A 42,848-nucleotide genomic window follows, 5' to 3' on the forward strand; every position below is an offset into this window, starting at 1 on the left:
CGAAGCTGGTCCGGCGGACTTCGCACCGGGCAGGCCCGGGACCGCAATTTTTTCCAAGCGGCCGCCGCCCGACGGAGGGTAATGCAGGCCTCCCCGATACCGCCGGAGTCCTTGCCATGCCCACCTACCCATCCCTGCAGGCGGCCCTGTTCGCCGAGGGCCCGGCGCCGGATCGGGCCGGGAAGATGGCCCTCTATGGCTGGCTGATCGGCGACTGGGAGATGGAGACCCGTCTGTTCGCCGAGGACGGCACCGCCACGCCCGGCCACGGCGAGATCCATTTCGGCTGGGCGCTGCAGGGCCGCGCCATCCAGGATGTCTGGATCCTGCCCGGCGCCTTCTTCGGCACCACCATCAGGATCTACGACCCTGGGATCGACGCCTGGCACATCCTGTGGCACGACCCGCTGAAGCAGCTCTACACCCGCCAGATCGGCCGGGCCGAGGGCCGCGACATCGTGCAACTCGGCCGGACCGATGACGGCGCCGCCTCCCGCTGGAGCTTCCGCGAGATCACGCCGGATGCCTTCGTCTGGCGGGCCGAGCGGTCGCCCGACGGCGAGCGCGACTGGCGCCTGCTGGCCGAGTTCCGGGCCCGGCGGGTCTGAGGGCTGGCCGTGCGGCCGCATCGGTCTAGACTGACTCCGTCCCCGCAACCCGGAGAGGCCTGCGATGTCGGATGACGAGCGCGCGATCCGCGACCTGGTCGACACCTGGATGGCGGCCAGCAAGGCCGGCGACACGGCGACCGTCCTGAGCCTGATGTCGGACGACGTCGTCTTCATGGTCCCCGGCCACGAGCCCTTCGGCAAAGAGGCCTTCGCCGCCGCTTCGGCCGGCCAGTCGGAGTTCCGCATCGACGGCCGCGGCGAGATCCGCGAGTTGCAGGTGCTGGGCGACTGGGCCTGGCTGCGCAGCCATCTCGACATCACCATGATCCCGCCGGTCGGCCAGCCGGTGCGGCGCGCGGGCTGGACCCTGACCATCCTGAAGAAGCAGCCGGACGGACGCTGGCTGCTGACCCGCGACGCCAACCTGCTGACCGTGCAGCCGGCTCCGACCGGAGGGGACGAGCTCCCGCTGATACCGGAGACGTATCAAACCGAGTAGAAGCGATATTTGATCGATCAGACGCGGATCGCCAAAGAGGACCGGAGCCCACCAGCCCGGAGGAAACCGTGTCCGTCCTGCGCGCATCCCGCGCCGCCGTCCTTGTCACTGCCCTCGCCGCGGCTCCGGCGGAAGCGGCCCCCGATCTGGTCCGCGAGGAGCTGCGGGCCACGACCGCGGACGGCATCGGCATCCGCATCCGCGAGGTCCGGCCCCGCGCCGGCGCCACGGGGGAGCCGATCATCCTGGTCCATGGCGCCCGGGTGCCCGGGATCGCCTCCTTCGACCTCGACGTGCCCGGCGGCTCGCTGGCCGCGGATCTGGCCGAGCGGCTGGGCCGCGTTGTCTACGTCATGGATGCGCGCGGCTATGGCGGCTCCGACCGGCCGGCGGCGATGGACCGGCCGGCGGCCGAGAGCCGGCCGCTGTCCCGCGGCCATGAGGTGGTGCGCGACATCGATGCGGTGGCCCGCGCGGCGGCGCAGCGCACCGGCTCGGACAGAGTCGCCCTGGTCGGCTGGGCCACCGGCGGCATGTGGTCGGCCTGGTACGCCTCGCTCTGGCCCGGGCGGGTCGGCCATCTGGTCGTGCTGAACGCGCTCTATGGCGGCGCCGACCAGCATCCGACGCTGGGCCCCGGCTCTCCCGCCGCCGATCCCGACCGCCCGGACCGGCTGAGCCCGACAGTCGGCGGCTACACGCTGAGCACGGCGGCGGCGCTGTTCCCGTCCTGGGACCGCACCATCCCGGCCGAGGACAAGGCCAGCTGGCGCGCTCCGGCCGTCGCCGAGGCCTATGCCCGGGCGGCGCTGGCCAGCGACCCGGCCTCGGACAGGCGCGATTCCCCGGCCTTCCGCGCCCCGGCCGGCGCCACCGAGGACAGCTTCCTGCAGGCGAACGGGCGCCGGCTGTTCGACGCCGGCTCGATCACCGCGCCCGTCCTGCTGATCCGCTCCGAGCATGATTTCTGGAGCCGGCCGGAGGACATGGCCGCCTTCGCCCATGACGCAACGCGGTCCGACGGCGTGCGGAGCCTGACCCTGCCCGGCGCCACCCATTACGTGCATCTCGACCGCCCCGAGCGCGGCCGAGACGCGCTGATCGCGGAGATCGCCGCGTTCCTGGGACCGCAGGCGGACTAATACGCCAGCCGGCCGTACATGTCGTCGAACGGCATCATCACATGCTGGCGATAGGCCGGCCGCTCGGCCAGGCGGGCGTACCAGGCGCGGACATGCGGCACGGCCGGCGTCTCCAGCCCCATGCCGAAATAGCGGTACAGCACGGTGCCGGCCGGGATGTCGGCCAGGCCGAAGTTGTCGCCCGCCAGGAAGTGCCGGCCGGCCAGATGCTCGTCGAGCAGCCGGAAGTGGCCCGCGCAGGCCTCCTGCCTGCGGGCCACAAGCTCGCGGTTGCGCTCGGCCTCCGGCGTCCGCCAATGGCCCCAGAACAGGTCCATGAAGTCGCGTTGCAGCGTCGCCAGCGACCAGTCCATCCAGCGGTCGGACAGCGACCGCTCGGCCGGGTCCGCCGGCCGGTATGTGCTCATGCGGCAGGCCAAGCTCGCCCACCCAGCCACATCACCTTCTGCACGTTGAAGGCGTTGCGCCGGCCCCAGATCGTCAGCATCCCTATCTCCCCGGTCGTCCCGTCAGCACGTCGTCATAGATCGTCAGGTAGCGCAGCCGCTCCGGCCGCGGCTCGCGGAAGGCCATGGCGTAGTAGCCGATCTGGTGGAAATAGCTGACCCGGGTGCGGATCAGCGCCTCGTCGCCGTCATAGCCCATCTGGTCGAAGGCGCGGCGCAGCAGACCCATGCGGTGGTCGTCGGCGCCCTGCACCGCCCGCGCCACCTCCTTCGAGGCGCGGCCCCAATCGCGCACCGCCATGTCCAGCGCCGGGCTGAACGGGTCCTCGTCGACCCAGACGTTGCGGAAGGCGCGGAACAGGGCCGTGCCCTCGAGGTCGGTGCGGCCCTCCAGCGCCTCGAAGGGCGCGCAGTTGCGGCGGCGCCATTCCGCCAAGAGCGCCGCCAGCAGGTCCTTCAGGCCCTTGAAGTGGAAGTAGAAGCTGCCGCGCGTCACCTTCAGCGTCGTCGCCAGCCGGTCGACCTTGACGCTGGCGACGCCGCCCTTCTCCAGCACCTTCAGCGCGGCGCGGATCCAGTCCTCGCGGCTCAGCGTCCGGCGCCCGTTTCCCGCCTCCGCCGTCGCTTTGCTGTTCTTCGCTGTCGCCAATGCGTCCGTCCTCGATCGGTGCCGGCGGTAGCCTTGCGTCACCAGCCAGATGCCGGCCCCACCCTGTATGGCGATATCCTGCAAGGCAAGAGGGGACCGGACGCCGCGTCGGAGAAGAAGCCAGCCATGTCCCATCCACCGATCGACCCGAAATCGGTCGCCGGGAAGACCCCGGAGGTCGAACGCCATGTCCAGCTTCTCGTCATCGGCGCCGGCCCGGCCGGCATCGCCGCGGCGGCCGAGGCGGCGGAGCGCGGGCTGGAGGTGCTCCTGGTCGACGAGAACCCGGTCGACGGCGCCCTGGTCGGCATGGATGTCCCGCTGCATTTCGGCGGCCGCGCCACCGCCGCGGTGAACACGCCCGGCCGGCTGCTGGAGACGTTCCTCGAAGCCCAGCCGGAGTTGGTGGAGCTGTTCGACAAGGGCGTCGAGGTGCTGCTGCAGACCACGGTCTGGGGCCTGTTCGCCAACGCCCCCGGGGTGCAGTGGATGCCGGGCCCCGTCGCCGGCCTGGCCGACACCGACCGGTCCTGGCTGGTCGGCTTCGACCGCGTCGTGGTGGCCGCCGGCCGGCGCGACCTGGGCATGTCCTTCCCGGGTTGGGACCTGCCCGGGGTGATGGGCGTGACCGCGGCACACCGGCTGATTGCCGGCTACGACGCCTTCGCCGGCCGGCGCCTCTTGATCCTGGGCACCGGCGCCGAGGCGCTGGACCTGGCCCTGACCGCGCTGGGCCGCGGGCTGGAGGTCGCCGGGCTGGTCGAGGTGGCGGAGCAGCCGGTCGGCCCCGCCGAGCTGGTCGAGGCAGTCGGGGCCCACGGCGTGCCGGTGCTGACCGGCCATGTGATCAAGGTGGCGTCGGGCAATGTCGAGGGCGTCACCACCGCGACGCTGGTGCGGGTCGATGGCGGCCTGTCGCCGGTGCCGGGCAGCGAGCGCGACATCGCCTGCGACACCGTCGCGCTCGGCATCGGCACGGTGCCGAACATCGAGCTGCTGGCGGCGCTGGACGCGAAGCTGGTGCACGACCCGGACCGCGGCGGCCATGTGCCGGTGACCGAGGCCGACGGCCGCACCGCCCTGCCCTTCGCCTATGCGGTCGGCGACTGCGCCGGCATCCATGCGGCCAAATCGGTCGACCCCGCCGTGGCGCGGCAGGAGGGCCGGGTGGCGGCGATCGCCGCGGCGGCGTCGCTGGGCCAGGTGGCCGAAGGCGACGTGACCGCCGCCCGCGCCGGGCTGGCGCAGCCGGTCAAGGGCGGCGGCGACCACCGCATGACCTGGCTGAAGGCGCTGCTCAACACCGGCGGGCTCGACGTGCTGGTGTGCCAGTGCGAGGAGGTCAGCCGAGGCGAGCTCCTGGACATCAGCCCGCCGCGCTATCTCGAGCGCGTGTCGAACAAGATGGCCACGCGGTCGCTGACCACGCTGCTCGAGGACGGTCCGGTCAACCAGGACCAGGTCAAGCGCCTGACCCGCGCCGGCATGGGGCTGTGCCAGGGCCGCCGCTGCCGCGAGCAGGTGGCGATGCTGCTGGCCCTGTCGTCCCATGTCGATGTCGGCCAGGTGCCGCTGGCCAGCTATCGCCCGCCGGTGCGGCCGCTGCCGCTGAAGGTGCTGTGGCCGCAGGACGAGGCCGCGGTGGTGCGGCAGGAATGGGATTCCTGGTTCGGCATCGAGAGCCAGTGGGTGCCGTGGTGGGACATCCCCACCGGCGCTGAGAAGAAAGGCTGAGGCGGAGGGCGGATCATGGCAGAGACGAAGAACGGCGCCTCGGTCGTCATCATCGGCGGCGGCGTCACGGGCTTGAGCACGGCATGGTGGCTGGCGCGCGGCGGTATCGACGTGCTGGTGCTGGAGAAGGGCATCATCGGCTGGGAGGCCTCGGGCCGCAATGGCGGCGGCTGCACCCATCCTCAAAGTCCGCTGTTCCCGGAGGAGCAGCGGCTGTGGCCGCAGATGGACGAGTTGCTGGGCTATCCGACCGAGCACCAGAAGCACCGGCTGAAGATCGTCCTGCACGAATCCGACGTCGAGTTCATGCTCGGCTGGGTCCGGATGGGCGAGAAGCAGGGCTTCCACTACGACACCCTGGACGGCAAGCAGATCCGCGAGCTGGCGCCGCTGGCCGGCGACACGGTCGAGCGCGGCTACCTGCTGAAATATGGCGGCCATGCCAACCCGCAGCGCACCAGCCAAGCCTATGCCTGGGCGCTGCAGGACCTGGGCGGCCGCATCCTGCAGCATTGCACCGTGACCGGCTTCGACACCGCAGGCGGCAAGGTGACCAGGGTGCGCACCGATCGCGGCGATTTCGGCTGTGACCATGTGCTGATCGCCGCCGGGCCGCAGACCGGCCTGTTGGCCGAGATGCTGGGCGTCGACCTGCCCGTCGCCTCCGGCCGGGCCGAGATGATCGTCACCGAGCCGCTGCCGGCGATGCCGATGAGCGGGGTCGACGGCAACGGCCTGTACGGGCGGCAGACGCTGCGCGGCAACCTGGTCTATGGCGGCGGCCCGCATGAATGGCTGCCGCCGGTCGACCTGAAGACGCCGCCGAAGCCGTCCAGCCCGCTGCTGCGCAACATCGGCCGGCGGCTGATGGAGCTGTTCCCCAAGGCCGCCCATGTGCGGATGATCCGCAGCTGGTCGGGCGTGATCGAGAACACGCCCGACGGGCGCGCGGTGATCGACTGGATGCCGGGCTTCGACAACGCCATCGTCGCGACGATGTCGAGCGTCGGCTTCGGCCTGTCGCCGGCCAGCGGCCACGCAATCCGCGACCTGATCGTCGACGGCGCCTGCAGCTTCGCCGACCTGTCGACGATGCGCCTCGACCGCTTCGCCGGCCTGCCGGAGGACTGGCGCGAAGCCCAGGGCTGGCTGCCGCCGGTGGCGGCGTAGCCGTTCCCTTTCCTTTTTGACAGGGGGTGTATCGGGCTGCTCGGATCTCTACGGCCGGCCTTCAACCGGGGGCTGGCGCAGCCACTCGACGAACAGAACGTAGCCGACGGCCAGCAGCACGGGCCCGACAAACAGGCCGAGAAGGCCGTCGGCAATCATGCCGCCGATGACGCCGACCAGGATGACCGGCATCGGCACATCCAGTCTGCGGCCGAGCAACAATGGCTTGAGGACGTTGTCGCTGAGCCCGGCGACGAGGGTCCACACCGAAAAGATGATCGCCGGCGTCGTCGCTTCGGTCGCGAGGACATAGGCTATGACAGGCAGCGTCAGCAGCGTCGCCGGCACCTGCACGATACCCAGCAAAAGCGTCCCCAGCGTCAATATGCCGGCTGCCGAAAGGCCGATGGCGAAGAAGCCGACCCCGATGAGCAGCGACTGGATCACCGCGACGCCGACAATACCCAGCGCCACGCCGCGGATCGTCGCGGCGGTCAGCGCAACCAGCCGGCTCCCGCGCGCCCTGCTGCCGGTGACATGCTCCAGCAGGCGATGAGCGAATTCGGCGGCAGTCTCGCCATAGGCGACGATCACAGCAGCGATCGCGAAAGAGAGGGCGAACGACAGTTCGCTGGCGGCCAGGCCACCGGCGAACGACACCAGCCATGCTCCAAATCCGCTCAATACCTCGCGGTATTCGGCCAGCGCCGCCGGCAGGTTGCTGGCGGCGAGCGTCCAGGCATCCGTCAGCTTGTGGCCGACCAGCGGGATGTCGGCGAGCCCGGGTGGCGCGGGCGGCGCGGTCAGGCTCTGATCCTGCAAGCCCAAGGCAAGTGCGTACAGGGAAGACGCAAGCCAGGTCACCACCGCGAACATCGGAACCAGCATCACCACCACCCCGACCAGCCCGACCAGCAGCGCCGACCAGCGATTGCCGAGCCAGACGACCAGGCGTGCATGCAGCGGGTACAGCAACACCGCCAGGATCACCGACCAGAGCAGGATGCCGGCAAAGGGCAATATGATTCGGCCGCAGGCGAAGATCAGCAAGGCCAGCAGCCCGAGGCGAAGCGCAGCATCCAGCAGGGTCGAGCGCGAAGGCGGGTTATCAGAGGTCGGCCCGTCCGGGTTCATTGTCTGCGTCCTCTTCACCCAAGCGAAAGGGTCGTCCCGTCATCCGCCTGGCTGCCGTCGAGCGCGTCATCCTCAGGTTGGCCAATGGCCGGCCAGGCAAGTTTAGGGCGCAGGATTTCCGACGACTTTGCTCTGGAGCAAAATTGCGTGCGGATCGATGCCGTAACTTGATCGTCAAATTGGCTCAATCGCCGCGGATCCGTGATCCTGCAACGCGCTTTCCGGTGCCGACGGGGCAAGGTGCCAGCGGCCGGGCCTGAAGCTTGAAAGTGTGCGGGCGGCAGCATGAGCGAAGAGAAAGTGCTGAGCGGCCGGCAAAACCCCCTGCGGCGCACGGCGCTCGTCGTCGTCGTGATCACCGTCCTGCTGTTCGCACTGTCGGTGGCGATGGAGCGGCTGACGCCCTCCTCCTCGCAGGCCATCATTCAGGCCTATGTGGTCCGCATGGCGTCCGAGGTCACGGGCCGGGTCCTTGAAGTCGGTGTCTCGGACAACGCCCGCGTGGCCGCCGGACAGGTGCTGTTCCGGATCGATCCACAGCCCTACGAGATCGCCGTCGCAGAGGCGGAAGCACGCCTCGAACGCATCGGCCAGACCATTGGCGCCTCGACCCAGGCCGTGGAATCCGCCCAGGCCGAGCTGGTGAAGGCGGTGGCCGATCGCGAGAATGTGCGGGCGCAGGTCGAGCGCGCCAGGAGCCTGGTCGAACGCGGCGTCTATGCCCGCGCCAGGCTCGACGAGGCCAATGCGGCCCTGGGCGTCTCGGAAGCGACCGTCACCGGCGCGGAGGCCGATCTCGCCAAGGCGCGCGAGGAGCTCGGGCCGCAGGGCGCCGACAATCCGCAGCTCAAGGAAGCCCTGGCGGCGCTCGAGCGGGCCCGGCTCGACCTGCTGCACACGACGGTCCTCGCCCCCTCCGACGGGGTCGTCACAAATCTCCAGCTCGGCGTCGGCCAGGTGGTCGGCACCGGCCAGGCGGCGCTGACCTTCATCGACGCCGGCACGATCTGGGTGACGGCTGCCTACAAGGAGAACAGCCTCGAATACCTCAAGCCGGGCAACCAGGCGGAAGTGGTGCTGGATTTCCTGCCCGGCAGGATCTTCACCATGCAGGTCGAGAGTGTCGGCTGGGGCGTTTCGCAGAGCAGCGTCGACCCCGCCACCGGCCTGCCGGAGATCCGCAACCAGAGCGGCTGGGTGCGCGAGCCGCAACGTTTTCCCGTGCGCCTGGTCTTCAAGGACAAGCCGCCGCTCGGCATCCGCTACGGCTCGCAGGTCAATGTGGTGGTCTACACCGGCGAAAACCGCGCGATGAACGCCATCGGCCGCGCCTGGATCCGGCTGATCGCGGTGCTGACCTATGTCAGTTGAGGCCGCATCGCCCATCCCCGTCCGCCCGGACCTGCGGGCCAAGCGACAGGGCCTCCGGATCGCGACCGCGGCGGCCGTCGGCCTCACGCTGGGAGTCGCGAATGGCGAGGCCGTGCCCTTCCTCGGCCCGATGTTCGCAGTGCAGTTCCTCTTTGTCAGCCCGCGGCCGCTCGGCCTGAAACAGGCGATCGGCCTGATCGCGCTGATCCTCGCCGTCGGCAAGGTGATGGTCTGGCTGACCGGTGCTTTCGGCGACCGGCCGGTCGTGCTGCTTGCCCTGCTCGGACTGGTCTATTGCACCTGCTTCCTTCTGCAGGCACGGGGCCGAGGTGGGGCGGCGCCCTTCCTCGTCATCGTCATTGCCGTGATGGTGCCGATGCTGGGCATCCTGCAGAAGGATCTGGGCGAGAGCATCATCCTTATTCTGTTCAAAGGGGCGCTGGGGGGTGTCGTCCTCGCCTGGCTCGGCCATGCGGTGTTCCCGGATCCCGGCGGCCATGCCGCTGGGCGAGCCGTTCCGTCCGGCGTCGACCACGCCGTCCACCAGGCCTTGGCCAACACGGCGATCCTGCTGGCCATGGTCGTCCTGTGCCTGACCGACAGCCGCTTCTCCACCGCCATCGTGGTGCCGATCACCGTGGCCTCGCTGCTGAACCAGCTCGATCTGGCCAGCAGCGGCCGCGCCGCCCTCGGGCTGATGGTCGTCAATCTCCTCGGCGGGGTCGTCGCCTCCTTTGCCTTCGCCTTCATCGAGCTGCGGCCGACCGTGCCGTTCCTCTTTCTCACGGTCTTCTTTGTCGCGCTGGTCTTCGGCGGTCGGGCGGCGACGGATCCCCGGGCCGGAAAGGTCTATGCCGGCGCGCTCACCACCTTCCTGATCCTGTTCGGCCTGGGCGTCTTGCCGCTTCCCGCCAGCACGCCGGACAGTTTCGCCAGTCGCGTCGGGCTGGTGCTGTTTGCTATCGTCTGCACCTTCTGCCTGACGGCCTTGTTATGGCCGGCGCCATCGACGCGACGGGAGGACCGAACATGACCGACCTGACCGCCCGGCTGGAGGCCTGCTATTCCGGCGCCGTCTACGACGTGCTGCGCGACCTGGGCCATGCCAATTGCGTGCTGCCGCGGACGATCCTGGCGGTCGACCCGGACACCAGCGTCTGCGGTCGCGTCTTCACCATCCGCGGCCGGCCGGACGACACCGTCGACGCGCATCAGAGCCTCTTGGCCTGGACCGAGCTGCTGACCGTGGTGCCGAAGGACCATGTCGCGATCTGCCAGCCGCAGGACGATGTGCGGGCGCTGATGGGCGAGCTGTCGGCCGAGGCGCTGCAGTCGCGCGGCGTGCGCGGCTACATCGTCGATGGCGGGTCGCGCGACAATGCATTCATCCGCAAGCTGGGCTTCCCGGTCTTCGCCCGCTTTCGCACGCCGCGCGACATCGTCGCCGCCTGGGTGCCGGAGGCTTATGGCGAGCCGATCACCATCGGCCAGGTGCGGATCGCCACCGGCGACTGGGTGGTGGCCGACATCGACGGCATCGTCGTCATCCCCGCGGCCCTGGCCGAGGAGACGGTGGCGAAGGTCGAGGCGGTGATGCGGCAGGAGAACTTGGTGCGCAACGCGATCCTGGACGGCACCTCGCCGCAGGAGGCCTATCTCCGCCACGGCAAATTTTAACCCTTCCCCTGAAGCGGCCCGGACCCCACATCGAAGGTCCAGCACACATCAGGGCCATGCGCCATGAGCGAAAAGCCGAGGAAGATCCCCGGACCCGACCATCCGATCACGGTCACGCCGAACCCGGGCCGGATCGTGGTCACGGTGGCCGGCAAGGTCGTCGCCGACAGCCGCAACGCGCTGACGCTGCGCGAGGCGAGCTACCCCGCGGTGCAGTACATCCCGCGAAGGGACGTGGACATGGCGGCGCTGCAGCGCACCGACCACGCCTCCTACTGCCCCTACAAGGGCGACGCCGCCTATTACAGCATCCCGGCGGGCGGCGAGCGGACAGTGAACGCGGTCTGGACCTACGAGAGGCCCTACGACGCCGTCGCCGAAATCAAAGACCACGTCGCCTTCTACCCCAACCGGGTCGATTCGATCACCGAACAGTCGGCCTGACGCCCTTTCGTCATGGCGAGCCCCGCAGGGGCGTGGCCATCCAGGATTGCCAGGCCTGCTCCGGCTGCGGGACTGGATGGCCACGCTTCGCTCGCCATGACGGAGAGGTGAGATCGGCGCGGTCAGCCTACGGAAACAGCCCCGGCGCGTCCGATCGGTGGCAGACGCAGCACAGCTTGTTGCCGTCCGGGTCGCGCACATAGGCGCCGTAGTAGCTGGGATGGTAGTGCGGCCGGGTGCCGGGCGCGCCCTCATCCACGCCGCCCGCGGCCAGGGCCGCCTGGTGGAAGGTGTCGACCTGGGCCCGGTCGCGCACGTTGAAGCCGATAGTGACGCCGTTGCCGAAGGTCGCCTTGCCGCCGTCGATCGGGCGGCAGATCAGGAATTCCGGGCCGCTGTCGCCCTCCGGCACATAGCACAGCCAGCCGGCGACGCGGTCGTCGAGCTGGCAGCGCAGGCCGATCGCCGCCAGCACCTTGTCATAGAACTGCTTGGCCCGATCGATGTCGTTGGTGCCCACCGTGATGTGGCTGAACATGGCCCTCCCCGCGGCCCCATGGCCTTCAATGTCCGGCGCGCCTCGGGCTCGCCAGCCGCGGCACGTCGGGATTCGCACCAGCATAGCGCCCGCGGCCGTCCGAACGAAGCGGCAACACTCCCGAATTTCCTACGGTTCCCGGCGCGAATGCCGCAGCCCGGGCCGGAACCGGCGCTGCCCGGCCGCTATTGATGCCATACCAACACAGAACGGCCCCTGCCCCGGAGCGCCGCCGCGGAGGATGCAGATGGACACGATCGGCCCCCTGACCCAGCAGATCCACAACGACCTTCTCGCGCTGATCGGCGAGCGGTCGGAGGATTATGCCGCCGAGGCGGGCGGCGACCCGCAGGCGGTCAGCGGCGCGCTGATCGGCGCCCTCGCCTTCCTGACCGGGCAGATGATCGCCGCCGCCGTCGAAGCCGAGGTCGTCACGCCGATGCTCGAGCGGGCCAGCGCCAATATGCGCGTCGGCGCCGAGGCCGGCGTCGCGCCGGTGCGGACCATCGACACCGGCATCACCCTGCACTGAAACAGGCTAAGCGTCCGCCTCCGCCATCCGCCGCACCTCCTCGCGGATCGAGCCGAGGATGCGGTGGCGCAGGCGGATGAAGTCGTCGGTCTCCGCGATCTCCGGCGCCCGCGGGCGCGGCAGCGGCACCGGCACGATCTCCTTGATCCGGCCCGGCCGGCTGGACATCACCGCCACCCGGTCGGACAGGTAGACCGCCTCGTCGACATCATGGGTCACGAACAGCACCGCCAGGCGGTGCGCCTCCCAGATATCGGTCAGCAACTCCTGCATCTGCTGCCGGGTCAGGGCGTCGAGCGCGCCGAACGGCTCGTCCATCAGCAGGATCTTGGGCCGGTAGCACAGCGCCCGGGCGATGGCGACGCGCTGCTTCATGCCGCCGGACAGCTGGCTGGGCCAGGCATCGGCGAAGCGGGCCAGCCCGACCAGCGCCAGGTGCTCGCGCGCCGTCTGCTTCACCTGCGCCGCCGGCAGCCCGAGGCCGCGCAGGGCGAACTCGACATTGCCCAGCGCCGTCAGCCACGGCATCAGCGTGTAGCTCTGGAACACCACGCCGCGGTCGCGTCCCGGCCCGGCGATCGGCCGGCCGTCGACCAGCACCGCGCCCTGGTCGAACTCCTGCAGCCCGGCGACGATCGACAGCAGGGTGGACTTGCCGCAGCCCGAGGCGCCGACCAGCGACACGAACTCGTTCTCGCCCAGCGTCAGATCGATGCCCTGCAGCACCTGCAGCCGGTCCTGCTTCTGCACGAAGCTTTTGGACAGGGACCGGACCTCAAGCCGCGCCGTCATCGCCGCGCCCGCTCATAGGGAAACAGGCGGTGCGCCAGCGCCTTCATGCCCTGGTCGGTGACCAGGCCGAGCACGCCGAGCACCAGGATGTAGCCGATGATCGTGTCGGTCTGGAAGAAGCGCTGCGCCGTGTTGATGCGGTAGCCGAGGCCGGAGGTGGCGGCCACCAGCTCGGCCAGCACCAGCCAGGTCCAGGCCCAGCCCAGGCTGATCCGCATCGAATCCCAGATCCCGGGCAGCGCCGCGGGGATCACGATCGACATCAGGATCCGGCGCGGCTTCATCTCCAGCGTGCGGCCGACATCGATGAAGTCCCAGGGCACGCGCTTGACGTTGTCCATGATCAGCAGGACCTGCTGGAAGAAGGTGCCGATCCATATGATCAGGAACTTCTGCAAGTCGCCGGTGCCGGTCCACAGGATGGTCAGCGGCACGAAGGCCACCACCGGCATGTAGCGGACGAAGTCCACCACCGGCTCGACCAGCGCCTCCCACACATGGTAGCGGCCGATCAGCACGCCGATCGGCACCGCGACCACCGTCGCCAGCAGGAAGCCGACCAGGATGCGGTAGATGCTGATCGCCGCGTCGTCCCACAGTTGGCCGGACTGCGCCAGCAGCCACAGCCGGTTCGCCACCTGCACCGGCGAGGGCAGGAACAGCGGCCGCACCAGCCCCGTCAGCGTCACCGCCGCCCACAGCAGCAGGAGGCCGAGGAAGACCAGCGCGGCGATGCCGGCGAAGCGCGCCGGCGTCAGCCTGGTGTCGAGGCGGAAGAGGCGCGGCCGGCCGGCGGTCATGCGTTCAGGATCACTGCGTCACGGCGGCGACGAAGCGCGGGTCGATCAGCGCGGCGGCGTCGACATCGCCCTGCAGCAGCCCCGCGGCCTGGGCCGCCTTCTTGACGTCGAGGATGACGTGCTGGGCGAAGGCGCCGGTCAGCTGGGTCTTGTTGTCCGGTAGGGAGTAGAAGGTCACGCCGTCGAAGGCGGTCGAAAGCTCTTCCGGCGACGCGCCCACCGCCTTGGCGATGATGGCGCGGCCGCCCGCCGTGTCCTTGGCGTAGTCGTCATGCGCCGCCTGCCAGGCGCGCAGCAGCGCCGCGATCTGGCCCGGCTTCTCTTTCAGCACCTCCTCGCGCACCACGAAGACGTCGGAGACCAGGCCCGGATCCTCCGCCGCGGTGTACAGCAGCCTGACCGCCGGATCCTGCGCCCGCGCCAGGGTCAGGTAGGGCTCATAGGTCACCGCCACGGGCACCCGCTTGGCGATCAGCGCCGCGCCGGCATCCGAGGCCGGCATCGGCACCGACTTGACGTCGGCCAGCGTCAGGCCGTTGGCCGCCAGGGCATAGTTCAGCAGGATGTGGCTGGTGGTGCCCTCCTCATAAGCCACCTCCTTGCCCTTGAGGTCGGCGATGCCCTTGACGTCCGGCCCGGCCAGGATGGCGTCGGCGGTCATGCTGACGTCGAGCACGGCGACGATCTTGATCGGCAGCCCGGCCGCCGCCATCACCAGGGCCGTGTGGGTGGCGATGTTGGCGCCGTCCAGCTGGCCGCTGGCCAATGCGGCGTTGACGTCCTTGTCCTGGGTGAAGTTGACGATCTCGACATCGGACAGGCCCTGGGCCTCGAACAGCTTCTTGTCGGCCGCGACATGCCACAGCCCGTAGCCGAGCCAGGGCTCGATGCCCATCTTGAAGCCGCCGGCCTCCGGCTTCGCCGGCACCGATTGCGCCGCCGCTGGCCCGGCCCAGGCCAGTCCCGCCGCCATGATCGCGGCCGCCAGAACCATCGTCCCGCCATGATGTGCCATCGCCATTCCCCTGCTGAGGGCACGGCCGTTGCCGCCGGCCGCGCTGTTTTTTCGGAGCGACAATTCATAAGGTGGCGGCTCGCGGAGTCAATCGACGCTCCGTATAAGTCAGACGTATTTTCGCACTCGCGGGACAAGGCCATGAGCGACGCCATCCGAATCCACGACCTGTCGACGCTGTCCGCCGCCGGCCGCCATGCGCTGCTGGCCCGGACCGAGGCCGATCTCGGCCCCTTCCTCGACGCCGTCCGGCCGATCGTGGCGGCGGTCAAGGCCGAGGGTGACGAGGCCGTGGCCCGCTTCACCCGCGACTTCGACAAGGCGACGGTCTCGGCCGACGGCCTGCGCATCAGCCAGGATGCGCTGGATGCCGCGCCGGGCCTGCTGGAGCCCGAGGTGATGGCCGCGATCGACTTCGCCGCCGACAGCATCCGCCGGTTCCACGAGGCGCAGCTGCCGGAGGAGATGTGGTGGAAGGAGGTGCGCCCCGGCGTCTTCGCCGGCGACCGCATCCGGCCGATCCCGTCGGTCGCCTGCTATGTGCCGCGCGGCAAGGGCGCCTTCCCCTCCGTCGCGATGATGACGACGATCCCGGCGCTGGCGGCGAAGGTGCCGAACGTGGTGATCATCACCCCGCCCGGCCCGGACGGGCAGGTCGACACCGCGACGCTGGCGGTGGCGAAACGGGTCGGGGTGACGCAGGTCTTCGCCGCCGGCGGCGCCCAGGGCGTGGCGGCGGTGGCCTACGGCACGGCGACGATCCCGAGATGCGACAAGATCGTCGGCCCCGGCAGCCCCTATGTCGTCGCCGCCAAGCGCCTGCTGGCCGACGCGATCGACACCGGCACCCCGGCGGGACCGAGCGAATCCATCATCCTGGCCGATGACAGCGTCGACGGCGCGCTGGCGGCGCTGGACCTGATCATCGAATCCGAGCACGGGCCGGACAGCTCGGCTTATCTCGTCACCGACAGCCGCCGGGTGGCGGAGCAGGCGGCGGCCGCCCTGCCGGGGCATTGGGCGGCGATGAGCGCCGGCCGCGCCGGCTTCTCCCGCACCGTGCTGACCGGGCCGCGCGGCGGCATCGTGCTGGCGCCGGACTGGGATGCGGCGATCGGCTTCGTCAACGACTACGCGCCGGAGCATCTGCAGATCCTGTCGCGCGATGCCTTCGCCGACGCGGCGCGGATCGACCATGCCGGCGAGATCCTGCTCGGGCCCTACACGCCGGTGACGATCGGCAATTTCGTGCTGGGCCCGAATGCGGTGCTGCCGACCGGCGGCCACGCCCGCACCGCCTCGCCGCTCTCGGTGTTCGACTTCTTGAAGCGGACCTCGATCGGCTATGTCAGCGCCGCCGGCTATCCGGCGCTGGCCGGGCAGGCGCGGACGCTGGCGACCTATGAAGGCTTCGACGGCCATGCCCGCGCGGTGTCCGAGGTGCGGGACGGGTTGCTGAAACGGGGCTGAACATGGCCGAGACCGTCACGCTGTGGCGCCCGGTCGGGCCGGAGGAGCTGCGCCTGATCCGGGAGGCCGGCATGCGCGCCTTCCCGCCCCGCCTGCCGGAGCAGCCGATCTTCTACCCGGTCCTATCGGAAGAGTACGCCGTCAAGATCGCGCGCGACTGGAACGTGCCGGCCGGCGGCTCGGGCTATGTCACCCGCTTCCGGGTGCGGCGCGACTTCCTGGACCGCTACCAGGTGCAGGAGGTCGGCGGCCGCAGCCACCTCGAATACTGGATCCCGGCCGAGGACCTGCCGGCCTTCAACGCCGCCATCATCGGCGCAATCGAGGTGACGGCGGAGTTTCACAAGGGACAGACATAGCGTTGTCAGAGTGGCTCGCGCTGTTCCGCCTTCGGCTGCGCTCGCACCTCCATGAAGCCCTCCGAAGCCCGAGGCGCACGCGAGAAGAAATCGTCCCAGCGCTTGCCAACCGGTGTGACCAAGCGGCTCTCCGCGATCGTGAGAATCTCGACCTCGTCCGTGCCCTCGGGGAAGGCGACGGCTTTTGGCAAGCGCACCACTTGGCCGTGCCTGCTGGTGAAGAGCTTTGTGCGGATCACACCAAGCCTCCATAGGAAGTCTCGCTTCCAACAGTATCGTCATCGCGAGCCGAAGGCGAAGCGATCCAGCGGCACAGCCCCCTGGATCGCCGCGCCCCTTCGGGGCTCGCGATGACGCAAGAGCAGCAGCCAGCCCGGCTAGATCGAAGCCAGATACCCGCCATCGACATACAGCACCTGCCCGGTGACATAGGCGGCGGCGTCGGAGCACAGGAACACGGCGGGGCCGACCAGGTCGTCCATCCGGCCGAAGCGGCCGGCCGGGATGGCGGCAAGCATGCGCTGCTGCCAGGCCTCGTCGCGGTAGAACACCTCGGTCAAAGCGGTGCGGAAATAGCCGGGGCCGATGCCGTTGACCCGGATGCCGTCCTTCGCCCATTCCGTCGCCAGCGCCCGGGTCATGCCGACCAGGCCTGTCTTCGAGGCGCCGTAGGGCACGGCGCCCGGCACCCCGACTTCGGAGGTCAGCGAGCACAGGTTGAGGATGGCGCCGCGGCCGCGCGGCTTCATCAGCAGCGCCGCGGCACGGGCGCAGAAGAAGGCGCCCTTGAGGTTGGTGTCGACGATCCGGTCCCACAGCGCCTCGTCGACCGCGAGCGAGGGCCGCACCTCCTCCACCCCGGCGTTGTTGACCAGGATGTCGAGCCCGCCCAGCGCCGCCGCGGCGGTGGCGAAGACGCGGTCGATGCCGCCGGTGTCGGCGACGTCGAGCACGACCGGCACGGCCTGGCGTCCCCGCTGCCGCACCGCCTCGGCCACCCGGTCCAGGGCCGCGCGGTCGCGGCCGGCCAGGGCGATGTCGGCGCCGGCCGCGGCCAGGCCGAGGGCCAGCGCCTCGCCGATGCCGCGGCTGGCCCCCGTCACCAGCGCCCGCCGTCCCGCCAGCGGCTCCGAAGCCGGATCGACCATGCCTTCCTCCTGCCGAATGCAGCGCAGGCTTGCGCGGAGGCCAGGACGGGTCAAGGCCATAGGCTTGCCAATCCGATCCCGAGCGGTTAACCATGGGGCATGGTCACCACGCACTCCCTGCGAATTAGCCACTAGGCCCCGGGCCGGCCACGCCGGCTCCCCCGGGGTCTTCGCCGTTGCTGTTCGCATTCCCCGGAGAAGACGATGACCATGACCCGCGACGACGCGCAGGTCCTCTTTCACGTGGTCGGCATGGCCGACACCAACCTGCTGCCCCGCCTGCTCGAGCATTTCTGCCTGCGCGATGTCGTGCCCGAGCGCGTCTCGGCCGAGCGCCAGGGCGAGGAGATGCGCGTGACCATCGCCGTCCGCCGCGACGCCTGCCCGGAATGGGAGATGGTGGCCCGCAAGCTGGGCCAGATCTTCGTGGTCAAGAGCGTGCTGGCCTCGGTCGCCGACCAGGCCGACGACATGACGGAGTTGCAGGCGGCGGTCTGACGCGCCGTCTACTTTCGCACCGTGGCGGCAAGGGAGGCCGGCGCCTCCGCGGCGGATTGCGCTTGGCGGGTCGTCAACCCGCCTCTGACCTGGGCGGTGGTCTGAACGGCTCGGGCCGCCTCGGCGATCCCGGTGTCCAAGGTGCAGAGCCCGTGGTACCGGACGGCGTCCGTGATGGCCTCGCCCAGGCTATAGGCACCGTTCGGCGCCTTCCGCTTATCCAATATGACATTGTAGTATTCGAGGCGAGCCCGCACGATCGCCGGCCCGATGACCGATGTCGCGATATTGGAGAAGAAATTGTCCTCGATGGCCGCACCGAGGCCGGCGCTCATGCCCGCGGCTCCCGAGAATATCCTCGACAGATCGGCACTGGCGATCAGCGCACCAGCTCCGCCCGACAGAATCGAAAGCCATTTGAATGTCGTTTTATTGTAGCTTTGGATGCGGGACAGGTATTTGAGAAACAGATTGCACTTCTGATCAGAGGCGAACACCAGGCGATCCTGGATCATCGCCACCCTGTTCGAATCCCCGTTGAACGTGGCCAATGCCCGGTGCAGTTCCAGACTGACTGCAGCCGTGTCGGCCTCGGGCGCGACGCCGGTCGCACGATACTGGAGCACCCTTGGGTTGTCCGGAGCGACCATGGCCAGCAGATCCAGCTCGCTGACCGTCTCCACCTGCTCGGGCAGCAGCTCGTTCGCGCCCGCCGCGGTCACCCGTCCGCCACCCAGGAGGGCATCTTCGGGACCACAGGCCGAACATACGGCCAGGACCAGTCCCAGCAGGGACGCCAAAATCCAGTTCATGAATACTGCTTTCAAGAATTAACATGAATATGGGCCTTAAATTACGGCATCCCCGATCTTCGATCCAGGCCGCTTCCAATCACACTATGATGCAGGCCGCCGCGGGCTGAGCCCCGCCCATGCCGTCTGTGCATGCATTTGCCTGACGGGGCCGTGCTATCCGGGATCAAGCTGCCCGCCGCCGCGCGGGCCCCACGATCCGGCCGGCCCATGACCTCGTCCCCGCGCCAACCCGTGCTGATCGCGCTGCTGGTCGCCGGCGCCTTCTTCATGGAGAACCTGGACGCCACCGTGATCGTCACGGCGCTGCCGGACATGGCGGCCTCCTTCGGCGTCCGGGCGGTCGACCTGAATGTCGGGCTGTCGGCCTATCTGCTGACCCTGGCCGTGTTCATCCCGGCCAGCGGCTGGGTCGCCGACCGGTTCGGTGCCCGCTCGGTCTTCGCCGCCGCGATCGTCGTCTTCACCCTGGCCTCGGCCCTGTGCGCCGCCAGCGACAGCCTGTGGAGCTTCACCGCCGCGCGCATCCTGCAGGGCATCGGCGGCGCCATGATGGTGCCGGTCGGCCGGCTGGTGGTGCTGCGCAACACCGCCAAGCAGGATTTGATGCGGGCGATCGCCTATATCACCTGGCCCGCACTGGCGGCGCCGGTGCTGGGCCCGCCGGTGGGCGGGCTGATCACCAGCATCGCCTCCTGGCGCTGGATCTTTCTGCTCAACCTGCCGCTCGGCGCCATCGCCCTGGTGCTGGCGCTGCGGCTGATCCCGAACGACCGCAGTGACGAGCGCCGGCCCTTCGACGGGCTCGGCTTCGTCCTGTCCGGCGTCGCCTGCCTGGCGCTGATGCTGGGGCTGGACTTGATCGGGCACGAGCAGGTCCCCTGGGCGACGGTGGGGCTGCTGCTGGCCGCCGCCCTGCTGCTGGGCGCCTGGGCGGTGCGCCACGCCCGGCGCCACCCGCACCCGCTGGTCGGGCTGGCGGCGCTGGCGATCCACACCTTCCGCGTCACCGTGCGCGGCGGGTCGCTGTTCCGGGCTGTGGTCAGCGCCGTGCCCTTCCTGCTGCCGCTGATGTTCCAGCTCGGCTTCGGGCTGGACCCGGTCAGCTCCGGCCTGCTGGTGCTGGCGCTGTTCGCCGGCAATCTCGGCATGAAGCCGATGACCAGCTGGGTGCTGCGCAGCTTCGGCTTCCGCACCGCCCTCCTGATCAACGGCGCGGTGCTGGCGGCGACCTTGTTCGCCTGCGCCCTGCTGACGCCGTCGACCCCGGCGGCCCTGACCGCGGCGCTGCTGGTGGTCAGCGGCGCCGCCCGGTCGATGCAGTTCACCAGCCTGAACACCCTGGCCTTCGTCGATGTGCCGAAGCCGGAGATGAGCGCCGCCAACACCCTGTTCAGCGTGATCCAGCAGATCTCGGTCGGGCTGGGCGTGGCGCTGGGGGCGATCGCGCTGCGGGCGGCCGAGGCCTCGGGGCTGGCCGGCGGCTCGATCATCGCCGAGTATCAGATCGCCTTCGCCCTGCTGGGCGTGGTGGCGCTGATCTCGCTGCTCGACTACCTGCCGCTGCGCCGCGACGCCGGCACCGAGGTCAGCGGCCATGGCCGCCGGGCCGTGAGGTAGTGGGCAGCATTCCGGCTGACTACGTCGGACATAACCGCTAGGGTCCGTCCGGACACGGGGCCGACCCCGGCGATCGATACGGGAGAGACGCAGATGACGAGCAAGGTGGCGATGGTGACGGGGGCCGGGTCGGGCGTCGGCCGCGCGGTGACCCTGGCCTTCCTCAAGGATGACTACAAGGTGGTGCTGGCCGGCCGCCGGCAGGACGCGCTGGCGGAGACGATCCAGCTGTCGGGCGCTCCGTCGGACCAGGCCCTGGCGGTGCCGACCGACGTCACCGACCCGAAGAGTGTCCGCGCCCTCTTCGACGCCGCCAAGGCCCGCTTCGGCCGCCTCGACGTGCTGTTCAACAATGCCGGCGTCAGCGCCCCGGGCGTGCCGCTGGAGGAGCTGACTTTCGAGCAGTGGAAGGCGGTGGTCGACACCAACCTGACCGGCCCGTTCCTGTGCACCCAGGAGGCGTTCCGGATCATGAAGGACCAGGACCCGCAGGGCGGCCGGATCATCAACAACGGCTCGATCTCGGCGCATGTGCCGCGGCCGAACTCCGCCCCATACACCGCGACCAAGCACGCCATCACCGGCCTGACCCGGTCGACCTCGCTGGACGGGCGCAAGTACAATATCGCCTGCGGCCAGGTCGATATCGGCAATGCCGCCACCGACATGGCCTCGAAGATGGCCAAGGGCGTGCCCCAGGCCGACGGCTCGATCAAGCCGGAGCCGCTGATGGATGCAGCCCATGTCGCCAGCACCGTGCTGATGATGGCGGGCCTGCCGCTCGACGCCAATGTCCAGTTCGTCACCGTGATGGCGACGAACATGCCCTTCATCGGGCGGGGGTGAGGCCTCTGGCCTACGCTTCCCGCACGTAAGGCGTCGTCGTCGTCAGCACCCGGAAGCCGAGCCGTTGCAGGATCGGCCGGCTTTCGGAGGAGGCGTCGACGGTGAGGAAGCGGAAGCCCCGCTGCTTCGCCTCGGCAGCGCGCTTGGCCACCAGGGCGCGGTAGATGCCGCGGCCGCGCCAATGCGGCCGGGTGGCGCCGCCCCACAGATCGGCGAAGCCGGTGCCGGGGTGGAACCGGATCCAGCCGGCCGAGACGCAATGGCCGTCGGCCATGGCGAGGTACACCGACAGCCGGTCCGGCGCCGCCGCCAGTTCCGCCCCCAGCACCTCCGACCGCCAGTCCTCGTCGGCGCCGTAGACCGCGGCCATCAGGTCGTCGATGGCGCCGAACCGCACCGGGTCGACCACCCGCTCGACCGTCACGCCCTCCGGATCGACCGGCGGCGGCAGCGCGCCGTCGAGGTCGAGCGCCACCAGCGTCTCCGGCTCCTCCGGCACGAAGCCGGCGGCCTGCAGACGCCGGCCGAGATCGGCCGGCGCGTCGTGGCCGTACAGCTTCCATTCGACCGACCGGCCCTGGCCGGCGAAGAACGCGGCCTCGCGCGCGATCGCCGCATCGGCCGAGGCGGCGTCGAGCGCGCTCCACTGCACGAAGTTGTCATGCGCCCCCGGCCCGGGGCCGACGATCCGCGTGACGTCGGGCAGCTGCTCGACCCGGTAGGCCGGATCGGCCTGCACCGGGGCCCGCCGCAGCTCGGCGTCGAAGCGCCTCAGGATCTCCGCCTCATCCATCCTGTCCTCCGCTCGATCCGCTTGCCCCGGGCGCCCCTTATGGCCGATTTTGGCGCCGGCTGCGACCGCAGCCCCGTCATTTTCGGAGGAATCGTGAACGGCTCCCTGCTTCTGGCCTCCGGCCTCGCCGGCTTCGCCTACGGCATTTCGCCCGGGCCGGCGGTGCTGGCCGTGTTCGGCATCTCCGCCGGCCAGGGGCGGCGGGCCGGCGCCACCTTCCTGTGCGGCCACCTGGTCGGCGATGCGCTGTGGTCAGCGCTGGCGCTGATCGCGATCGTCTGCGCCCAGGTGATCGGCCCGGCCGTGTTCGACGCGCTCGGGCTGATCTGCGGCGCCTATCTGCTGTGGCTCGGCTGGTCGGCGCTGACCATGCGCCGCGGCTCCGATGGAACAATCGACACCTCGGTGCGGCGGCCGCTGCTGCGCGGCCTGCTGTTCGGCGTCACCAACCCGAAGGGCTATCCGGTGGCGGTCGCCACCTTCACCGCGCTGCTCGCCGGCCATGACGCCAGCCTGACCTGGTCGGATCTGCCGGCGCTGGTCGCCGCCGCCTGCCTCGGCGCCGCCGGCGCCTATGTCATCCTGGTCGGCGTCACCGGCGCCGCGGCCGTGCGCGTCTTCTATCGCCGCCACGAGGTCTGGTTCGTCCGCGCATCCGGCCTGCTGTTCCTCGGCTTCGCCCTGCACGCCTTGTCCCAGTCGGTCACCGGCTTCGCCGCCCGCCGGAGCTGAAATGCCTTCTCCCCTGACCGTCGCTTTCGACGCCGACGACACCCTGTGGCACAGCGAATCGGTGTTCGAGGAGACGCATGGCCGGCTGGTCGCACTGCTGTCCCCCTGGGTCGACGCCGAGACGCTCGAGCGCACCCTGCTCGACACAGAGGCGCGCAACCTCAAGACCTTCGGCTACGGCGTGAAGGGCTTCACCCTGTCGATGATCGAGACCGCGGTCGAGATCACCGAGGGCCGCATCGGCGCCGCCCAGATCCGCACGATCCTCGATCTCGGGAAGGCGATGATGGACCACCCGGTCGAGCTGATCGACGGCGTGGTCGAGACGCTGGACGCGCTGGCGCCGGAGGCCAGGGCCGGCCGCATCCGACTGATCGTGATCACCAAGGGCGACCTGTTCCACCAGGAGAGCAAGGTCGCCCGCTCCGGCCTCGCCGAACGGTTCGAGAGCGTCGAGATCGTGGCCGAGAAGGACGAGGCGACCTATCGCCGGATCCTGCAGCGCGGCGGTACCACGCCGGACCGGTTCCTGATGATCGGCAACTCGATGCGGTCGGACATCCTGCCGGTGCTCGACCTCGGCGGCCAGGCGGTGCACATCCCCTACCGCATCACCTGGGCGCATGAGGCGGTGAGCCGGCCGGAGGTGGCGCCGCCCGGCTTCCACACGCTCGACTCGGTCCGCGAGGTGCCGGCGCTGATCAGCCGCCTGGCCGGCTGAGGCGCTATTTCACCCCGCAGGGCCCCACCACCTGCTTCAGCCCCGCCGCGTCGTCCGGCAGCCGGAAGGTCAGCGCCAGGGCGGGCTTGCCGGCGTCGGGCGGGCGGATCTCGGCCGCGAGCCTCTGGCCCGGGCGCGCCAGCCAGCGCGCGGCCTCCGGCTTCGACAGGGCGAAGCTGAAGGTGAACACCGTGTTCTCGCTCCACCAGCCGGAGACGAGGCGCGGCGCCGACCGGTCGCCGGCAAGGCCGACGGTCAGCCGCTTCTGGCGCTCGCCGATGCCGTCCGGCCCCTCGAAGGGGCCGGTGTCGAAGCCCAGCGCTTCCGGAATCGTCAGGCTCGCCGTCATGTCGGCATCGGGGCGGCAGCCGATGACCAGATGGGCCGGCGCGGAGTGCTCGCCGGCACGGGCGGTCCCGGCCAGGGTGGCCGTCTGCAGCGGATTCTCCGGAACGGGCCCAGCGACGGTCCAGCCGGTCTCCGCCGCCGCGGCGCTTCCCGACAGTGCCAAGAGGACCAGGCCGATGGCCGTCAGCCGTCTCGAATGTGACATGCTGCCCCCTCCCCTTCGGATTCAGGCCGGCCGCTTCGGCACGACCATGTTGGCGATCATGATCTGAACCGGCTCGCCGGCCTGATTCAGCGTGGTGATCCTTGTCTTGACCATGCCGCGGTCGGGGCGTGATTGGGACGGCCGGATCTCCAGCACCTCGCTCTCCAGCCGCAGCACGTCGCCCGGCCGCACCGGCCGCGGCCAGCGCATCTCGTCGGTGCCGCCGCCGATCAGCCCGCCGGCGGGCAGGAACTCGCCGCCGACCAGCAGCTGCATGGTCAGCGCCGCGGTGTGCCAGCCGCTGGCGGCCAGGCCGCCGAAGAAGGTCGTCTTTGCCGCCTCCTCGTCGAGATGGAAGGGCTGCGGGTCGAACTGGGCGGCGAAGGCCTTGATCGCCTCGGGCGTCACCGCGACGGTCCCCGAGCCGAAGCGCTGCCCGACCTCGAGGTCCTCGAGATAGAGGCGGCGGGCGGCGGTGTCTTCGGGCGGCATCGGCGTGTCCTCCATGACTTCGCCCAGCATGGCGCGGCGGAACCAAACGCGAAAGAGCGCGATGGCACTGGCCGGCCCGGCCGCGATGGTCTACATCCCGCGCATGACCGACACCGGATTGGCCACGCGCAAGGCCGCCGTCGAACTGCTGCGGGCCGTTCTGGCGCAGCGGCGCCCGATCGACGAGGCCCTCGACGCCCATCTCGCCCTGCAGGGCATGGAATCGCGCGACCGCGCCTTCACCCGCCTGCTGCTGACCACCACGCTGCGCCGGCTCGGCCAGATCGACGCGCTGATCGACAGCGCGCTGAAGACGCCGCTGGCGCGCGGCGCCGCCACCGTGCGCGACGTGCTGCGCCTGGGCCTGGCCCAGCGCCTGTTCCTGGCGACGCCGTCGCACGCCGCGGTCGACACCTCGGTCGAGCTGGCCGGCCTGACCGGCTTCGCCGGCATGAAGGGGCTGGTCAACGCCGTGCTGCGCCGCCTGGCCGAGGACGGGCCGGCCCTGCTGGCCGGGCAGGATGCCGCCCGGCTGAACACGCCGGACTGGCTGTGGTCGCGCCTGGTCGAGGTCTATGGGCCGGCCACCGCCGCCGCAATCGCCGAGGCGCATCTGCACGAGGCGCCGCTCGACCTCTCGGTCAAGGCCGACCCCGAGGTCTGGGCCGGGCAGCTCGACGCCCGGCCGCTGCCGACCGGGACGCTGCGGCGCGAGGCCGGCGGCATGGTGCCGGACCTGCCGGGCTTCGCCGAGGGCGCCTGGTGGGTGCAGGACGCCGCCGCCGCCCTGCCCGCGCGGCTGTTCGGCCCGATCGAAGGCCGCCGCATCCTCGACCTCTGCTCGGCACCGGGCGGCAAGACGGCGCAGCTCGCCGCCGCCGGCGCCGTGGTGACGGCGATCGACCGGTCGACCCGGCGGCTGAAGCGGGTGGCGGAGAATCTCGAGCGGCTCGGCCTCGCCGCCGAGCTGCACACCGCGGAGGCCGAGACCTTCACCGGCACGGCCCCCTATGACGGCGTGCTGCTGGACGCGCCCTGCAGCGCCACCGGCACCATCCGCCGGCATCCCGACGTGCCCAGGCTGAAGGGGCCGGAGGACGTGGCCAAGCTGGCGGCGGCGCAGGCGCGGATGCTGCGCCGTGCGGTCGAGCTGGTGCGGCCCGGCGGCATCCTGATCTGGTGCACCTGCTCGCTGCTGCCCGAGGAGGGCGAGGCGCAGATCGACCGGCTGCTGGCCGAGGACGACCGCCTGGCCCGCGTGCCGGTGGCGGCGGCGGAGATCGGGGGGGCGGCCGAGCTGCTGACCCCGGCCGGCGACGTCCGCACACTGCCAAGCCACTGGCCGGATCTCGGCGGCCTGGACGGCTTCCACATCGCCCGGCTGAAGCGGCGCTCCTGAGGCCTCCGGCTCTTGATACAATAATCAGACAAAAACAATTTGCGCTCCGCCGCGCTCTCTTTCACAGTTCCGCCCGAACGAGGCCGGGATCACCGGGGCCAGGGAGGAACGGGGCGGGATGGCGCTTCTGGAGCTGCGGGACATTGCCAAGCATTTCGGGGCGATTCACGCCCTGACCGGCGTCAGCTGGTCGATCGAGCCCGGCGAGGTGGTCGGGCTGATGGGCGACAACGGCGCCGGCAAGTCGACTTTGGTCAAGGTCATGGCCGGCAATTTCCCGCCGACCTCCGGCGAGATGCTGCTGGAGGGCAAGCCGGTGCATTTCCACAAGCCGGTCGACGCCCGCGAGGCCGGCATCGAGGTCGTCTACCAGGACCTCGCCTTGGCCGACAATTTGACCGCCGCCGCCAATGTCTTCCTCGGCCGCGAGCTGAAGACCGGGGTCTGGCCGCTGCGCCGCCTCGACCACGGCACCATGAACCGGAAGGCGCAGGCGCTGTTCGCCGAGCTGAAATCGGAGACCCGCGCCAGCGACCTGGTGCGGCTGATGTCGGGCGGCCAGCGCCAAGCCGTGGCCATCGCCCGCACCCGCCTGGCCAACGCCAAGCTGATCCTGATGGACGAACCGACCGCGGCGATCAGCGTGCGCCAGGTGCATGAGGTGCTGGAGCTGATCCGCCGGCTGCGCGACGGCGGCATCGCCGTGATCCTGATCAGCCACCGCATGCCCGACGTGTTCGAGGTCTGCGACCGGGTGATCGTGATGCGCCGCGGCCGCAAGGTCGCCGACAAGCGCATCGCCCAGAGCTCGCCCGAGGAAGTCACCGGGCTGATCACCGGCGCGCTGGAGGCGGCGTGATGGCCACGGCGGCGATGAATTTCGACAATGTCCGGCGGCAGGGGCCGCTGCACCGGATCCTGGGGTCCCAGATCACCTATGTGCTGGCGGCGCTGGTGATCCTGATGATCGTCATGACCATCGCCTCGGACAAGTTCCTGACCGAGCGCAACCTGCAGAACGTCGCCCAGAACTTCTCCTACATCGCCATCGCGGCCTTGGGGCAGACGCTGGTGATCATCCTGGCCGGCATCGACCTGTCGGTCGGCTCGGTCATGGCGCTCGGCGCCGTCGCCACCAGCCTGGCCATGGGCCGGACCGCGGACTGGCCGATCTTCGTCGACTGGCCGGGCCTGGCCCTGGCCTTCGGCGTGCTGGCAGGGGTCGCGGCCGGCGGCGTGGTCGGGCTGGTCAACGGCCTGCTGATCGCCCGGCTGGGCCTGTCGCCCTTCGTCACCACGCTGGGCATGCTCAGCGTCTGCCGCAGCCTGGTCTATGTCGTCACCCAGGGCCGCGGGTCGCCCACCGCCGGGCCGGCCAAGGACCTGTTCCGGATGCTGGGCAACGACCCGCTCTTCGGCCTGCTGCCGCCGTCGCTGATCTATATGGCGGTGCTGGCGGTGATGATCTGGTACCTGCTGCGCCACATGCAGTGGGGCCGGCATGTCTTCGCCATCGGCGGCAACGAGAAGGCGGCGGCGCTGACCGGCGTGCCGGTCGAGCGGGTCAAGATCTCGGTCTACGTCTTCTGCAGCGCGCTGGCCGGCTTCACCGGCGTGCTGCTGCTGGCCTGGCTCGGCTCCGCCCCCGCCAACACTGCGGTCGGCTACGAGCTGCGGGTGATCGCCGCCTCGGTGATCGGCGGCGCCAACCTGACCGGCGGCCTCGGCGGCCCGCTCGGCGCCATCACCGGCGCGGCGCTGATCGAGGTCATCCGCAACGGTTTGATCCTGGGCGGCGTGCAGCCCTACTGGCAGGATTTCTTCGTCGGCGTGTTCATCATCCTGGCCGTTCTGCTGGACCGAATCCGGTCCAAGCGCGCGGCCTGAGCCGCCGGACGAAAACGAGTTCAACAAGGGGAGGATCATTATGAAGAAGTTGCTTTTGGCCGCGGTGGCATTGGGCGCCGTGATGACCATGGCCGGCGGCGCGAACGCGGCGGACAAGCTGCGCTTCGCCCTGGTGCCGAAGGCCATGAACAATCCCTATTTCGACCTGTCGCGCGACGGCTGCATGGACGCGGCCAAGAAGCTCGGCGTCGAATGCGTCTATATCGGCCCGGTGGAGCATGAGCCGGCCAGCGAGGCGCAGATCGTCCAGGACCTGATCACCCAGGGCATCGACGGGCTGGCGATCTCGGTCGCCGATGTGGACGCGCTGACCAACGTGATCGACCAGGCGGTTGCCGCCGGCATCCCGACCATCACCTTCGACGCCGACGCGCCGGGGTCGAAGCGCCAGGCCTTCGTCGGCACCGACAACTACGCCATGGGCAAGGCGATCGGCGAGATGGCGGCCAAGCTGCATCCGGGCGGCGGCACCTTCGCCCTGGTCTCGGGCGGCCCGGCCGCGGCCAACCTGAACGACCGGGTGCGCGGCACCATCGACGGGCTGGGCGCCGGCTGGACCCAGGTCGCCGGCTCGCCGCTATACTGCAACGACGACGCCGCTTTGGCGGTGCAGCAGTTGCAGGACACGCTGACCGCGCATCCGGACATCGATGCGCTGCTGCCGGTCGGCGGCTGGCCGCTGTTCGTGCCCGACGCCTTCCGTAACTTCGCCGAGCCGATCAAGGCGAAGCTGGCCTCGAAGGAGGTCGTGCTGGTCTCGGCCGACACGCTGAAGACGGAGCTGGAGCTGCTGCGCGACGGCTACGCCAACGGCCTGATCGGCCAGCAGCCGTATGAGATGGGCGCGCTGGCGATGGAGATGCTGGCGAAGCTGAAGAAGGGCGAGAAGGTCGAGGAGATCACCTATGTCGGCCTCGACACCGTGACCCCGGACAACGTCAAGGATTTCCTGGCCAAGGCGAAGTAAGCCTTTCGGGTGAAACAGGCCGGGGTGGCGCGCCGCCCCGGCCCTTTATTTGGCGCCACGGTTTCGTCACGGTTGTGACGCGGCCGGCCGCTTGTTATGAGGACGATCATGGTCAAGCCGGTCGTGATCGCCCCCTCCATCCTGTCCGCCGACTTCGCCCGCCTGGGCGAGGAGGCCCGCGCCATGACCGAGGCCGGGGCCGACTGGCTCCACCTCGACATCATGGACGGGCATTTCGTGCCCAACATCACCTTCGGCCCGAGCGTGGTGAAGGCGTTGCGGCCCTGCTCCGCCCTGCCCTTCGATACCCATCTGATGATCGGCCCGGCCGATCCCTACATCCCCGCCTTCGCCGAGGCGGGGGTCGACCGCATCAGCTTCCACCCCGAGGCCGGGCCGCACCCGCATCGCACCGTCCAGCTGATCCGCTCGCTCGGCAAGGCGCCGGGGGTGGTGCTGAGCCCCGGCACGCCCATCGCCATGGTCGAAGAGCTGCTGGGCGACATCGACCTGGTGCTGGTGATGACGGTCAATCCCGGCTTCGGCGGGCAGAGCTTCATCGAAAGCCAGCTCGACAAGATCGCCCGGCTGCGCGCCCTGATCGACAAGTCCGGCCGCGACGTGCGGCTGGAGGTCGATGGCGGCGTCACGCCGGAGACGGCGCCGCGGGTGATCGCCGCCGGCGCCGACACGCTGGTCGCCGGCACCGCTGCCTTCCGCGGCGGGCCCGGGGCCTATGCCGGCAACATCGCCGCGATCCGCGGCAAAAGCTGAGCCATGCGGAGCCCGCGCAGCCTCACCCGCAACGTCCACGACCAGATCGCGCGGTTCGCCTATTCGAACCCGCTCTACTCCGTGGCGCTGGGGCGCAAGGGGCCGCGCGACCTGCTGATGGTGCCGCCCGACCCCTGGCCGGGCGACGCCGAGCGCGGCGCGGCGCTGATCGCCGGGACGTACCGGCTGGGCGGCCAGACCTATGAGGCGGCGGCGGCGGCGCCGTGGGAGCCGTTCGGCGCCGCCCCCGACTTCATCGAGTCGCTGCACGGCTTCGAATGGCTGCGCGACCTGCGTGCGGCGGGCGGCGACCAGGCCCGGCGCGCGGCTCGGCGGCTGATCGACCATTGGATCGAGCGCTACGACCGCTGGCACCCGCTGACCTGGCAGCCGGACATCCTGGGCCAGCGCATCGCCAGCTGGCTCGGCGCCCACGACTTCTTCTGCGCCAGCGCCGATGACGATTTCCGCACCCGGGTCTTCGCCAGCCTGTCGCGGCAGCTGCGCCACCTGACCCGCGTCGCCGACGGCGACCCGATGGACCCGCGCCAGATCCAGACCGTGCGCGGGCTGGTCTACGGCGCCGTCGCCCTGCCGCAAGGCCGGCCGCGGCTGGACCAGGCCCAGCGCATCCTCGGCAAATGCCTGCCGCGCCAGATCCTGCCCGATGGCGGCCACATCCAGCGCAACCCGGCGGTGCACCTGACCGTGCTGCGCCAGCTGATCGACATCCGCGCCGCCTTCCGCGCCGCCCAGGCGCATGTGCCGGACGCGCTGCACCTGGCGATCGACCGCATGGCCCCGGCGCTGCGCCTGCTGCGCCACGGCGATGGCGGCTTCGCCCTGTTCAACGACGCGCAGGAGGGCGAGCCGGTGCTGATCGACGCCGTCCTGTCCCAGGCCGATTCCAAGGCCCGGCCGCCGAAGAGCGCGCGGCACAGCGGCTTCGAGCGGGCGATGGCCGGCCGCACCCTGCTGCTGCTGGATGTCGGCGCGCCGCCGCCGGCCGGCCTGGACGACGGCGCTCATGCCGGCCTCCTCAGCTTCGAGCTGTCGGTCGGGCGCGAGCGCATGATCGTCAATTGCGGCGCCTGGCCCGGCCGCGGCAGCGCCGAGGACAGCGCTTGGGCTACCGCCCTGCGCGGCACGCCGGCCCATTCCACGCTCAGCGTTGCCGGCCGCGATTCGGCCGAGATCCTGCGCGACGCCGGCATCGGCAAGCGTCCGCACGGCATCGAGGTCGACCGGCAGGAGTCGCCGCAATCGGTGCTGATCGACGCCTGGCACGACGGCTATCGCGAGGCGCTGGGGCTGATCCACCGCCGCCGGCTGGAGCTGTCGGCCAATGGCGACGAGCTGCGCGGCGAGGACATCCTGTTCGCCGAGACCGACGCCGCCCGCGGCCTGCCCTTCGCCATCCGCTTCCACCTGCACCCGGCCTTGCAGCTGTCGCCGGTGCAGGGCGGCAGCTCGGTGATCATCCGCCTGCCCGGCGGCGACGGCTGGCGGCTGCGCGGCTATGGCGGCGAGGTGGCGCTGGAAGAAGGCATCTATGCCGGCCGCGGCACCGACCGCCGCAAGACCACGCAAGTCGTGATCTGGGGCGAGGTCGGCGCCGAGAAGAGCACCGGCGTTCAGTGGATCCTGCGCCGCGAACGGCGGCTGGCGTAGAGGCGCGATTGTCCGCGCAGATCCACACCCGGCGGACGCTGGCCCCGCAGCTTCGCGACATCGGCCTAGGGACCGGCGATGCGGTGATGGTGCATGCCGCCCTGCGCTCGATCGGCCGCATCCTCGGCGGCCCCGATGCGCTGATCGACGCGCTGCACGACGTGATCGGCCCGGGCGGCACGGTCCTGGTCTACACCGACTGGAGCGACGACTACCACGACCTGCTGGATGATGACGGGACCATGCCGGCGGAGCTGCGCGACGACATCCCGCCCTTCGACCCGGCCGCGTCCCGCGCCCGGCGCGCCAACGGCGCCATCGCCGAGCTGGTGCGCACCCGGCCCGGCGCCCGGCGCAGCGCCAATCCCGGCGCCTGCTTCGCCGCGGTCGGAGGTCGGGCCGGCTGGTTCACCGCCGACCACGCCCTCAACTATGGCTATGGCGAGCACTCGCCCTTCGCGAAGCTGGTGCAGGTCCGCGGCAAAGTGCTGATGCTCGGCGCCCCGCTCGACGCCATGAGCCTGCTGCATCATGCCGAGCATCTGGCCAAGATTCCCGGCAAGCGCATCGTCCGCACCGAGGTGCCGATCCTGGTCGAGGGCCGGACGGTGTGGCGACGGTTCGAGGAGTTCGACACCTCCGACCCGGTCGTCGACGGGCTGCCGGAGGGCTATTTCGCCACTGTGGTCGAGGAGTTCCTGGCCGACGGCCGCGGCACGCGCGGCACTGTCGGCGACGCCGCCTCGGTCCTGGTTCTGGCCGCGGAGATGACGGATTTCGCCGTCCGCTGGCTGGAGAGCCGGTGCGGCGGCCGGGAACCCGACGGCGCCCCACGGCGCTAGATGGTCGACAACCCCTCCGCCCGGGTCTAAAGACGGGCCAATTCTGCCCCGGAGCCCCGCCGATGATGACCGAAGCCGCCCTTCCGATCCGCCGTGCGCTGATCTCCGTCTCCGACAAGACCGGCATCGTCGACTTCGCCCGGTTCCTGGCCGAGCGCGGGGTCGAGATCCTGTCGACCGGCGGCTCCTACAAGGCGCTGACCGACGCCGGCATCCCGGTCAAGGAGGTGTCGGCCCATACCGGCTTCCCGGAGATCATGGACGGCCGGGTCAAGACCCTGCATCCGAAGATCCATGGCGGCCTGCTGGCCCGGCGCGACAGCGACGATCATCTCGAGGCGATGACCGACTACGGCATCGCGCCGATCGACCTGCTGGTCTCGAACCTGTACCCGTTCGAGGCGACGATCGCGCGCGGCGCCAGCTTCGACGACGGCATCGAGAACATCGACATCGGCGGCCCGGCGATGACCCGCGCCGCGGCCAAGAACCACGCCTTCGTCGCCGTCGTCACCTCGCCGGTCGACTATGAGCCGCTGCGGCTGGAGATCGCGGCCAACGGCGGCACGCTGGGCGCCACCCGCCGCCGCCTGGCGGCCGCCGCCTTCGCCCGCACCGCCGCCTATGACGCCGCCATCGCCGGCTGGTTCGCCGAGGTCGGGGGCGAGACCTTCCCGCCGCGCCTGTCGCTGTCCGGCAAGCTGGCCGAGACGCTGCGCTACGGCGAGAACCCGCACCAGGCCGCCGCCCTGTATCTGAGCGGCCCCGCGGTGCCCGGCCCGGCCACGGCCGACCAGGTGCAAGGCAAGGAGCTGAGCTACAACAACATCCTCGACGCCGACGCGGCCTTCGAGGCGGTGTCGGAGTTCACCGAGCCCGCGGTCGTCATCGTCAAGCACGCCAACCCCTGCGGCGTCGCCGTCGCCGCCACGCTGGGCGAGGCCTATGCCAAGGCGCTGGCCTGCGACCCGATCAGCGCCTTCGGCGGCATCATCGCCGCCAACCGGCCGATCGACGCCGCCACGGCGCAGGCGATCACCGCGCTGTTCGCCGAGGTGGTGATCGCGCCGGATGTCGAGCCGGCGGCTGCCGCAATCTTCGCCGCCAAGGCCAACCTCCGCGTGCTGAAGACCGGCGGGGTGCAGGACCCGACGCAACGCCGCCGCATCCTGCGAAGCGTCGCCGGCGGCTTCCTGACCCAGACCCGCGACGATGCGGCGCCGAAGGCGTCGGAGCTGAAGCTGGTGACCCGCAAGGCGCCGACCCCGGCGCAGGTCGAGGACCTGCTGTTCGCCACCCAGGTGGCCAAGCATGTCCGCTCCAACGCCATCGTCTTCGCCAGGGGCCGCGCCACGGTCGGCATCGGCGCCGGGCAGATGAGCCGGGTCGACAGCGTCAAGATCGCCGTGGCGAAGTCGGCTGAGGCGGCCAAGGCGGCCGGCGAGACCGGCTCGCGCATCGCCGGGTCGGTGGCGGCGTCGGAGGCGTTTTTCCCCTTCGCCGACGGCCTCCTGGCCCTGGTCGAGGCCGGCGCCACCGCGGTGATCCAGCCCGGCGGCTCGATGCGCGACCGCGAGGTGATCGAGGCCGCCGACCAGGCCGGCATCGCCATGGTGTTCACCGGGCGCCGGCACTTCCGTCATTGAGAGCCCGCCCGTAAATGCTACTGGCGCGGCCGTCTGACGGCGGTTTCTGCGCTTCCGGTGCTCACGGACTATAACGTCCGCTGCGCGCCGGTTCTCGAAACCACCGCCAGCCGACTCACGCCAGCGCATTTCCAGACGGGCTCAGGGTCCAGCGCGCCGCCGATCGCCAGGGTCTGGCAGCTGGCCTTCAGCACCGTGTGGCCGAGCACGATGAAATTGATCGTCGGCGCCAGCGCCGCATAGATCCCGATGCCGATGACGGATTCCATGTTGGCGCCCGGCCGCGGCAGGTGCGTCCGCCACACCTCCAGCCATTCGAAGACGGTCGACAGCAGCAGCGCGACGAAGAAGACCACGGTGATGACGGTCAGCAGGATCGCCGGCCCCAGCACATCGCCCAGGCGCAGGCCGCTGTCGAGCGTCACCCCGGCGACGCTGATGGACGAGGTCCAGCTGCGGAATTCCCGCACCCGATACCACACCAGCGCGATGCCCAGCGTGGGCGCGGCCAGCAGCATGGCCAGGATCCAGGGCCAGATCAGCGTCACCCCCCGCGTCTCCATGCGGAACGGCACGGTGCCTTAGCGCGCATTGTTGACGATCGTCCGCGCCTGCCAGGTCCGCAGCAGCGGCAGGCAGATGCCAAGCGCCGCCAGCGCCAGCAGCGAATAGCCGATGCTGCCCAGGATGAAGCTGCCGGCGTCGCCGTCCAGGCCGAAACGGATGCCGCGCCACTGCGTGCGCGACAGCCGGTAGCGCGCGGCGAAATAGACCGCCGCGACAGCGAGCGCCAAAAGGACCAGGTAGAAAGCCAGCTGGGCCAGCTGCGCTCCGGTCTCGGACTCCGTCCGCAGGCTCAGCCAGATCAAGGCCACCAGCGGCAGGCCGACGCCGATCAGCACGGCGATGGCCTTGAGGAAGCCGTAGAGCAGCTCCGCACCGGTGCCCGTGTACTCGAAGGGCTCGCCGTTGACGCTGACGGCAGCCCAGACCGCCCGCCGGATCTGCGTCCGGCCCCAGAAATTGTAGAGGCCCAGGGTCAGCAGCGACAGCAGCACCGTCTTGAGGTACAGGCCGCCGATGCCGAACCGGCTGCCGTGGTAACCCACCCGCCCCGTCCTGAGCGCCGCATCCGCAACCGGCATCTGGAAACGCCCCCCGCCAATGCCGACCACAGTCCTGGAAGCGGGGAGACCTGTCAAATTGCCGGTCTCAGCCCCGCGCCGGCTCCCGCACCGTCGCCACGATGAGGCCGCCAAGCGCGAACAAGGCGATGACCGTGGCCATGCCGGCGCGCTGGCTGGCGAAGGCGGCGGTGGCGGCGGCGAACAGCCAGGGGCCGAGGAAGCCGGTGGCTCGGCCGGTCAGGCCGTAGAGGCCGTAGGCCTCGCCCTCGCCGCCCGGCGGCGCCATCCGGCCCATCAGGGTGCGGCTGGCTGCCTGGGCGGGCCCGAGGAACAGGCCCAGCACCAGAGCCAGGCCGATGAACCAATACGGGTCTGTGACCAGGATGATCGGCACGCCCAGGGCGACGAGCCCGATGATCGAGATCAGGATTGTCGGCTTCGACCCGATCGCGTCGTCGACCCAGGCGAACAGGATCGCGCCAATGCCGGAGGTGACGTTGAGGCCGATCGCGAACAGCACCAGCTGGCCGAAATCGAGCCCCAACGCCCCGGCCGCGTAGATGCCGCCGAAGGCGAACAGCATGTTGAAGCCTTCGCGGTAGATGGCGCTGCCGACCAGGAAGCGCACCAGGTTGCCCTGCCCCGGCAGCGATTTCAGGGTGCGCCGAAGATCGGCCAGGCCGCGGCGGATCGCGACCCCGATCGGGGCGCCGCCTGGCCGCTCGCGCACCAGCAGCAGCAGTGGCAGGGCGAACAGCGCCCACCACAGCGCCACCAGCGGCCCGGTGGCGCGCGGCCCGGCGGAGTCCACCGCCGGCAGCGGCAGCAGCGGCGCGGCGCCGCCGAAGCCGATCAGCCCGAACAGCGCGATCACCAGGCACACCAGCCCGCCGAAATAGCCCAGGCCCCAGGCCCAGCCGGAGACGCGGCCGAGCATCCCCGGCGGCGCCACGTCGATCAGCAGCGCGTTGTAGAAGACGTAGGACAGCTCGAAGGCGATGGAGGCAAGGCCGACCAGCAGCATCGCCGGCACGATCCAGGACGGGTCCGGTGCCGCGAACCAGAGCAGCGCCGTCGGCACCACGGCCGCGGCGACGCAGGCGGCGAGCCAGGCCTTGCGCCGCCCGCCATGATCGGCGACGGCGCCCAGCACGGGGCTGAGCAGCGCCACCAAGATGCCGCCGGCGCCGATGGCGACGCCCCAGAGCGCGGCGCCGTGATCGGCGTCGCCGACGATGCCCTTGGTGAAATAGACCGAGAAGACGAAGGTGCCGATGACCGTGTTGAAGGCACTCATCGCCCAGTCATAGAGGCACCAGCCAAAGATCGCGCCCCGCGTGTTCGCACGCGGGGCAGAGGCGGCTTCGGCGGTCATGGGCAGGGACCCCACCGAAGTATCAGCAGCCCATTCCCCACCTCGTCATCCCCGCGAAAGCGGGGATCTCGTCGCGCTTTAATCGGAAAGAGATTCCCGCTTTCGCGGGAATGACGTCCACGGGGGAAAAGGGATCTGCCCCCTTCACCCCCAAGGCCCGCGGCCCTGGCCCTGCGCGAGACCCGCCATCCGCTGCAGCGCGGCAACGCGGTTGGCGGTCTTGGGATGTGTCGAGAACAGGCTGTCGACCGCATGGGCATGCAACGGATTGATGATGAACATGTGGGCGGTGGCGGGATTCCGCTCCGCCGCACCGTAGTCGATCCGCTTCGAGAACGCCTCGATCTTTTCCAGCGCCGAGGCCAGCCACAGCGGCCGGCCGCAGATCTCGGCCCCGATCCGGTCGGCCTCGTATTCCCGGCTGCGGCTGATCGCCATCTGCACCAGCATGGCGGCCATCGGCGCCAGGATCACGGTCAGGATCACGCCGATGAAACCGAGCGGGTTGTTGCGGTTGTCGCCGCCGCCGAAGAACAGGCCGAAATTGGCCAGCATCGACAGCGCGCCGGCGATGGTCGCGGTTATCGTCATGATCAGCGTGTCACGGTTGCGGACATGCGCCAGCTCATGCGCCATCACCCCCGCCACCTCCTCCGCCGACAGCCGGCTCAAGAGGCCGGTGGTGGCGGCGACCGCGGCGTTCTGCGGGTTGCGGCCGGTGGCGAAGGCGTTCGGCTGGTCGGTGTCGATGATGTAGACCTTCGGCATCGGCAGCTGCGCCTGCTCGGCCAGCCGGGCGACCAGATTGTAAAAGTCGGGCGCGGTGCGGGCATCGACCTCGCGCGCATTGTGCATGCGCAACACCATCTTGTCGGCGTTCCAGTAGGCGAACAGGTTCATGCCCACCGCCACCAGCAGCGCGATCATCATTCCGCCCCGCCCGCCCAGCAGCCAGCCCGCCGCCATGAACAGCGCGGTCAGGGCCGCCAGCAGCATCGCCGTGCGGATGTAGCCCGACATCAGGTCCTCCATAGGTCTCATCCCGGGAACAAATGGCCCCGGCCCGCCTCCGATCAAGCCTGGACTCGGCGGCTGCGCCTCGCCATATCCGGGGGATGAGCGAGACCAACACACCTGCCGCCAAGCCCCTGTCGCCCCAGGAACTGGCCGAGCGCATCGACCCGCGCACCGGCGCGCCGGTCGAGATCGTGCCGCAGAAGCCGGGCGAGATCGGCGGCCCGAAGGGGCTGGAGCCGACCCGCTACGGCGACTGGGATGTGAATGGCCGCTGCTCGGACTTCTGAGCCCTAGACGGCCGGCAGCGTCACGGTCGAGCGGAACTTCGACGCCAGGTGCGGACCCGACAGGACCGGCGGATATCTGGGCGTCTCGCCCGGCCCGAGGCAGGTCGGCAGGCAGGCGACCTCCGCATCCCAGTTCGGCTGGTGGAAGAAGGCGATCGACTGGCGCCGGGTCGATCCGGCCGAATCCGGCGGCGGGTTGACCACGCGGTGCAGGGTCGAGCGCCAGCGGTCGTTGGTCCAGCGCGCCATCAGGTCGCCGAGATTGATCACGAAGCCGCCCCGCACCGTGGGCACTGAATGCCATGCCGCGTCCGCCCCCTGCACCTCCAGCCCGCCCGGCGCCTCCTGCGGCAGCAGGATGGTCAGCGAGCCGTAATCGGTGTGGGCGCCGGCACGCAGTTGCCCCGGCTCGGGCGGCACCGGCTGGTGCGGATAGTTCAGCAGCCGCAGCGCGCTGATCGCCCGGTCGATCCGGCTGTCGAAGAAGTCCTCGGGTAAGGCAAGGCCGAGGGCGAACAGCCGCATCAGCCGGCCGGCGAGATCGGACAGGGCCTGGTAATAGGCCAGCATGGCGGCGCGGAAACCGGGCGGCTCGGCCGGCCACAGATTGGCGGCCCAGGCGAAGGCGACCGCGTCCGCCGAATCGGGTGGCGGCGTCAGGTCGGCCGGGCCGATCGAGAAGCTCTCCTTCAGGTCGGGCGGCCGCTTGTCGCCGAGCGACCGGGCGAGGCTCTCCCCCGCCACCGGGGAATAGCCGTAGGGATAGCCCGGCCGCGGCATCACGACCGACCGCTTCGCTGCTTCCGGCAGGTCGAAGAAAGCGCGGGCCGCGGCCCAGCCGCGGTCGATCACCGCCGCCGGCACGCCATGGCCGGTCACCACCAGAAAGCCGACGCGTTCGCAGGCCTCGGCCACCGACGTGGCCACCGCCCCTTTCTCCCCCGCCGCGAGATCGATCACCGGCACCAGGCTCATCCGCACCTCCTCATCCCCATCGGCGCCATCTCACGACGGCGTGCCGCCGCGGTCAAAGCCTGTCATGCCTTGCCGCGGAGGATGGCGGGCTTATCTGCTGGAACGACGGGCTTCGGCTCGTCGCCTGCGAGTCGGGTTCCGGAGGCTGCATGACGATCCCGCTCCATCGCCGCGCCCTGCTCCGTGCCGCCGGATCGGCCGCGCTGCTGGCCGGGCTGCCGGCCGCGTCCCGCACCGCCACCGCCCAGCGGCAGGGGCTGGCCCTCGGCCCGGCCGCGCCCTTCTCCTACGAGGCGCTGGTCGCCCGCGCCCAGACGATGGCGGCACAGCCGTACCAGCCGCCCACCCGGCCGGCGCCGGACATCGTGCAGGCGATCGACTACGACGCCCATGGCAAGATCCGGTTCAAGACGGATCTCGCCCCCTTCGCCGACGGCAGCGGCGCCTATCCGGTCACCTTCTTCCATCTCGGCCGCTACTCCGGCGAATCGGTGCGGATGTATCTGGTCGGCGGCGACGGCGCCCGCGAGATCCTGTACCGGCCGGATTATTTCGACATGCCGGCGGACAGCCCGGCCCGCAAGCTGCCGGCCGATTCGGGCTTCGCCGGCTTCCGCCTGCAGGAATCGCATGGGCGCGCGGACTGGCGCACCCAGGACTGGGTCGCCTTCCTCGGCGCCTCCTATTTCCGGGCGATCGGCGCGCTCGGCCAATACGGGCTGTCGGCGCGCGGCGTCGCGGTCGACGTCTTCGCCCCCGGCAAGCCGGAAGAGTTCCCGATCTTCACCCAGTTCTTCATCGCCGAGGCGCCGGATCCGGCGCAGCCGGCGGTGATCTGCGCCCTGCTGGATGGGCCCAGCGTCAGCGGCGCCTACCGCTTCACCCTGCACCGCACCGAAGGCGTGGTGATGGAGATCGAGGCCTCGCTGGTCCTGCGCCAGGCAGTGTCGCGCCTCGGCCTGGCGCCGCTGACCTCGATGTTCTGGTACGGCGAATACGGCCGCGGCCGGATGCTGGACTGGCGGCCGGAGGTGCATGATTCGGACGGACTCGCCATCTGGACCGCCGCCGGCGAGCGGATCTGGCGCCCGTTGAACAACCCCCGGACGATCAGGGTGTCGAGCTTCGGCGGCGACAGCCCGCGCGGCTTCGGCCTGCTGCAGCGCGACCGCAATTTCGACCATTATCTCGACGGCGTGTTCTACGACCGCCGCCCGAGCCTGTGGGTCGAGCCGCTGGCGCCTTTCGGCCGCGGCGCGATCCAGCTGGTGGAGATCCCGACCGACGACGAGATCCACGACAACATCGTCGCCTTCTGGGTGCCGGAAGGCCGGGCGGCGGCCGGTGACCGCCACGATCTGAGCTACCGGCTGCACTGGCTGGCAGACGAGCCTTATCCCGACCAGGGCATCGCCCGCACCATCGCCACCCGGATGGGCCGCGGCGGCGAGCCGGGCAAGCCGCGCCCGCCCGGCGTCTTCAAGATCGTCGCCGAATTCGACAACTCGGCGGTGATGCGCCGGATTCCCTACGGCGTGTCCCCGGAGGTGGCGGTCACCGCCTCGCGCGGCACCATCCAGCGGCCGTTCAGCGAACCGGTGCCGAACGGCAATGTCTGGCGTGCCACCTTCGACCTCACGGTCGACGGCAGCGACCCGGTCGAGCTGCGCATGGTCCTGCGCCTGGACGGCCGGCCACTGACCGAGACCTGGCTGTACCAGTTCCACCCGGAGCCGCCGCCGGCCTGAGGTGCCGCCCGGCGGTCAGCCCCGGGTCGCCTGGCGTGCCGCCTCCGCCACCTGCCGGCGCAGCCAGGCATGGGCCGTGGCCGCGCTGGCGCGGGCGGCGGCCTGAGGGCGGAGGCGAGGGGCCGAGACCCCTCGCCTGCCGGTCACCTCAGCTTCGCCTGCCCGTGGTCGCCGCTGCTGTAGGCCGAGCCGGCCCGGCCGAGCGCGTCGTGGATGGCGTCGGCCAAGGCTGGCCGGATGCCCCATCCGGACAGCGCCACCAGAATCGGCACGATGATGTACTTCATGTCGAACCCCTCGGATGCCGCAGCCGGACGATCCGGCCACGCCCCTGCATCCATGGCCGCGAGTCTAGCGGCCCGCGCCGGCCCGCCAGTGACCGCGCGCACAGACGAAAATGTCCCGAGCCCTGCGCTGAACGAATTCCTGTGTCCAATTGTCCGGTCTTTTCGTCGCCGCATAGTCGGCGCAGGCTGGGATCCTGCCGCCAAATAAAAAACGCCGCCCGGAAGACCCAATCATGTTCCGCTTCTTCGAAGCCCGCGTGCTGCCGACCGCCACGGGCATGCCTGGCCAGCCGCCGGGCGATCTGCTGCGGTTCTACTGGTTCTTCCTGCGGCAGGTCCGCTGGTACTACGTCGCCCTGCTCGGCGCCGGGCTGACGGTCGCGCTGCTCGATGCGCTGATCCCGGTCTTCATCGGCCGGGTGGTCACCCTGCTCAGCACCGTCACGCCCGAAGAGCTGTTCGCCGATCACTGGCACCTGCTGGCCGGCATGGCGGCGGTGCTGCTGCTGTGCCGGCCGGGCGCCCTGTTCCTGCAGGCGCTGATCACCAACCAGATCATCGCCTCGGGCTTCACCAACCTGGTCCGGTGGCAGAGCCACTGGCACGTGGTGCGGCAGAGCTGGACCTTCTTCCAGAACGACTTCGCCGGCCGCATCGCCAACCGGGTGATGCAGACCGGCGTGGCGCTGCGCGACAGCACGGTGACGTCGATCGTCGCGGTCTGGTACCTGACCGTCTACGGCACCAGCGCGCTGGTGCTGCTGGCCAGCGCCGATCTGTGGCTGGCGCTGCCGACGATGGGCTGGTTCGCGGTCTACATCCTGCTCCTGACCTATTTCGTGCCGCGGCTGAAGCAGCGCTCGCTGGAGATGTCCGAGGCGCGGTCGCTGCTGACCGGCCGGATCGTCGACAGCTACACCAACATCCTGACGGTCAAGCTGTTCGCCCGGGCGAAGGAGGAGGACGAATACGTCCGCGAGGCGGTGGACGGCCACACCACCATCTTCCGCAGCCAGCTGCGGCTGATCACCCTGTTCAACCTGTGCCTGTCGACCACCAACGCGACCCTGGTGGTGTCGACCGCGACCATCGCCATCCTGCTGTGGCGCCAGGGGACGGTGGCGCTGGGCGCCGTCGCCATGGTGCTGCCGCTGACCTGGCAGATCGTCAACATGGCCGGCTGGGTGGCGCAGCAGGTGACCACGATCTTTGAGAATATCGGCGTGGTGCAGGAGGGCATGATCTCGATCGCCAAGCCGCTGCGCCTGGTCGACAAGCCGGGCGCCAAGCGGCTGAAGGTGACCGAAGGCGGCATCCGCTTCGACCAGGTCAGCTTCAACTACGGCCGGCCGGGCGGCGTGATCGAGGCGATGAATCTCGACATCCGGCCGGGCGAGAAGATCGGCCTGGTCGGCCGCTCCGGCGCCGGCAAGTCGACCCTGGTCAACCTGCTGCTGCGCTTCTTCGACGTCGAGCGCGGCCGCATTCTGATCGACGGCCAGGACATCGCCGGGGTGACGCAGGAGAGCCTGCGCGAGCAGATCTCGGTGGTGACCCAGGACACCTCGCTGCTGCACCGGTCGATCTTCGAGAACCTGAACTACGGCCGGCCGAGCGCGACCAAGGCCGAGGTGGTCGCGGCCGCCAAGCAGGCCCATGCCCACGACTTCATCCTGGATGTCGAGGACTGGCGCGGCCGGCGCGGCTACGAGGCCCATGTCGGCGAGCGCGGCGTCAAGCTGTCCGGCGGCCAGCGCCAGCGCGTGGCGATCGCCCGGGTGGTGCTGAAGAACGCGCCGATCCTGATCCTGGACGAGGCCACCTCGGCGCTCGATTCCGAGGTCGAGGCGGCGATCCAGGAGCAGCTCGAGGACCTGATGGAGGGCAAGACGGTGATCGCCATCGCCCACCGCCTGTCGACCATCGCCCGGATGGACCGGCTGGTGATCCTGGAGCGCGGCCGCATCGTCGAGGTCGGCTCGCATGAGGAGTTGCTGAAGGCCAACGGCCATTACGCCTCGCTATGGCGCCGCCAGTCCGGCGGCTTCCTCGGCGAGGAGGAGCAGGCGGCGGAGTAGACACCGACCGGCCCTCTGCAGGCCCCCTACTTCCAACTGTCATCCAAATCCCCGACTAAGGCTGGATGTGCGGTCGGGAAGGGGCAGGGTTGGGGAGCGGTGGTGGAAGCCGGGGGATCTTTGGCCCTAGATGCTCGTCGAGCGAGTCT

General features: G+C 70.3%; 47 protein-coding genes. 28 read left to right on the top strand and 19 right to left on the bottom strand.

Annotation, left to right across the window (positions count from 1 at the left end; genetic code table 11):
• The first annotated feature begins 116 nt into the window (after positions 1-116).
• The 3 genes from FFK22_RS30000 (at position 117) to FFK22_RS30010 (ending at position 2,252) form a co-directional block, all read left to right on the top strand.
• Positions 117-608, top strand: a complete 492-nt coding sequence (locus tag FFK22_RS30000; protein WP_138891631.1) for a hypothetical protein — start codon at positions 117-119, stop codon at positions 606-608.
• A 64-nt stretch (positions 609-672) separates the two neighbouring features.
• The gene (locus tag FFK22_RS30005; RefSeq protein ID WP_138891632.1) at positions 673-1,110 is read left to right on the top strand and encodes an SgcJ/EcaC family oxidoreductase; all 438 of its coding nucleotides are present in this window, start codon (positions 673-675) and stop codon (positions 1,108-1,110) included.
• A 68-nt stretch (positions 1,111-1,178) separates the two neighbouring features.
• Complete coding sequence (locus FFK22_RS30010; protein ID WP_306770193.1) at positions 1,179-2,252, top strand: alpha/beta fold hydrolase; 1,074 nt, start codon at positions 1,179-1,181, stop codon at positions 2,250-2,252.
• On the opposite strand, the gene FFK22_RS30015 is transcribed toward FFK22_RS30010, so the two are convergent.
• Both FFK22_RS30015 and FFK22_RS30020 read right to left on the bottom strand, forming a co-directional pair.
• The gene (locus tag FFK22_RS30015; RefSeq protein ID WP_221938965.1) at positions 2,249-2,659 is read right to left on the bottom strand and encodes a glutathione binding-like protein; all 411 of its coding nucleotides are present in this window, start codon (positions 2,657-2,659) and stop codon (positions 2,249-2,251) included. The genes FFK22_RS30010 and FFK22_RS30015 overlap by 4 nt on opposite strands.
• 82 nt (positions 2,660-2,741) lie before the next feature.
• Complete coding sequence (locus FFK22_RS30020) at positions 2,742-3,347, bottom strand: TetR/AcrR family transcriptional regulator (protein ID WP_221938966.1); 606 nt, start codon at positions 3,345-3,347, stop codon at positions 2,742-2,744.
• 126 nt (positions 3,348-3,473) lie between these two features.
• Here FFK22_RS30020 and FFK22_RS30025 point away from each other — a divergent pair, with 126 nt between their 5' ends.
• Positions 3,474-5,081, top strand: coding sequence for an FAD-dependent oxidoreductase (locus FFK22_RS30025; RefSeq protein WP_138891634.1), 1,608 nt, complete (start codon positions 3,474-3,476; stop codon positions 5,079-5,081).
• Between the two features lie 15 nt (positions 5,082-5,096).
• Entirely contained in the window at positions 5,097-6,251 is a 1,155-nt protein-coding gene (locus tag FFK22_RS30030) for an FAD-binding oxidoreductase (RefSeq protein ID WP_138891635.1), read from the top strand.
• A gap of 48 nt (positions 6,252-6,299) precedes the next feature.
• Here FFK22_RS30030 and FFK22_RS30035 read toward each other — a convergent pair whose 3' ends face one another.
• Positions 6,300-7,385 carry an AI-2E family transporter gene (locus FFK22_RS30035; RefSeq protein ID WP_138891636.1) on the bottom strand — a complete coding sequence of 362 codons (1,086 nt, stop codon included), beginning with the start codon at positions 7,383-7,385 and terminating at the stop codon, positions 6,300-6,302.
• Positions 7,386-7,670: 285 nt separating this feature from the next.
• Here FFK22_RS30035 and FFK22_RS30040 point away from each other — a divergent pair, with 285 nt between their 5' ends.
• From FFK22_RS30040 to FFK22_RS30055, 4 genes are all read left to right on the top strand, one after another.
• Positions 7,671-8,756 carry an HlyD family secretion protein gene (locus FFK22_RS30040; protein WP_138891637.1) on the top strand — a complete coding sequence of 362 codons (1,086 nt, stop codon included), beginning with the start codon at positions 7,671-7,673 and terminating at the stop codon, positions 8,754-8,756.
• Positions 8,746-9,789 (top strand): DUF2955 domain-containing protein, encoded by a 1,044-nt coding sequence (locus tag FFK22_RS30045; RefSeq protein WP_138891638.1) that lies wholly within the window; start codon positions 8,746-8,748, stop codon positions 9,787-9,789. Before FFK22_RS30040 ends, FFK22_RS30045 begins: the two co-directional genes overlap by 11 nt.
• Complete coding sequence (locus tag FFK22_RS30050; protein ID WP_138891639.1) at positions 9,786-10,433, top strand: RraA family protein; 648 nt, start codon at positions 9,786-9,788, stop codon at positions 10,431-10,433. Before FFK22_RS30045 ends, FFK22_RS30050 begins: the two co-directional genes overlap by 4 nt.
• Positions 10,434-10,496: 63 nt before the next feature.
• Positions 10,497-10,877, top strand: a complete 381-nt coding sequence (locus FFK22_RS30055; protein ID WP_138891640.1) for a DUF427 domain-containing protein — start codon at positions 10,497-10,499, stop codon at positions 10,875-10,877.
• 127 nt (positions 10,878-11,004) lie between these two features.
• Here the strand turns inward: FFK22_RS30055 and FFK22_RS30060 are convergent, their stop codons facing one another.
• Positions 11,005-11,415, bottom strand: a complete 411-nt coding sequence (locus FFK22_RS30060) for a VOC family protein (protein ID WP_138891641.1) — start codon at positions 11,413-11,415, stop codon at positions 11,005-11,007.
• Between the two features lie 247 nt (positions 11,416-11,662).
• Between FFK22_RS30060 and FFK22_RS30065 the strand changes: the two genes are divergently transcribed.
• Positions 11,663-11,947, top strand: a complete 285-nt coding sequence (locus FFK22_RS30065; RefSeq protein WP_138891642.1) for a hypothetical protein — start codon at positions 11,663-11,665, stop codon at positions 11,945-11,947.
• Positions 11,948-11,953: 6 nt separating this feature from the next.
• On the opposite strand, the gene FFK22_RS30070 is transcribed toward FFK22_RS30065, so the two are convergent.
• From FFK22_RS30070 to FFK22_RS30080, 3 genes are read right to left on the bottom strand one after another with little or no spacing between them, the layout of a single operon-like run.
• Positions 11,954-12,739 (bottom strand): ABC transporter ATP-binding protein, encoded by a 786-nt coding sequence (locus FFK22_RS30070; RefSeq protein ID WP_138891643.1) that lies wholly within the window; start codon positions 12,737-12,739, stop codon positions 11,954-11,956.
• Positions 12,736-13,539, bottom strand: a complete 804-nt coding sequence (locus FFK22_RS30075) for an ABC transporter permease (RefSeq protein WP_138891644.1) — start codon at positions 13,537-13,539, stop codon at positions 12,736-12,738. The genes FFK22_RS30070 and FFK22_RS30075 overlap by 4 nt, the downstream gene beginning before the upstream one ends.
• A 10-nt stretch (positions 13,540-13,549) precedes the next feature.
• The gene (locus tag FFK22_RS30080) at positions 13,550-14,554 is read right to left on the bottom strand and encodes an ABC transporter substrate-binding protein (protein WP_221938967.1); all 1,005 of its coding nucleotides are present in this window, start codon (positions 14,552-14,554) and stop codon (positions 13,550-13,552) included.
• Between the two features lie 141 nt (positions 14,555-14,695).
• Here FFK22_RS30080 and hisD point away from each other — a divergent pair, with 141 nt between their 5' ends.
• Entirely contained in the window at positions 14,696-16,024 is a 1,329-nt protein-coding gene (gene hisD, locus FFK22_RS30085; protein ID WP_138891646.1) for a histidinol dehydrogenase, read from the top strand.
• Positions 16,025-16,026: 2 nt separating this feature from the next.
• A complete protein-coding gene (locus FFK22_RS30090; protein WP_138891647.1) occupies positions 16,027-16,383 on the top strand; it encodes an ADP-ribosylation/crystallin J1 in 357 nt (118 codons plus the stop codon).
• Positions 16,384-16,388: 5 nt separating this feature from the next.
• Here FFK22_RS30090 and vapB read toward each other — a convergent pair whose 3' ends face one another.
• Both vapB and FFK22_RS30100 read right to left on the bottom strand, forming a co-directional pair.
• Positions 16,389-16,622, bottom strand: a complete 234-nt coding sequence (vapB, locus tag FFK22_RS30095) for a type II toxin-antitoxin system VapB family antitoxin (protein ID WP_138891648.1) — start codon at positions 16,620-16,622, stop codon at positions 16,389-16,391.
• A 138-nt stretch (positions 16,623-16,760) separates the two neighbouring features.
• On the bottom strand, positions 16,761-17,531 hold the full coding sequence (locus FFK22_RS30100; RefSeq protein WP_138891649.1) for an SDR family NAD(P)-dependent oxidoreductase: 771 nt from the start codon (positions 17,529-17,531) through the stop codon (positions 16,761-16,763).
• A gap of 204 nt (positions 17,532-17,735) precedes the next feature.
• Here FFK22_RS30100 and FFK22_RS30105 point away from each other — a divergent pair, with 204 nt between their 5' ends.
• Positions 17,736-18,029 (top strand): hypothetical protein, encoded by a 294-nt coding sequence (locus FFK22_RS30105; protein WP_138891650.1) that lies wholly within the window; start codon positions 17,736-17,738, stop codon positions 18,027-18,029.
• An 8-nt stretch (positions 18,030-18,037) separates the two neighbouring features.
• On the opposite strand, the gene FFK22_RS30110 is transcribed toward FFK22_RS30105, so the two are convergent.
• Positions 18,038-18,841: a hypothetical protein gene (locus FFK22_RS30110; protein WP_138891651.1), complete on the bottom strand. Its 804-nt coding sequence runs from the start codon at positions 18,839-18,841 to the stop codon at positions 18,038-18,040.
• Positions 18,842-19,051: 210 nt separating this feature from the next.
• Between FFK22_RS30110 and FFK22_RS30115 the strand changes: the two genes are divergently transcribed.
• A complete protein-coding gene (locus FFK22_RS30115) occupies positions 19,052-20,461 on the top strand; it encodes an MFS transporter (RefSeq protein ID WP_138891652.1) in 1,410 nt (469 codons plus the stop codon).
• A 93-nt stretch (positions 20,462-20,554) separates the two neighbouring features.
• On the top strand, positions 20,555-21,307 hold the full coding sequence (locus tag FFK22_RS30120; protein WP_138891653.1) for an SDR family oxidoreductase: 753 nt from the start codon (positions 20,555-20,557) through the stop codon (positions 21,305-21,307).
• Positions 21,308-21,317: 10 nt separating this feature from the next.
• Here FFK22_RS30120 and FFK22_RS30125 read toward each other — a convergent pair whose 3' ends face one another.
• A complete protein-coding gene (locus tag FFK22_RS30125) occupies positions 21,318-22,100 on the bottom strand; it encodes a GNAT family N-acetyltransferase (protein WP_138891654.1) in 783 nt (260 codons plus the stop codon).
• 93 nt (positions 22,101-22,193) lie between these two features.
• Here FFK22_RS30125 and FFK22_RS30130 point away from each other — a divergent pair, with 93 nt between their 5' ends.
• Positions 22,194-22,832, top strand: coding sequence for a LysE family translocator (locus FFK22_RS30130; RefSeq protein ID WP_138891655.1), 639 nt, complete (start codon positions 22,194-22,196; stop codon positions 22,830-22,832).
• Between the two features lies 1 nt (position 22,833).
• Complete coding sequence (locus FFK22_RS30135; RefSeq protein WP_138891656.1) at positions 22,834-23,553, top strand: HAD family hydrolase; 720 nt, start codon at positions 22,834-22,836, stop codon at positions 23,551-23,553.
• 4 nt (positions 23,554-23,557) lie between these two features.
• On the opposite strand, the gene FFK22_RS30140 is transcribed toward FFK22_RS30135, so the two are convergent.
• Positions 23,558-24,106: a hypothetical protein gene (locus FFK22_RS30140; RefSeq protein WP_138891657.1), complete on the bottom strand. Its 549-nt coding sequence runs from the start codon at positions 24,104-24,106 to the stop codon at positions 23,558-23,560.
• Positions 24,107-24,127: 21 nt separating this feature from the next.
• On the bottom strand, positions 24,128-24,598 hold the full coding sequence (locus tag FFK22_RS30145) for a MaoC family dehydratase (protein WP_138891658.1): 471 nt from the start codon (positions 24,596-24,598) through the stop codon (positions 24,128-24,130).
• A 61-nt stretch (positions 24,599-24,659) separates the two neighbouring features.
• Between FFK22_RS30145 and FFK22_RS30150 the strand changes: the two genes are divergently transcribed.
• From FFK22_RS30150 to purH, 8 genes are all read left to right on the top strand, one after another.
• Entirely contained in the window at positions 24,660-25,997 is a 1,338-nt protein-coding gene (locus tag FFK22_RS30150) for an RsmB/NOP family class I SAM-dependent RNA methyltransferase (RefSeq protein ID WP_221938968.1), read from the top strand.
• Positions 25,998-26,115: 118 nt separating this feature from the next.
• Complete coding sequence (locus tag FFK22_RS30155; protein WP_138891659.1) at positions 26,116-26,856, top strand: ATP-binding cassette domain-containing protein; 741 nt, start codon at positions 26,116-26,118, stop codon at positions 26,854-26,856.
• A complete protein-coding gene (locus FFK22_RS30160; RefSeq protein ID WP_138891660.1) occupies positions 26,856-27,884 on the top strand; it encodes an ABC transporter permease in 1,029 nt (342 codons plus the stop codon). Before FFK22_RS30155 ends, FFK22_RS30160 begins: the two co-directional genes overlap by 1 nt.
• 40 nt (positions 27,885-27,924) lie before the next feature.
• Positions 27,925-28,872 carry a sugar-binding protein gene (locus tag FFK22_RS30165; RefSeq protein ID WP_138891661.1) on the top strand — a complete coding sequence of 316 codons (948 nt, stop codon included), beginning with the start codon at positions 27,925-27,927 and terminating at the stop codon, positions 28,870-28,872.
• Between the two features lie 108 nt (positions 28,873-28,980).
• A complete protein-coding gene (gene rpe / locus FFK22_RS30170; RefSeq protein WP_138891662.1) occupies positions 28,981-29,646 on the top strand; it encodes a ribulose-phosphate 3-epimerase in 666 nt (221 codons plus the stop codon).
• A 3-nt stretch (positions 29,647-29,649) separates the two neighbouring features.
• Entirely contained in the window at positions 29,650-31,317 is a 1,668-nt protein-coding gene (locus FFK22_RS30175; protein WP_138891663.1) for a heparinase II/III family protein, read from the top strand.
• Between the two features lie 8 nt (positions 31,318-31,325).
• Complete coding sequence (aac(3), locus tag FFK22_RS30180) at positions 31,326-32,159, top strand: aminoglycoside 3-N-acetyltransferase (RefSeq protein ID WP_138891664.1); 834 nt, start codon at positions 31,326-31,328, stop codon at positions 32,157-32,159.
• Positions 32,160-32,221: 62 nt separating this feature from the next.
• A complete protein-coding gene (gene purH, locus FFK22_RS30185) occupies positions 32,222-33,805 on the top strand; it encodes a bifunctional phosphoribosylaminoimidazolecarboxamide formyltransferase/IMP cyclohydrolase (protein WP_306770194.1) in 1,584 nt (527 codons plus the stop codon).
• A 68-nt stretch (positions 33,806-33,873) separates the two neighbouring features.
• Here purH and FFK22_RS30190 read toward each other — a convergent pair whose 3' ends face one another.
• The 4 genes from FFK22_RS30190 to htpX all read right to left on the bottom strand — a co-directional run bounded on the left by FFK22_RS30190 (position 33,874) and on the right by htpX (position 37,327).
• Positions 33,874-34,353, bottom strand: a complete 480-nt coding sequence (locus FFK22_RS30190) for a hypothetical protein (protein WP_138891665.1) — start codon at positions 34,351-34,353, stop codon at positions 33,874-33,876.
• A 33-nt stretch (positions 34,354-34,386) separates the two neighbouring features.
• Positions 34,387-34,950 (bottom strand): DUF898 family protein, encoded by a 564-nt coding sequence (locus FFK22_RS30195; RefSeq protein WP_138891666.1) that lies wholly within the window; start codon positions 34,948-34,950, stop codon positions 34,387-34,389.
• Positions 34,951-35,017: 67 nt separating this feature from the next.
• Positions 35,018-36,307 (bottom strand): MFS transporter, encoded by a 1,290-nt coding sequence (locus tag FFK22_RS30200; protein WP_138891667.1) that lies wholly within the window; start codon positions 36,305-36,307, stop codon positions 35,018-35,020.
• Positions 36,308-36,451: 144 nt separating this feature from the next.
• Complete coding sequence (gene htpX / locus FFK22_RS30205) at positions 36,452-37,327, bottom strand: zinc metalloprotease HtpX (RefSeq protein ID WP_138891668.1); 876 nt, start codon at positions 37,325-37,327, stop codon at positions 36,452-36,454.
• 95 nt (positions 37,328-37,422) lie between these two features.
• On the opposite strand from htpX, the gene FFK22_RS30210 reads away from it, so the two are divergent.
• Positions 37,423-37,611, top strand: coding sequence for a DUF1674 domain-containing protein (locus FFK22_RS30210; RefSeq protein WP_138891669.1), 189 nt, complete (start codon positions 37,423-37,425; stop codon positions 37,609-37,611).
• A 3-nt stretch (positions 37,612-37,614) separates the two neighbouring features.
• Here the strand turns inward: FFK22_RS30210 and FFK22_RS30215 are convergent, their stop codons facing one another.
• The gene (locus FFK22_RS30215) at positions 37,615-38,586 is read right to left on the bottom strand and encodes an isopenicillin N synthase family oxygenase (protein WP_138891670.1); all 972 of its coding nucleotides are present in this window, start codon (positions 38,584-38,586) and stop codon (positions 37,615-37,617) included.
• A gap of 149 nt (positions 38,587-38,735) precedes the next feature.
• Here FFK22_RS30215 and FFK22_RS30220 point away from each other — a divergent pair, with 149 nt between their 5' ends.
• Positions 38,736-40,334: a glucan biosynthesis protein gene (locus FFK22_RS30220; protein ID WP_138891671.1), complete on the top strand. Its 1,599-nt coding sequence runs from the start codon at positions 38,736-38,738 to the stop codon at positions 40,332-40,334.
• A 143-nt stretch (positions 40,335-40,477) separates the two neighbouring features.
• Here the strand turns inward: FFK22_RS30220 and FFK22_RS43295 are convergent, their stop codons facing one another.
• Complete coding sequence (locus FFK22_RS43295; RefSeq protein WP_186002731.1) at positions 40,478-40,621, bottom strand: hypothetical protein; 144 nt, start codon at positions 40,619-40,621, stop codon at positions 40,478-40,480.
• Positions 40,622-40,854: 233 nt separating this feature from the next.
• On the opposite strand from FFK22_RS43295, the gene FFK22_RS30225 reads away from it, so the two are divergent.
• Positions 40,855-42,699, top strand: coding sequence for an ABC transporter ATP-binding protein (locus tag FFK22_RS30225; RefSeq protein ID WP_138891672.1), 1,845 nt, complete (start codon positions 40,855-40,857; stop codon positions 42,697-42,699).
• Positions 42,700-42,848: the final 149 nt, after the last annotated feature.

This window comes from Mycobacterium sp. KBS0706, from assembly GCF_005938675.2.
In the GTDB taxonomy this organism is placed as follows: domain Bacteria; phylum Pseudomonadota; class Alphaproteobacteria; order DSM-16000; family Inquilinaceae; genus Inquilinus.

What these genes read in the sequence shown, in the direction of transcription:
- rpe (WP_138891662.1), top strand. Translation starts at nt 28,981, where the DNA reads ATGGTCAAGCCGGTCGTGATCGCCCCCTCCATCCTGTCCGCCGACTTC.
- FFK22_RS30125 (WP_138891654.1), bottom strand. Translation starts at nt 22,100, where the DNA reads ATGGATGAGGCGGAGATCCTGAGGCGCTTCGACGCCGAGCTGCGGCGG.
- FFK22_RS30025 (WP_138891634.1), top strand. Translation starts at nt 3,474, where the DNA reads ATGTCCCATCCACCGATCGACCCGAAATCGGTCGCCGGGAAGACCCCG.
- FFK22_RS30165 (WP_138891661.1), top strand. Translation starts at nt 27,925, where the DNA reads ATGAAGAAGTTGCTTTTGGCCGCGGTGGCATTGGGCGCCGTGATGACC.
- FFK22_RS30150 (WP_221938968.1), top strand. Translation starts at nt 24,660, where the DNA reads ATGGCACTGGCCGGCCCGGCCGCGATGGTCTACATCCCGCGCATGACC.
- FFK22_RS30195 (WP_138891666.1), bottom strand. Translation starts at nt 34,950, where the DNA reads ATGCCGGTTGCGGATGCGGCGCTCAGGACGGGGCGGGTGGGTTACCAC.
- FFK22_RS43295 (WP_186002731.1), bottom strand. Translation starts at nt 40,621, where the DNA reads ATGAAGTACATCATCGTGCCGATTCTGGTGGCGCTGTCCGGATGGGGC.
- FFK22_RS30215 (WP_138891670.1), bottom strand. Translation starts at nt 38,586, where the DNA reads ATGAGCCTGGTGCCGGTGATCGATCTCGCGGCGGGGGAGAAAGGGGCG.
- FFK22_RS30225 (WP_138891672.1), top strand. Translation starts at nt 40,855, where the DNA reads ATGTTCCGCTTCTTCGAAGCCCGCGTGCTGCCGACCGCCACGGGCATG.
- FFK22_RS30040 (WP_138891637.1), top strand. Translation starts at nt 7,671, where the DNA reads ATGAGCGAAGAGAAAGTGCTGAGCGGCCGGCAAAACCCCCTGCGGCGC.
- FFK22_RS30045 (WP_138891638.1), top strand. Translation starts at nt 8,746, where the DNA reads ATGTCAGTTGAGGCCGCATCGCCCATCCCCGTCCGCCCGGACCTGCGG.
- FFK22_RS30065 (WP_138891642.1), top strand. Translation starts at nt 11,663, where the DNA reads ATGGACACGATCGGCCCCCTGACCCAGCAGATCCACAACGACCTTCTC.
- FFK22_RS30055 (WP_138891640.1), top strand. Translation starts at nt 10,497, where the DNA reads ATGAGCGAAAAGCCGAGGAAGATCCCCGGACCCGACCATCCGATCACG.
- FFK22_RS30015 (WP_221938965.1), bottom strand. Translation starts at nt 2,659, where the DNA reads ATGAGCACATACCGGCCGGCGGACCCGGCCGAGCGGTCGCTGTCCGAC.
- FFK22_RS30145 (WP_138891658.1), bottom strand. Translation starts at nt 24,598, where the DNA reads ATGCCGCCCGAAGACACCGCCGCCCGCCGCCTCTATCTCGAGGACCTC.
- FFK22_RS30070 (WP_138891643.1), bottom strand. Translation starts at nt 12,739, where the DNA reads ATGACGGCGCGGCTTGAGGTCCGGTCCCTGTCCAAAAGCTTCGTGCAG.
- FFK22_RS30175 (WP_138891663.1), top strand. Translation starts at nt 29,650, where the DNA reads ATGCGGAGCCCGCGCAGCCTCACCCGCAACGTCCACGACCAGATCGCG.
- FFK22_RS30120 (WP_138891653.1), top strand. Translation starts at nt 20,555, where the DNA reads ATGACGAGCAAGGTGGCGATGGTGACGGGGGCCGGGTCGGGCGTCGGC.
- purH (WP_306770194.1), top strand. Translation starts at nt 32,222, where the DNA reads ATGATGACCGAAGCCGCCCTTCCGATCCGCCGTGCGCTGATCTCCGTC.
- FFK22_RS30090 (WP_138891647.1), top strand. Translation starts at nt 16,027, where the DNA reads ATGGCCGAGACCGTCACGCTGTGGCGCCCGGTCGGGCCGGAGGAGCTG.
- FFK22_RS30035 (WP_138891636.1), bottom strand. Translation starts at nt 7,385, where the DNA reads ATGAACCCGGACGGGCCGACCTCTGATAACCCGCCTTCGCGCTCGACC.
- FFK22_RS30140 (WP_138891657.1), bottom strand. Translation starts at nt 24,106, where the DNA reads ATGTCACATTCGAGACGGCTGACGGCCATCGGCCTGGTCCTCTTGGCA.
- FFK22_RS30220 (WP_138891671.1), top strand. Translation starts at nt 38,736, where the DNA reads ATGACGATCCCGCTCCATCGCCGCGCCCTGCTCCGTGCCGCCGGATCG.
- FFK22_RS30100 (WP_138891649.1), bottom strand. Translation starts at nt 17,531, where the DNA reads ATGGTCGATCCGGCTTCGGAGCCGCTGGCGGGACGGCGGGCGCTGGTG.
- FFK22_RS30135 (WP_138891656.1), top strand. Translation starts at nt 22,834, where the DNA reads ATGCCTTCTCCCCTGACCGTCGCTTTCGACGCCGACGACACCCTGTGG.
- FFK22_RS30200 (WP_138891667.1), bottom strand. Translation starts at nt 36,307, where the DNA reads ATGACCGCCGAAGCCGCCTCTGCCCCGCGTGCGAACACGCGGGGCGCG.
- hisD (WP_138891646.1), top strand. Translation starts at nt 14,696, where the DNA reads ATGAGCGACGCCATCCGAATCCACGACCTGTCGACGCTGTCCGCCGCC.
- FFK22_RS30105 (WP_138891650.1), top strand. Translation starts at nt 17,736, where the DNA reads ATGACCATGACCCGCGACGACGCGCAGGTCCTCTTTCACGTGGTCGGC.
- FFK22_RS30060 (WP_138891641.1), bottom strand. Translation starts at nt 11,415, where the DNA reads ATGTTCAGCCACATCACGGTGGGCACCAACGACATCGATCGGGCCAAG.
- FFK22_RS30080 (WP_221938967.1), bottom strand. Translation starts at nt 14,554, where the DNA reads ATGGCACATCATGGCGGGACGATGGTTCTGGCGGCCGCGATCATGGCG.
- FFK22_RS30155 (WP_138891659.1), top strand. Translation starts at nt 26,116, where the DNA reads ATGGCGCTTCTGGAGCTGCGGGACATTGCCAAGCATTTCGGGGCGATT.
- FFK22_RS30005 (WP_138891632.1), top strand. Translation starts at nt 673, where the DNA reads ATGTCGGATGACGAGCGCGCGATCCGCGACCTGGTCGACACCTGGATG.
- FFK22_RS30075 (WP_138891644.1), bottom strand. Translation starts at nt 13,539, where the DNA reads ATGACCGCCGGCCGGCCGCGCCTCTTCCGCCTCGACACCAGGCTGACG.
- FFK22_RS30030 (WP_138891635.1), top strand. Translation starts at nt 5,097, where the DNA reads ATGGCAGAGACGAAGAACGGCGCCTCGGTCGTCATCATCGGCGGCGGC.
- FFK22_RS30000 (WP_138891631.1), top strand. Translation starts at nt 117, where the DNA reads ATGCCCACCTACCCATCCCTGCAGGCGGCCCTGTTCGCCGAGGGCCCG.
- htpX (WP_138891668.1), bottom strand. Translation starts at nt 37,327, where the DNA reads ATGTCGGGCTACATCCGCACGGCGATGCTGCTGGCGGCCCTGACCGCG.
- FFK22_RS30160 (WP_138891660.1), top strand. Translation starts at nt 26,856, where the DNA reads ATGGCCACGGCGGCGATGAATTTCGACAATGTCCGGCGGCAGGGGCCG.
- FFK22_RS30115 (WP_138891652.1), top strand. Translation starts at nt 19,052, where the DNA reads ATGACCTCGTCCCCGCGCCAACCCGTGCTGATCGCGCTGCTGGTCGCC.
- FFK22_RS30050 (WP_138891639.1), top strand. Translation starts at nt 9,786, where the DNA reads ATGACCGACCTGACCGCCCGGCTGGAGGCCTGCTATTCCGGCGCCGTC.
- FFK22_RS30110 (WP_138891651.1), bottom strand. Translation starts at nt 18,841, where the DNA reads ATGAACTGGATTTTGGCGTCCCTGCTGGGACTGGTCCTGGCCGTATGT.
- FFK22_RS30210 (WP_138891669.1), top strand. Translation starts at nt 37,423, where the DNA reads ATGAGCGAGACCAACACACCTGCCGCCAAGCCCCTGTCGCCCCAGGAA.